We start from the raw sequence: 56,350 nt of genomic DNA, 5'->3' as shown, positions 1-56,350 counted from the left end.
TTCAGTTAAATTCCGTCGTCGACTTTTCCATAGAAGATGGTCCTGTCAGCATCCAGAGAATCGACCAGCAGCATGCCGTTCAATTTACCCTGAAGTATACATCAGGAACCAATCTTGGGAGCATTTCAAAGGCAGTCGATAACAAAATAGAATCCTTGGACCTTCCAGATGAAACACTCGTTTCCTTCAGTGGGGACCGTGAGCTTCTTGAGGATTCGATTGACGACATGGTCCTTGCCCTTGGGTTAGCCATTGTGCTTGTGTATATGGTCATGGCGGCACAATTCGAATCATTTAAATATCCGTTTGTCATTATGTTCACCGTTCCTCTTATGGTCATTGGAGTAGCGATCGCCCTTAGCATTACACAAACTCCTATCAGCATTTCGGCAATCATAGGGGTGATTGTCCTTGCTGGGATTGTTGTCAATAATGCAATCGTCATTGTCGATTACATCAATCAACGGAAAGAAGCCGGTGCCAGTAGCTTTGACAGCATCGTCGAAGCGGTTCAGGACCGGGCAAGACCTATCTTCATGACAGCCTTAACCACGATTCTCGGCTTATTGCCTCTCGCCTTGGGTATAGGGGAAGGTACGGAAATCAATCAACCAATGGGAATCGCGGTCATTGGGGGATTAATCAGCTCAACATTATTAACCATATATGTCATACCGATTGTATACAGCTTCTTTGATAAAGAAACAAGAAGAATGAAGAAGCCATAAGAATAAAAAACACAACGAGAGTTAACCCGAATGCTAAGTATCTTCTCTTTAGATGAGGTGCTTCAGAAGGAGGGTTGACTCTTTTTTTATTGAAGGGAGAGAGTAGAAATGAATAGAGGCGTGTATTTTATCACTGGATTTCCTGGTTTCTTAAGTCTGAATATTGTAGAGGAGTTACTGAGACAGAATAAAGCATCAAAGATATTCTTTCTTCACCTTGGCTCAATGAGAAAACAGGCGGAGGATTCCATTTGGAAACTGGAGTCCTTGTCAGAGGCTGAGTTAATCCTTGTCGAAGGGGATATTACCGCACCGAACCTTGATTTGTCTGTGGAAGACATCCATAAGATCAGAGATGAAGTGGAGTTTGTTTGGCATTTAGCAGCCATATATGATCTAGCCGTCCCTATGGACCTGGCACAGAATGTGAATGTAGAAGGTACACGACATGTGAATGAATTCTGTCAAACCATTAACGGGTTAAAGAGATATGTGTATTTTTCCACCGCTTTTATAGCCGGTTCCCGCAAAGGAGAAGTATTGGAAAGTGAATTGATTCGACCTGACCGCTTTCATAACTTCTACGAAAGAACAAAATTTGAAGCAGAAGTTCTTGTGGACGGTTTAAAGGGAATACTCCCGGTCACCATCATTCGCCCCGGTATTGTAAAAGGACATACAGAGACGGGAGAAACAATAAAATTCGATGGCCCCTACTTTATCATGAACATGTTTAAACAATTATCCTTTCTCCCGTGGATCCCCTATTTGGGTGAAGGATTTTCTTTTATTAATATCGTTCCTGTTGAGTACGTCGTGAGGGCATCCGTTCATCTGGGTCACGAAGAGGTTGGGATTGGAAAGACGTATCATATCACCGATCCTGAGCCTCTGACCGTCAAGGAAGTGTATGAAAAGATATTATGGCACATGCTAAAAAAGAAACCAGTCGGAAAAATCCCTTTATCACTCCCCTATTGGGCACTCCGTTTTCGTTTTATTCGCCGCTATTTGAGAGTTGAACGAGAAGCATTGGATTATTTCACTCTACAGGGAAGATTCAATTGTCAAATGGCACAAGAAGATTTAAAAGGCACATCGATTCACTGTCCGACCCTTTCCAGTCAAATCGAGCACATGGTGGCCTTTTACCTCCAACATTCCTTAGATGAAAAGCTGCATGTGAAGATTGATTAATAGGGACAGATTCTTACAAACGTGCAAACAACGTAATAATTGGGAGAGATATGGTAAAAATAATAGGAGAAGCATCAATAGGAGGAATCTCAAGATGGCCATTTCCCTGAAGCGATACACAGACCGTTACATACACAGCTACCTCATAAAGCGCATGAATAGGGACGTCCGTCACCATTTATTTTCTTGCATGGGGTGCACATGAAGTCATCTATAACGAAATTAGAAGGAATTCTATGGAGTATCGCTCTGCCGGGTTTTCCTCAATTGCTTGTCGGTCTGTGGTTTAAGGGCGCATTATTTGTCATTCTTGAGATCATCATCAATGTCCAAAGCAATTTTAATTTAGGGATTATATACAGCTTTTTAGGGGAGACACATAAGGCTGCAAGTGTCATTGATTATCAATGGCTGATGTTCTACCCTTGTCTATACATGTTTGCTATGTGGGATGCATATAAGCTTGCTGAAGGCTCGAAGTCGAGGTACAGTTTTTTGCCTTTTGTTATGTCAGCCTATATGGTGACTGTGGGTTTGATGTATTCCCCCAAAGTGTACATATTGGGTAAATTTATCGGACCGATCTTTTTACCTATATTGTTTGTCATTCCAGGTATACTGATCGGGCTTTTAATACGGTCCATCCTAATTCGATTTCATTAAATCTTATATCTTTACGAAGTCCCGGTTATGAGGTACAATAAGCGTATATAAATAACGTTTTCTACCTGTCAAAGGGGAGTAGCTATAGGTTCATACCTAAACAAAGTCGTCAATTCATGGTGTATGCCATCGGCTTTGTTGGCATATTTTTATGCTAAGCAAGACCTTTGCCTTATTTAGGCAAGGGTCTTTTTATTTTATAAAATTCCTTGCCTATTGGAAAGCTAACTATGTAATAGGAGGGACTATATGTATGGATGCTTCGATGTTGTTGGAATATGGCTGGGTCCTGCTGATATTGGTAGGTCTGGAAGGGATTTTAGCTGCAGATAACGCGGTTGTAATGGCTGTCATGGTCAAACATTTGCCGGTGGAACAAAGAAAAAAAGCGCTATTCTATGGGCTTTTGGGGGCATTTGTATTCCGGTTCGCTGCACTATTTCTCATTTCATTCTTAGTCAATGTGTGGCAGGTTCAGGCAATTGGGGCTATTTACTTATTTTACGTGGCCATCCATCATTTCATTAAGAAGAGAAAAGACACTGGGGATGTGGAGGCAGAGCCTGCGAAAGGTTCAGGCTTCTGGACTACTGTACTGAAAGTGGAGCTTGCAGATATCGCGTTTGCTGTGGACTCAATGCTAGCTGCCGTAGCTTTAGCCGTAACACTTCAACCAACAGGATGGTTTGATGTGGGTGGGATTGACGGAGGGCAGTTTATTGTCATGTTCCTCGGTGGTATCATCGGATTAGTCATCATGCGTTTTGCTGCGACTTGGTTTGTTAAATTATTGGAGAAATACCCTACTTTAGAATCAGCTGCCTTTCTGATTGTTGGCTGGGTTGGAGTGAAGCTAGCGGTGTTTACACTTGCACATCCTGATGTGGCGATTCTGGATCACCATTTCCCTGAATCCAAAGCGTGGAAGCTTGTATTCTGGAGCGTATTGATCCTGCTTTCTGTCGGAGGCTATTTATTATCCAGGAAAAAAGCAAAACAAACAGAAGCAGGAACTGAAGCAAAAGCGAAAGCTGAATAAATATGTTTAAAGCTAACAGAGAGTTTCTCTGTTAGCTTTTTTTATAAAACCATATTCTTTAAGGCGATACCCCTTTCATCACGGGATTCGATGGCAGATTTATGCATTAAGTAAGTGCTTCATTCAGACCCTTCTTAATTTTTATTTGGATAAAACCCCCTCAAAAAAAAATCTTCATACGTAACTCCTTTAATAAGGCGATCGATCGGCCAAATCAAAAAACAGTCCAGAGGTGTTACATATGAAGAAACAATCAAAAATCATGAAATCATCCTTAGCAGTACTTGTAGCAAGTTCTATCAGCTTTCCAAGTTCATTAGCGTTTGCAAATTCCAATGACGAAAACTTTGATTCCATCAAATTAGAACAAGGTACAACAAATGAAACGGTGGCAGTGAACGACGATGCCATGCTAAATTCGGCCAAAAAGGAAATCGAAAATCTGAAGGAATCTACAGAGACTCCTTCCCTGCTTCCTGGTGACTTTTTCTATTTTGCAAAGGTAGCCATTGAGAAAATTCAGCTTGCTTTTACAATGGATGACGCAAAAGAAGCTAAGTTGTTAGCTGAATATGCATCAGAAAGATTGGCAGAAGTCGAAGCGCTCTTTAAAGATGGCAAACAAGAAGAAGCCATCGATGCCTTAAATAACGCTATCGAAATGATTGAACAATCTGAAGATCAGTGGTCGGATGATGAAAGTGAAGAGGATTCAACAGTAGAAGACAAAGAAGAAGCTGATTCTGATGAAACCGTGGTAGAAGAAGACGACGCTACTGATGAAGATTCTGTAATAGAAGAAGAAAAAGCCGATGATACTGATATAGAAGAAAAAACTGAAGAGAATTCAGATGACATGAGTGAAATGGAAGAAATGATGGCTCAAAACATCCTGTCTCTTAAGGCGAACTTAGAAAAAGTAAAAAACCCTAAAGCAAAAGCGGCTCTTCAGAAAAATATAGAAAAGAGCTATATGAAATTAGCTGAAAAGCTCGCAAAAATTGAAGAAAAAGCAGCTAGAAAAGCTGAGGCAGAAGAAAAAACTGAAGCAGAAGATGAGCTAAATATAGAAGAAACAACAGTGGAAAACAATGAAGCAGTTGAGGCTGATGCAAAAGAGTCAGTTGATGAGACTACTGAGGTAGAAGTAAAAGAAGAAAAGGCTGCACCAGTAACAGTTAATCCACGTGTAGAGAAAAAAGAAGCAAAAAGCGAATGGAAAAATCAACATAAAGAGATAAAGCAAGAAGCAAAAGAAGCACGTAAACAAGAGAAAGAAGAAGCAAAGGAATACAATAAAAAGAAAAATGAAGAAAAGAAACATCATTCAAAATCAGATGAGAACCGCCAGCACGGAGAAAAAGGTAAAGAACACGGTAAGGGTCACCATAAAGAATAATATTCCAGGATCACACGGTAGAGGCTGAACGTTGTCTGAACATCAGTCAGAAAAGGGTTGTCATACAACCCTTTTCTCCCTATTCTCCTTTTACATTCAATATCTTATGAGTATAATAGTGTGCAGGATGGGGTGAGGCTGATGTTAAATGTATTACTATTTCTACTCGCTAAACAAAAGAAAAAGCAATCGCTTGAAGAAATGGCGGTTAGAATACAAAATGGTGATGAACAATTATTAAATGCAATTCTTGAAGACTATAAGCCCTTTATTAAAAAAACGGTTTCTTCCGTCTGTAAAAGGTACATTTACGAAAGTGATGATGAATTCAGTATCGGTCTGATTGCCTTTCATGACGCTATCTTGAAGTATAATCATGAGCGAGGATCCTCTCTCATCAGTTTTTCTGAAGTCATCGTCAAACGAAAAGTAATTGATTATATCAGAAAAAATGGGAAGTTTCAGGATATAAGCATTGATATGAGTCTGGTTGATGACGGTGATGAAGTTGCCAATTTGACTATCGATCAAATTGTTTCTGTAGATGAATTTACAAAACAGGAGGAAGCAAACAAGAGACGTGAAGAAATTTTGTCATTCCAGGAACAACTGTCTCACTACAAGTTGTCCTTTCACGAGCTTGTCGAGCATTCCCCAAAACATGAAGACGCGAGACTGAATGCCATTAAAATTGCCAATACGGTAGTGAGTTCACAAGAAATAGTGGATTATCTTATAGAAAAAAAACGGTTACCAATAAAAAAATTAGAGAAGCAGGTAAACGTAAGCAGAAAGACCATTGAGAGAAACAGGAAATATATTATAGCCATTTCTCTTATCCTTATGGGGGATTATGTATATTTACGGGATTATTTAAAAGGGCGGTTAGAGATATGAAAAAAGGGATCATTATGGAAATCAAACAGGATATCCTGGTTATGATGACACCAGAAGGGGAATTTTTGAATGGAAGAAAGCATCCCGACCAACAGTACTCAATAGGGGAAGAAATCCCATTCTTTCCGGTACATAAAGAATCGACAAACACCAAGCCATTTCTTAAATGGAATTGGAGAATTTCGACTTCATTGATTACGGCCCTGGTCTTCATCATTGCCCTGTTTTCAAGTGCTGTGTTACAGGACGATCGGGCTTACGCCTATGTTTCTGTCGATATCAATCCCAGTATGGAATTAACATTGAATAAAGAACAAAAGGTCATAGAAATCAAGCCATTCAATGATGATGCGAAAATTCTACTAAAGAAGATGAGTAAATGGGAAGATAAAGATGTTGGTAAAGTGACTAAAATGATCTTTCAGTTAAGTGAAAGATTAGGGTATTTAAAGGAAAATCAAAATGTCATCATCACTTCTTCCTTCATTGATGATACCGATCACAAAAAGGAAAATGAATTACTCGATGAACTTAATGAGTTTGTTCAGGATTACAGTTCGGATCATCGCTCTAACATCATCGTGAAAGAAACGTCTCAACAATTTAGGGAAGAAGCATCGGAAAAAGGAATGACTGCTGGTTCCCTCATTCGTGAAAAGGAACAAAAAAATAACGATTATGGGATCGAACCGGAAAAAGAGAAAGCCGTGATCAAGGAAGAAAATAAGAAGCCAGACACGGTTCATGAAGAAGAGAAGCCCAAAGAGAAGAACAAAAAGGCGAATCCTTCTATAAAAGAAGAGAAATATAACAACAATAAGGCCGATGGTAGACCTGATGATCAGTACAAACGTGAAAATCCTCGCCTGGAAAAGAATGAGGAGAAAGAAAAACCGGATCATCCAGAACATAGTAATTCTTCTCATAGTGACAAATGGTACAGAGGAAATGGCCAATCAGGCAATGACCATAGAGATGTTAGAAACAGAAATCAGGATTACGATAAGAATGATGGCCATCATAACAGCAAAGAAGAAAAGAAAGATGACCATTGGGATCGAAAAGAAGACAAAAAAGATTAATGGAAGAGACTCATTCATGGAATGGGTCTTTATTTTTGACGAATTAAAGGGTAGCCGGTAAACACCAGCTACCCATATGCCATATTATTTAGTTTGTTGTCCAGTCAGTTGAGACTGAGCTTGCTTTACAAGACGCTTAGTGATTTCTCCCCCGACGGATCCATTAGATCGTGCAACAGTATCTGATCCTAGAGTCACACCAAACTCCTGAGCGATTTCATATTTCACTTGATCAAGGTATTGTTCAACACCAGGAACGAGTAATTTATTTGAACTTCTAGCCATGGTCGTTTTCCTCCTTACTGATAAATTTGAAACAATGAATGTTTCAGTAGTACTATTATTGGTATTAACCAAGTCGAACATGAATGGTAATATTTCGCCGAAATTGCATTGTTTGTATTAAAATAAAGGATTATGATTCTAATTTGTTTAAGAGGTTTTTATTAAAGGAAGAATAAACATAAAAGAAATTATCCATTTTTCCTTTCAATCTTCTGCTATATTCTTTAAGATAGAAAAGGAAATAAAGTTGAAAGGGAAATACATATATGTGGTATAAGCTTAGATATAATTTAAATAAATTAACTCCTGCACAAGTCATCGTTACTTATTATTTTCTTGCCGTGACGATTGCCACGATCCTGCTCAGCCTTCCCATAGCACATAAATCCGGGGCTGAGTGGAGTTTTTTAGATGCAATTTTCACAGCTGTCAGTGCTGTGAGTGTGACGGGATTAACCGTTGTGAGTACCGTTGATACATTTAATACGACAGGTATCTTCATTCTAATGTTTGTTCTTCAATTTGGTGGAATAGGCATCATGACTCTCGGAACGTTCTTCTGGTTGATTGTCGGGAAGAAGATAGGCTTGAAAGAACGCCGTTTGATCATGACCGACCAGAACCAGACGAGCCTGGCAGGTCTAGTTAGTCTGTTAAAGCAAATATTACTTTTGATCATCTTTATTGAAATCGTAGGGGCATTTATTTTAGGCGTCTATTTCTTTGGCTACTACCCGACGTGGCAGGAAGCCTTTCTTCAGGGACTATTTGCATCCGTGAGCGCAACGACAAATGCTGGATTTGATATTACAGGTCAGTCACTCATTCCTTATGCCAATGACTATTTTGTTCAGTTCATTAACATCATATTACTAACGCTTGGTGCTATTGGATTTCCCGTTCTGATTGAGACGAAGGATTATCTTATGAGCAAAAAGCGAAACAGACATCACTTTTCATTATATTCAAAGATCACTACCGTTACTTTTTTTGGATTGATGGTATTTGGAACATTAGTCATATTCATCTTTGAATATAATCGCTTTTTTAATGGCATGGAGTGGCATGAGTCCTTCTTTTATGCCTTCTTCCAATCAGCCACAACGAGGAATGGGGGACTCGCTACGATGAACGTCGCCGAGTTTTCATCTCCTACCTTGTTGGTCATGAGCGCACTTATGTTTATAGGGGCTTCACCCAGCTCCGTCGGTGGTGGAATCAGAACGACGACTTTTGCACTGAATATTTTATTTTTATTCCATTTTGCCAAAGGGAATCAAACAATCAAAATATTCAAGAGGGAAATTCACCAGCAGGATGTCATTAAATCCCTTGTAGTGACGATGATGGCCATTTTCATCTGCTTTCTATCTGTCATCATCCTCACCTTCACAGAGGATCATTCTATTATGGAAATTGTCTTTGAGGTTGCCTCTGCGTTTGGAACGACGGGACTTTCCATGGGCATTACTTCAGAACTATCGTCTGTTGGAAAATGTGTCATTATCGCATTAATGTTTATCGGTCGAGTGGGAATCCTTTCATTCCTCTTTATGATAGGAGGAAAAGAAAAGACAGCAAAATATCATTATCCAAAAGAACGGGTCATTATTGGATAACCTTTTGAAAACGATGCTCATTGGAGCATCGTTTTTTTTACTGCAAATGAATAGTACATAGTGTGAGACGAGAGGATGCTGTTTATTTCAATGCAGAATAAGGTACGTCGAAGTAGAGGAGGAGGAATATGATGATGGGAAAAGAAATGACCCAACCTAAGATTGGATTTTTATGATGGACGATCAGTACTGTGAACATCATAAGATTAAAGAGGATATCCCAACTCAAACCCCATCCGTGATGATACGTCATCATTCCAAAAAAGTAGGAAATACCTTCAGTAAGCCCATAGATACTCGTCCATAAAAATATCCACCCAATCTTCCCAGGAAAGCTGGAGGGGAGTCTTCCGATAAAGATGGAGATAGTCACTGTATATTGAATCATCATTTTACTCAATGAAACCAGTGTATGATTTAGATGAAGGAAGTTACCGAAAGGAGTAACCGGACGGAATTCCCACATCGAATAGTCATATAAAAGAAATTGTGAAAGTAAGTCCCCGATAATGAAAAACAATAACGTGGGGTAATAATGATAGAAATCCTTCCAATTGCCAAATTTCCAACCAATCAAAGCGTATGCCAATAAGAAAAGTAATATCATGTCAGATCCTCATTCTGCCTTTTTGCTTAGTTTTCGGTTAAACATTTGTTTTATTCAAGATTTTCTATAAGCCTCTAAGATCATTGCTTAGCCTGAAATGCCTATTATTAGAAGAATGGAAAAGGAGCCGAAGGGAAAAATAAGGTCAGCAAAGGAGATGAGTCATTATGAAGAGAAAAGCACAATACAATGCAGCAGAAAAAAACAATCAAACCCCGCTTAAAAATAAGCAAGAAACTGAATTTTCGGCTGAATTCACCCAGGGAGAAGACCCGGCAAAAGGAAAAAATAGAAATTCATCAAAAGGTAAAAAGGGAAGAGGCTGATGAAAGAAAAAAAACAGTCCTTTCGTGAAGAATTTGGCCAGGAATTTGGAGATGTCAATGCAGCCAAGATTTTTGAAGTGACACAAAAACAAACAAAAACACAAGAAAAAAAGAAAAAATGTTAAGCAATTGCTTAACATTTTTTTCTATATCATTGAACAAGTGCACGGTCAAATTCAAACACTGTCGATTGACCGGAAGAAGGTTCGAAGTAGGCAAGTACATATTGCTCCTGACCACTTTTGGATTGAATTGTTTCGAGCAAAGTATGTTTATACAGCTCTTTTTCATTCAGGTTCAAGCTCTCGAATCCTTCACCGGCAATGACAGGAGAAGCTAACAGGCTTTGGTAAATGGTTGATCGTTCGTCCTTTGTCAGCTCATGTGTCCACCATGGTTTTCTAGGCTTATATTTCTGATTCTCCAGATAGTCCAGTTTCATCAGACTCTCAATGACTGGAATATGAAAGCTCGTTTCAGTGGATATAAATTCATGCAATCGTCTGAATAAATCCTCTAATTGATGACCGATTCGTGACCACCCTTTGTTTTCCCAGAATGATCCGAATTGCTGGAAGAAATCAAATGGTGTTTCAAAACATTCCGTAACCAAATACTCAATGGTGCGATCCATCCGATGATCGTTCCAATATTTTTCCAATACATCTTCCACTTGCTTGATCCGTACGATATCGTCGAAAGACAATACGTTATTCCCAAGGATCTCATAGGGAGAATGATCCATATACGTATATTGATGATCATTGGCCCGAATTCTTAATCCAGTCCCACGTAACATCTTCAAGAACCCTAATTGTAGCTCTTCAGGTCTCAATTCAAATACATCATTGAAGGTTTTCCTGAAAGAATGATAATCCTCTTCGGGCAGACCTGCGATCAAATCGAGGTGCTGATCAATTTTTCCTCCATCCTTCACCATGGTGACGGTTCTCGTCAGTTTTTTATAATTTTGTTTCCGCATGACAAGGTCATTTGTTTCATCATTTGTAGATTGAATGCCAATTTCAAAACGGAACAGTCCTTGTGGTGCATGTTCGTTCAGGAATTCAATTACTTCCGGCCGCATAATATCTGCCGTGATTTCAAATTGAAAGACAGTACCCGGCAAGTGCTCATCAATGAGAAATTGAAACATCTCCATTGCGTAGCTTCGGCTAATATTAAAGGTACGATCCACAAACTTGATGGTTTTTGCACCATGCTTCATCAAATAGCGGATATCTTCTTTTACCTTCTCACGATCAAAGTAGCGTACGCCCACTTCAATAGATGATAGGCAGAACTGACATCGGAAAGGGCATCCTCTGCTTGTCTCGATATAGGTCACGCGTTTGCCAAGCTGAGGCAAATCTTCCTGAAAACGAAAAGGAGAAGGGACGTCCCGTAAATCGATTTTATTTTGTTGGGGCTTGATGACTGGTTTTCCTTCAGATAAATATGCCACTCCATGTACTTTGGACCAATCCCGGTCACCATTAAGCTGATCCAATAATTGTTTAAAGGATTCTTCCCCTTCACCTATGACGATAAAGTCAACGTCTACGAGGCGCTCAAGCCAATATGGAACATCATATGTCACCTCTGGACCTCCGAGGATGATCGTAACCTCAGGCATGATTTTCCGGAGAATCTTAATAACCCTAATGGTTTCTTCTATATTCCAAATGTAGCAGCTGAAACCTATGATGTCAGGCTTTTTTGAAAATAAGTCGGTAGCAATATTTAGAGTTGGATCTTTGATGGTGTATTCAGAGAGCTCTATTTCATGTTCGGGCTCTGCGTAAGCCTTTAAACAGCGAATGGCTAAATTTGTGTGAATATATTTTGCATTTAACGTACTTAAGACGACTTTCTTCATTAATAATCTCCTCTATTCTAAATCAATCCGGCGCTCAGCCATATGAATTTCTTTTACTATATGGTAGATGACCAAAGATGTTCGTACATCATACTGATTATCATTTTATCGAAGCTTGCGAAAAAGCTCAATGTTTGTCTAAAATGAATTTAAATTTCTTGTAACTATTAGAAGGAATTTTAGGAAATTGTGCGAATAATATTAAGTAAATAATAGTTTTTTGAAAATTGTGTTAGATGGAAGCTAGTCTGCCTGATTTAAGAGAATAGTTTAACAAGAAAAGGGACTGACCCGTGCATACAATTGGGTCAGCCCTTTCTACTGAAGTTTATCTTGTTTTTATTTCCCTTTTGGAAAGCAGTTTCTGCAATTTTGTTGATTTAAACTCTATGATAGGCTGAGTGATGCTGGTAAAGAATTTCGTTGAAAAGAGCATCGTTAGCACGAAAGATACCCCGAGTAACAAAAGCAAGCTTGTAGTAGGGTCAATCGTGTCCTTAAGTTGGCTTTCACGGAATAAACGTATGAGAAAACCATGGAGCAAGTAAACATAGAGAGTATTTTTCCCCCATTTAGTGAAAAATTGTCTCTTTGTAGGCACGAATGTAAAAAAGCTGAAAATCATCACGATGTTTAGTAAGTAAACAGCTGCCCTGACTGCCATACTGAAAGTGTTATTCCATGCGAAGTCCCCATAAGGTTTGGAACCGAGCAACCACTTATCTGAGAATTCAGGGACAAAATACATTCCCAAAAATACAAGTACAAATAATGAACCTGCCACTAAACGGGCTTTATTCGTTTTAAAATATTCGAAGTGCTCCTTTTCCATATAATATCCCATAAGGAAAAGCGGGAAGAAGACAAATGTTCTGGAAAGGCTCAAATAATTTGAAATGACATCTGCAAATCCCACGATTAGTCCAAGGGAGAAAGCCACTGTCAGGCCGATTCCCGGCTTAAACTTAAACCACTTGATGAAAGCATAAAGCAAAGCGTTCCAACAGAATAGACTTATAAGGAACCATAATGACCAGTGTGGATTGAGCGGATCAACCTCGAATGTTGATTCCTTATAAAGAAAGTGATAATACACTGTGTAGATTAATTGAAACACAATGTAAGGGAGTATCAGCTTTTTTGCAAGTTTTTGGATATACCCCTTTTTATAGAACCCTTTTGCGAAAAATCCTGCCACAAGAATGAAAGCCGGCATATGAAAGGTGTATATTGTTTTATACAAAGAAAGGATAAATGGGTCACTTTCAATATAGGACCGGATAATATGTCCAAATACCACTAAAAAGATCAAAATGAATTTGGCATTGTCGAAGTAATAGTCGCGCTGTTTCATATCTTCACCATCTTTTAGAATAGTTTAATCCTCATTCATTCTTACCCTAGGATACAATGAGCAAAACATGAATTTCATTGTTAATTATCACCAAAAGTATGGGAAGCTATGCGAATTCTATAAAGAGTTAAGCCAATGGTCGTCTTTTAAAATAGTAGGGGGATGAAGAAATGACTAATAGCAGTAAATTAAAGAAAGAGCAAAACGAGGAACAATGTCATCCCATCGATAGGGAAATTTGCCTAGCTTCACCCATGCCGATGCTTGTCATCAATCATGAGTTGAAAATCGTTTATGCCAACCCCGAGGCATGTGACACCCTGCAAATAAGTGATGAAAATGCAGTCGGAAAGCTGTTCAGCATATTTTTCTCCTCTGTACCAGCTCCTATCGTGACCCATTATAAAGAAGTGATGGAAACAGGGAAAACATTAGAGGATGAAACTCTGATGAACGTCAATGACAATAAAATTATTCATGTTGAGTTATTGCTTAAAAAATCGACCATTTCTCCCAATGCATATTTATACTTCAAGGATGTAACGGAACTGAAGGAGAAGGAGCGCAAAGATCATTTGAACGTGCATTTATTATCTAACATTTTTCAAAATGCATCAGAAGGGATCGTCTTATTCGATATTGATGGTAATATCAATGATGTAAACCATGCCTTTAGTTTACAAGTAGGACTCGATAAGGAAGAGATCACCTCCAGGAATATCAGCTCTTTCATTCCGGAGAATGCTCACTATAAGATCGATAAGATTAAAGAATTGATATCTCAGAACAAAAAAGCCCGCGGTGAAATTCCGATCAAGAAATCTCAAAGCATTTCAATCGTGGAATTCACGACAAGTCCATATGTTCATCACAAACTTCACATGGCCATTCTTAGAGATGTCACGGAGAAAAGGCAGATGGAAATTCAACTCAAGCGAAATGAAGAGTTGTTCAAGGGGCTGTTTGAGGAAGCAATTGATGCCATTGTATTATGGGATCAAGACGGCAGGGTTCTTAAAGCGAACTCATCTGCCCTGAAGATATTCGAGTGTACCCTATCCGAACTCCTTTCAAAAAAAATCAGGGACTTCGTGTATCCTCTAGAAAGCCAAAAATTCGATTTGGTCATGGAACAATTGAACAGAAGCGGAGCAGTGCGGGATGAGGTATTGTTCCTCATGCCAAACAACCAGCTGAAGCATCTGGAATTCACATCCAAACTTCACTCCGTTGATGGATATAATATGACGATATTTCGTAATGTCAGTGAACGGTATCAAATGGAGAAGGAATTACGAGAAAGCGAAGAACGGTTCCGGAAGATTTTCGAAGGGTCTTTGGACGGATTGCTGCTGACGAATCATAATTATGTTGTTGTAGATGCAAATCCTGAAGTGAGTAAAATCATCAACATGGAAAAAGATCAGCTCATCGGTAAGGATGTTCGGGAAATATTGAATATAGAGCCTGGTGAAGAATCGTATGATGAATATTTGCAGCAGTTGAAAGAGGACGGTCAAGCGACGTTTTTAAAGACGTTAACTTCATATAGGGAAAGAGTTCAATATGTAGAGCTATCATCTAAATATAATTTACTTTCCAACTTGAATTTAACTATCATCCGTGACATTACAGATCAGATTGAAATGCAGGAACAATTAAGAAAATCAGATACATTAAGTGTTGTGGGGGAACTTGCTGCAGGGATCGCCCACGAGATCAGGAACCCGATGACCGCACTTAAAGGGTTCATTCAACTGCTGGAAAACAGCGTGGGCAAAGATCATGAAATGTACTTTAATGTTATCACTTCTGAATTTCAGCGAATTGAGTCGATCATTACGGAATTTCTGGTACTGGCAAAGCCTCAGGCAATCCAATTCCAGGAAACGGATTTAATCAAAATCATGAAGGATACGGTTGAATTATTAAGTGCCCAGGCAGTCATGCATAATGTTCAGTATGAGGAAAATTATCAGGTGAACCTGCCGTCTATCGTAGCTGAACCCAATCAGTTAAAGCAGGTATTCATCAATGTGATTAAGAATGCCATTGAAGTAATGTCAGGTGGCGGGGTCATTTCAATCAGCATCAAGGAAACAGCAGAAGAAATGATTCATATCGAAATCAAGGACCAGGGAGGCGGGATCTCAAAAGATAAAATAAAAAAGCTTGGTGAACCCTTTTATACAACAAAGGAACGAGGGACTGGACTTGGCCTGATGGTAAGCTTTAAAATTATTAAAGAGCATAAAGGAAGCGTCCAGGTTGAGAGCATTGTTGGAGAAGGGACCATCTTCCATATTTATTTGCCAAAATCATAAAGGAGTCCTTTAAAATGTCGTTTCATTCAATCACTATTGCTAGTCCCATCGGGAACCTTAAGCTTTCTGCAGATCAAAATCAATTGCTTTCTGTGCAGTTCGTTGAAGAAGAAGTATCCAATGAAGCGGATCATCCCATTCTTCTAAAGGCGAAGGAACAGCTGCATGAATTTTTTAATGGGGAAAGGAGAGTATTTGATCTTCCTCTGAAAATAGAAGGAACAGACTTTCAATTGGAAGTATGGAATGCCCTTCAAGACATCCCATATGGTGAAACCTGTTCGTATCAAGATTTAGCAGAAACCGTTCGTAGACCTAAAGCCGTGCGGGCAGTTGGACAGGCGAATAAAGCAAACCGGTTCCCCATCATCATCCCCTGTCACCGAGTCATCGGGAAGAATAAGAAACTCACAGGCTATGCAGGTACGCAAATCGATAAAAAAGAAATCTTATTGTCACTGGAAAGTTAAGGAAAACAGATATAATCCCCTGGGATTATATCTGTTTTTTTTTATGCATCTTGCACCAGTTACCACAGACTTGATGAATCTTTCTGAAAAAACAGATTGATTCTTTCACCTGTTTAGATTATCATCTAATTAGATGATAATCTAATTATAAAAAGGGGTGGCAACTTTTGCAGCTTAGTAAACAGGTGGCTTTTCATAAAACAATGGGGGATCCGACCCGTATTAAGATTGTCTACTTACTGGCAGAAGAAAACCTGCACGTAGGGGCCATTGCGGGGAAACTTGGGCTTACGGCACCCACAATCTCCCATCATTTGACGAAGCTTAAAGAATGCAATCTTGTCTATTCAAGACGGGAGAAAAACACGATTTACTATTTTCTGAATAAAAAAGTACTAAATCATCACGGGGATGTTCTTCACAGATTTGCTCATGAAGAGAAAGGGGAAAGAACGTTGACAGAACAACTAATGAAAGAGAAACAGAAAGTGAAAAATAATTTCCTGGAGAAAAATGGACGGATCAAGACCATTCCTTCACAACAAAAGAAAAAACTATTCATACTCGAACATATGGTGGAGGGACTCAAAGTGGGTGAAAAGTATGAGGAAAAAGAATTGAATGAATATATTCAACAATTCCATGAAGACTTTGCCACATTAAGGAGAGAATTCATCATCCATCAGTTCATGTACCGTGAAAATGGCATATACGAGGTGAATCCGAGGGAAATGTGGGCTTCTACCAAGCTGATATAACCGGATAGATAGGGGAAAAGAGAAGGTGAAGTCCCTTCTCTTCTTTAAATTACTCCAATGGCACGTCCTATGCTTTCTTCAAAGTCAGGATACAACACTCCTTTTTCTGTGATGATACCAGCAATCAACTCATTCGAGGTCACGTCAAAGGCGGGATTATAAACTGGGACATTTTCTGGGGCGATGATGGAGCCTGCCATCGTCGTGATTTCTTCACGTGCTCTTTCTTCTATGGGGATATCCTCACCTGTCTTAGAGTCCAGATCAAACGTGGAGGAGGGGGCAGCCACATAAAAAGGAATACTGTAATGGCTACATAGAATGGCAAGCATCGATGTTCCGATTTTATTTGCAGTATCCCCATTTGCAGCTATACGGTCAGCGCCGACTATCACCGCTTCCACTCCTTTCTCCTTGATAGTATGAGCGGCCATGCTGTCGGTAATAAGGGTCACGTCAACACCTGACTGCTGAAGTTCCCAAGCAGTCAGACGAGCACCCTGAAGCACTGGCCGAGTTTCACAGGCGAACACTTGAAACCCGATCCCTTTCTCCCTTCCTAAGTGAAAAGGGGAGAGTGCAGTTCCATATTTACTTGTGGCAATGCTTCCGGCATTGCAAATGGTCATAACCTTACGCTTATCATCCAATACTGTCAGGGCAAACTCCCCGATCATCCTGCATACCTCCTCATCCTCTGTATGAATCTGGATAGCTGTATGAATCAAATCGGTCTTTGCTTCATTTACGGTTTGTACATGTTCCAGTACTTTATCCAGGCGGTTCAATGCCCAGAATAAATTGACAGCAGTCGGCCTTGAATCTGCAAGGTATTTTTTATCACGTGTGAAAAGGCTCATGAACTCTTTCAGATTTTCTGTGTCATATTGACTTGCGGCTAGAGCGAGCCCGTATGCCGCAGTGATCCCGATTGCCGGTGCCCCCCTTACTTTGAGTGAGACAATCGCTTCATAATATTCATGCAGATTTCTAAGTTTAAGATATTCAACTACATTTGGCAGCTTTTGTTGATTAAGGATCAGTAAATGATCTTCATGCCACTCGAGTGAGGTTGGTATGGTAAGTGTTTGTGTCATGAGTATCTCCTTTTCATTCAGAATGTGACCGTACAATCGTCAGAAGTTCCTCGATCGATTGAATATCCGTACGGTTTATAATGAGTCTTTTTCCAATGTTCAAACAGGCCCGTTTTGCTTTTAGCCTACGTTCCTTACAACTGATGCTCTCCAGGTCATCCACATGTGCAAGACCGATCGTCCTTCTGATACATTCACATCCTGCAAAGCCGATGCTGTCCCGGAAACTTTTCTCCAATACATATTCAAGATACCCATCGACTTTCGTATAGGCATCTCCGCTCTCTTTCCAATGTCCCGCGAACGTTGAAGAGAAAACGTGCCAAGTATTTTTGATAGTATCAAGAATGGTTTCTTTTTCTTCAGGATTTGAGACTACTTGGAAAATGAGGTTGGCAATAAACTGACCTATATCGAAACCAATTGGTCCATAAAATGCAAATTCCGGGTCGATCACTTTCGTTTGGCAGGTATCGACAAATATACTGCCCGTATGAAGATCCCCGTGCAGCAGTGCTTCGCCTTCAGTCAAGAAGCTCTTCTTTAATTTTGCCACCTCGAGTTTCACCTTGAAATCATCCCATAATTGTTGAACATCCTCGGTTAGTTCTTCCTCATAGTCATTAGTTTCGCTATTAAAGAAAGGATCCGTGAAAACAAGGTCTTCGGTAATTTTACATAGTTCAGGATTTGAAAATTCCTTCACATATTCCTTTTTCTTAAAGGGATGTAAGGCATAATCCGATGTGAAATACAATGTATTCCCGAGAAATGTCCCTATATCCTCTGATAGCTTAGGATATTTGCTTCCTTGGATTAGGCCTGTGCGAGCAATTGTGAGTTTGCTTAGATCCTCCATCACGGTAATGGCTAGTGCTGGATCAGAATAATATACTTCCGGTACGAGGTCTCCAACAAATGACCTCTGAAGATTTAGGGCACTCGCTTCAATCCTTGCCCTCTCGATAGTCAGGGGCCAGCTTTCACCAACAACTTTTGCATAAGGAAGAGCTTGTTTGATGATGATCCCTTTATCTGTACTCCGTTCAACTACATGAAAGACCAGATTCAGGTTTCCATCTCCGATTTCTTCACAAGTTAATTGAGAAGCATCATCAAAAATTTTTAGACGTTTGGCCAACGCTATGGCAGAAAGTTCAGTAAGTGGTTGATACGTATTGAGTTTGGTGAGTGCCATTGTATTTCCTCCTATTGATGCACCTTTTGGGGTGTGATGGAGGCTTTTCCGGGGCAATAGAAAAGCCTCTTCCATGTTTGAAAGAGGCTTGAAGATTCATCTTCGTCGCCTCTTATCTCTCAGAAAGACTATCTTTCTGTTGGAATTAGCACCGTGCCTTACTGGATTGATCAATCCGGCGCATAGAGCGCCCCGTTTTTCAACGGTATGATGGTCGGTTGCTGGGCTTCATAGGGCCAAATCCCTCAGCCAGCTCTTGATAAGAGTTGCGTACACTATTTAATTAATTTTCAGAATGTTTCATTTGAATTGAATAGTACCATTGAAGTATTTTCCATGTCAATGATTTTTTGAAATTAATAGAAATCCGGTCTCCGATCCTGGAAGATGGGAATTTTCCTACGGACTTCTTCTACCTCTTGCAGATCGATTGCGGCTGAAACCAGTTGTTCTGTGTGAGTACCTTGAGCAAGGATTTTGCCCCAAGGGTCAATGATGAGGGAGCACCCTCCAAACTCATTGTCAGGATCATTGCCAACACGGTTGCAGGCGATAACAAAGCATTGATTTTCGATCGCACGTGCCCTTAAGAGTGTTTGCCAGTGATCGATTCTTGCTCGCGGCCACTCAGCAACCACATAAACAACCTTGGCTCCCAATAGTACATGCTTTCTGAACCATTCTGGAAAACGGATGTCGTAACAAATGAGTCCAGCCATTTTTGTATCATCAAGAGTAAACATTCCGTCCTCATGTCCTGGAAGTAAATAAAGATGTTCATCCATCAGTTTAAACAGGTGAAGTTTTGAATACTGTTTGACCAACTGTCCGTTAGAATCAACGGCTAAAAGTGTATTTTTTACCCCTTCTTTCGTTTTGTTCGCAACAGATCCACCTATGATATGTATGGAATATTTTTTTGAAAGGGAAGTAAGGTAGGAAGAGGAATCCTTTGCTTCTTCATCTGCAATTTCATCCATCCTTGTAAGGTCATAGCCTGTTGTCCACAGCTCGGGAAGAACGACTGTATGACAGCCATCATCTTTTGCTTTTTTGACCCAATGTTCTACTTTTCCTTTGTTTTCTTCTGGACGCCCATATGCGATGTCCATTTGGGCGAGTCCGATCTTTTGAATCATTATCTTCACCTCATGTACTTTTTTGAATATATTCCTTTACATTCTTTATTCTTCGTTATATCATTTGTGACTAGAATTTGAAAGTAATTAATTTTCAAAAAATAAGTAGGTGAGTGTATGAAAAACTTTAAAAAGGCAGCACGTTTGGAGTTACTGCCTCAACAATTTTTCGCATCGCTGGCAGGAACAGTGAATGCTGCGATGAAAGAGGGGCATGACGTCATTAACTTAGGCCAGGGAAACCCGGATCAGCCGACGCCTCGGCATATCGTGGAAAAATTGACAGAAGCTGCAGCTTCTCCGATCAACCATAAATATCCTCCATTTCGAGGGTTAACGTCCTTTAAAGAGGCTATTTCTTCATTCTACTTCCGTGAATACGGGGTTAAGGTCGATCCGGAAACAGAAGTAGCCGTCCTGTTTGGGGGAAAAGCAGGGCTAGTTGAAATCCCCCAATGCTTATTGAATCCAGGTGACGGGGTATTAGTACCCGATCCAGGTTATCCGGATTATGTATCAGGTGTGGCTTTGGCGGAAGCTGAGATGATCAAGATGCCCCTGAAGGAAGAACATGGATTTCTACCTGATTATCGCATTCATTCCAGCGAGGAATTAGAAAAGACCAAATTGATGTTCCTCAACTATCCCAATAATCCTACTGGAGCAACCGCAACTGCATCATTTTTCGAAGGGACAGTGGAATTTGCGGCACAGCATGATATTTGTGTGATCCACGACTTTGCCTATGGCGCGATTGGATTCGATGGCAAAAAGCCCATAAGTTTTCTGCAAACAGAAGGTGCCAAGGACGTAGGGATAGAGATTTATACGTTATCCAAAACGTATAATATGGCCGGTTGGAGAGTCGGTTTTGCCGTTGGGAATAAGAGTGTCATTGAAGCGATCAATCTCCTGCAGGATCATTTATACGTCAGTCTGTTCGGGGCGATTCAAGAAGCAGCCACAACGGCTTTATTAAGTTCACAGAATTGCGTGGCCGAACTGGTTGCAACATACGAAGATAGAAGGAATCTATTAATCTCCGGACTTCAGGAAATAGGCTGGGAAGTAAAAGCACCACAAGGTTCCTTCTTTGCATGGCTGAAGGTGCCTGAAGGATTCACATCCGTGGAGTTTTCCACCTATTTACTTGAAACTATACACGTTGCTGTGGCACCGGGTGTAGGATTTGGAGAATTCGGGGAAGGGTACGTCCGAGTTGGACTATTAACCTCACACGATCGTATTAAAGAAGCGATTTCCCGTATAGAAAATTTAGAATTATTTCACAAAGGGGATTGACAGCAACCGGAAATGGTGCAATAATCCAACTGAATTATTTAATAATGAAATTCTTATCAAGAGCAGGCGGAGGGACCAGCCCTATGAAGCCCGGCAACCGACTTTTTTAAGCACGGTGCTAATTCTTGCAGCCAATGAGCTGACAGATAAGAAAGAGTGATGATTGAAAACCTCTTCTTATCGGGAAGGGGTTTTTTTGTTGTAAGGGAGATTAAGGGCAAGCGTGGAGAATGTCTGTAAGGAGGAAGAAATACATTGAGTGAAGTGATTGCAACATATGAAATAAAAGGGAAATCAGGTTCGTTTGAAAAAAAAGCTGAAGGAATCGCTCTTGGATTAACAGTCGGTTCATGGACGGACTTACCACTTCTGGAACAAGAACAATTACGCAAGTACAAGGGGAGGGTAGTTTCCGTCAGTGAGTCCGAAAGGGAAGATGGTACAAGTGGTTTGGTGCAGATTGGTTATCCGGGTCATAATTTTTCAAATGATCTACCGGCTGTCCTAACTACCGTTTTCGGGAAGCTGTCTCTGGATGGTGAAGTGAAATTAGTAGATTTAGAGTTTTCCGATGATCTTAAAAAGACTTACCCTGGACCGCGGTTTGGTATTGATGGCATCAGGGAGTTAACGGGTGTAAAGGAAAGGCCATTACTGATGAGCATTTTTAAAGGCGTCATCGGCAGGGATCTCTCATACTTGGAAAACCAACTAAAAGCACAGGCATTGGGTGGCGTCGACGTTGTAAAAGATGATGAAATTCTCTTTGACAATCCTCTCACACCATTTACTGAAAGAATAAAGACTGGGAAAAGAGTGTTACAGGAAGTGTTTGAGGAATTTGGTAAGAGAACACTATATGCCGTGAATCTTACAGGGCGAACTTCTGAATTAAGGGGAAAAGCTAAAAAGGCGCGAGAACTTGGGGCGGATGCCCTTCTATTCAATGTCTATTCCTACGGCCTTGATGTTCTCCAGGAATTGAGGGAGGATCCGGACATCTCCCTGCCGATCATGGCTCACCCTGCATTTGCCGGAGCAGTGGCTGCCTCGCCATCGTATGGTGTCAGTTATTCCTTATGGCTGGGCAAATTTCTTCGAATGACCGGTGCTGATTTTTCACTGTTTCCTTCTCCTTATGGGAGTGTCGCATTGAAGAAGGACCTGGTTCTATCCATTAGCGAAGAATTGACCAGGGAAGATCCTTTCTTCAAGAGAGTATTGCCTGTCCCTTCTGCCGGAATTCATCCGGCCCTTGTGCCGCTCTTGGTGAAAGATTTTGGTCTTGACTGTGTCATTAATGCAGGAGGCGGAATACATGGGCATCCGGATGGGGCAATCGGTGGCGGACAGGCATTCCTGCAAGCGATGGATGCCGTAATGGGAGGTGTGACTCTGCGGGAGGCTGCGGAAACTCATAGTGAGCTTCATAAAGCGCTATCCCTGTGGGGAGAAGAGGTGAAAGTATAATGACGCGTCCGATCATCTTTTGTGATTTTGATGGAACGATCACAGAAACCGATAATATCATCTCGTTAATGAAAACCTTTGCCCCACCGGAATGGGAGGCGATTAAAGATGACATCTTAGATCAGACCCTATCCATAAAAGAAGGAGTGAGCAGGTTATTCTCACTCATACCTTCATCAAAGAAAGAGGATATGGTTCAGTACTTAAGAGATTCAGCTGTCATACGTGAAGGTTTTGAGGAATTTGTGGATTATACGGCAAAGCACGGAATTCCTTTGTACATCGTAAGCGGAGGCCTCGATTTCTTTGTTCATCCCTTGCTGGAAGCATACGGTCCTTTTCATGGAGTCTATTGTAATGAAGCGAGCTTCAATGATTCAACCATTTCCATCCTTTGGCCCCATCCCTGTGATGAACAATGTGGAAGTGGGGGATGCGGTTGTTGTAAACCATCGATTCTTAGAACTTTGTCTTTATCCGAAGGTTCGAAGGTCTTCGTCATCGGGGATTCAGTCACAGATCTTGAGATGGCAAAACTGGGAGACACAGTGATGGCAAGGGACTTTCTTGCAGAAAAATGCATGGAAAATGGAATTCCCTTCATACCCTTCGAAACCTTTCATGACTGTAAGGAAGCCCTTGAGAAAGAAGGAGTGGTAAGATGAAACATTATCAGGAACAATGGGAAGAACTTGCTGAAATAAAAAGAGAATTAGCAGACAGGGACTGGTTTATGGGGACAAGCGGGAACCTTGCCATGCGAGTCGGTTCTGCTCCTGCCACTTTCCTCGTGACGGCAAGCGGTAAGGATAAAAGGAAGCATACAAAAGAAGACTTTCTCCTTGTAAATGCACGCGGTGAGGCGATGGAAGATACTCAATTGCGACCTTCAGCCGAAACGCTTCTGCACAGTCATGTCTTCACAGGAAGCTCAGCAGGCTGCAGCCTGCATGTACATACAGTCGCGAATAACGTGATCAGTGAATTGTATGGGGAGGCTGGTGTGATCACCATTAGAAACCAGGAACTGATTAAGGCGTGGGATAAATGGGGGGAACATGATTCCCTGGAGATACCAATCATTCAAAATCATGCACATATTCCAACTCTGGGAGATGAATTTCAACCTCATGTTAAAGAAGATAAAGGGGCAGTGCTCATTCGAAACCACGGCATTACGGTATGGGGACGAACCGGTTTTGAAGCTAAAAAACTATTAGAAGCTTGTGAGTTTTTGTTTCAATATAAACTCACTCTTTTATCTTTCGGCAGCAATCAATCCATTATTAAAGGAGGAGTCACATCATGACGACAATTAAAATCCAGGGAGAAAACCAAGTCATTGAAAATCAAGAAGAGGTAGTAAAGTATTTAAGTGAACAGGGAGTCATTTATGAACATTGGAACATCGGTAAACTGGATGAAAGCCTCCATGACAAATATGTATTGACGGAAAGTGATAAAGAACAAATATTGTCTGCATTTAAAGATGAAATAGAAGACATTTCAGGAAGAAGGGGATATCAGGCATGGGATATCATCTCCCTGTCGGAAGAGACACCCAATCTTGAAGAACTATTAAAGAATTTCCAACAGGAACATCATCATACAGATGATGAAGTTCGCTTCATCGTTAATGGGCATGGAGTATTTGTCATTCAAGGAAGTGACGGGGGGTTCTTTGAAGTACATCTGAATCCGGGTGATTTGATTTCCGTTCCTGAAAATATCCGCCACTACTTCACCTTAAACGATGATAAGAAAGTAGTCGCAGTCCGGATTTTCGTAACCAGTGAAGGATGGGTGCCAATCTATTAATCAACTATCATGATGATGCTTGGACAAAAAGGATTTTGGACAAAGTTATTGAGACTGGGACAAAAGGGTTTTAGATAAAGAAAAATCCATGTATTTAGCAGGTTCTAGCTGTTGATTGGAGTGCAAGACGAAGACTCCTGCGGGAAAAGTGGAATAGGTGAGACCCCGCAGGAGCGCAAGCTGTGAGGAGGCTCGCCTTCCGCCCGAGGAAAGCGAAGTCTTGCACGGAATCGGGCAGCGGTGTAACACGTAATCTCATTGTTCGTCTTTAGAGTGTATAGATTTTGTTATGTCCCAGCCTCTTTTTTTCTTTAGTTATTAAGTTGTTTTCCTAAAGATTTTTAGATTTGGACAGACGTAACTTTTGGCGAATAATGTCAAATAAAGAAACATTACTAGTTATTTTGTCTTGTTTTGCGAATCTATTTACTTTTCTGATAATACTTGCGATAATTCTCAAGTAACGATTTTACTTTATAAAGACTAGGAGATAAAAAGGAGTTTAGTAGAAAATGGGTCGCCTATTAAAACAAAAATGGTTATTAATGAGAATCAGTCAAAAACGCTCAGAAATGATTACCCTTGGAGGTAGCCTCGGACTTTGTGCGGAGGAGACAATCAAATGCAGCCAGCAATTGGACCAGCTTTTAAACGATTATGAAAAGTGCAAACATAATGTTGTGCCATTCACATCTCAGGAATCATCAAGTGAATTCGGTCAGTACATTAAAAGTTTATTAAAACGCACTGCATCGTGACCACTCATCAAGATCTCCCCATCATTCAAGGTTTACAAGAGAGAGAACCTTCGAACATTCCCACTTTCACATCTGGACAAACATTCTAATTTGTCGTAATTTCAAAAACAGAAGGGACGGTGCGCACGCACCGTCCCTTCTGTTTTATCCATGTTCGGATTCTGGAATTTGACAAAGAAAGCATTTATTTGTATAATATTTTGAAACTGAGATATTTATTTTTAAAGGAATGAATGCCATGAACCAAACTCAGGATTCAAAACAATCATTGAAGCTTTTCATAGTCCTGTCAAGAGCTTTTAAAGCCTTGAATGAAGAGATAAATAAGAATATTCAAGAGAATGGATTAAATCCCACTGAATTTGCCGTCCTGGAGCTCCTCTATCATAAGGGAGATCAGCCCTTGCAGCAAATAGGCGGAAAGATCCTGTTAGCATCCGGCAGTATTACCTATGTAGTCGATAAGCTGGAACAAAAAGGCTACCTTAAGCGTGTCGCGTGTCCTAAGGATCGTCGTGTGACCTATGCTCAGATCACTGAAAAGGGCAGAGAGTTAATCGATGATATATTCCCTAATCATGAAGAGCGGATTCACGAATTGATGTCTGCTTTATCTCCTGATGAAAAAGAAGAAACAATACAAATGCTCAAAAAGTTGGGACTATCCATTAAAGATCTGTCCTATTAAGCTCCATTAACCAACCTGCCCTGTCTATTCTAGATGGGGCTTTTTTTTTTGCAATAACAAATGATCAATTCTGTCCATTAACAGGAGAATCGGAATGTGAAGTCGAATAACTATATTCGGGATAAATTTAAGAGGAGGCACAATTTATGAAGTTTGAAGATTTTACATATGAAAGACCAAACCTGGAAGAGATTAAACCGATTTTCGAGGAGGTTCTCCAGAAATTCAAAGCTGCTTCGGATGTCTCTGGACAAGTGGAAGCCATTAAGGAAATCAATGAAATCCGGCATAACATCGATACGATGCAGAACATTTGCTACATCAGACATTCCATTGATACAAATGATGCCTTTTACAAAGAGGAGCAGGAGTACATCGATGATATGATGCCTGAAGTTTCAGGTATGGTGACGGAATATTACCGGGAGCTCGTGAATTCTCCATTTCGTCAAGAATTGGAAGATAAGTGGGGAAAGCAGTTGTTTTCTCTTGCAGAAAGTGAAATCAAGACGTTTTCCCCTGAAATCATCACATTGCTTCAAAAGGAAAATAAGCTGTCTTCCCAATATACAAAATTAATGGCGTCTGCGAAGATTCCATTTGAAGGAGAAGAGCGCACATTGGCTCAGATGGGACCCTTCACACAATCGGTGAACAGGGGTACAAGGAAAGATGCGGCCATGGCCACCATCTCTTTCTTCGAAGAAAACCAGGAAGAGTTAGATCGTATATTCGATGAATTGGTCAAACTCCGTCATAAGATAGCGACTACATTAGGATACAAAAACTTTGTGGAACTGGGTTACTATCGTATGACGAGAACGGATTATACACCTGATATGGTGAAGGTGTTCCGTGATCAGGTGAAGGAGCACATCGTTCCTCTTTCTACAGAGCTGAAAGAAAGACAAGGAAAGCGGATCGGTATCGACTCCATGAAATTTTATGATGAAGGATTTAAATTCACATCGGGAAATGCAGCTCCTAAAGGCGACCCTCAGTGGATAATTGAAAACGGTAAGAAAATGTACGAAGAGTTATCACCTGAGACAAAGGAATTCTTTGATTTCATGATTGAGGCGAACCTTATGGATCTGGAAGCGAAGAAAGGGAAAGCGGGAGGAGGATATTGCACGTATATCGCCAATTATGAATCACCATACATCTTCTCGAACTTTAATGGGACGTCCGGGGATATCGATGTGTTGACCCATGAAGCCGGTCATGCCTTCCAAGTGTACTCAAGCCGAGGATTTGATATACCGGAATACATCTGGCCAACGTATGAGGCTTGTGAGATACATTCCATGAGTATGGAGTTCTTCACTTGGCCGTGGATGAAATATTTCTTTAAAGAGGATACGGATAAGTATCAATTTTCTCATCTGAGTGAAGCACTGCAATTTCTTCCATACGGTGTTGCTGTCGATGAATTCCAACATTTTGTGTATGAAAATCCAGAGGCCACTCCTGCTGAACGCAATGCAGCATGGAGGAGGATCGAGAAAGAGTATTTGCCCCATAAGGACTATGACCATGTTTCATATTTGGAAAGTGGAGGGTTCTGGCAGCGTCAATCCCATATATACAATTCACCTTTCTACTATATTGACTATACATTGGCTCAAATTTGTGCTTTTCAGTTCTGGAAGAAAATGAATCTTGATCGAGAAGGAGCATGGGATGATTATGTCGCCTTATGTAAGCTGGGTGGCAGCCGTTCTTTCACGGAATTAGTGGAAGCAGCTGATTTAGACTCCCCATTCCGGGAGGGAACAGTCCAAAAAGTGATTGAACCGATCAGGCAATGGTTAAATGGGATAGATGATACATCCCTGTAAATGATATTTGGCAGCCGTACTTGTTGCGGCTGCTTTTCTTATGTCCTCACATTCTATACCGGCTGATTTCTAAGAGAATTATCTACTTTTGCTTCTGTTTTTCCCTGCTTGTACATAAGGTGAAGTAGAAGGTGTCAGAGGTGATGGGATGAAAAAAATTGCTGGATCGTTTCAGATAGCAGCGGTATATGTAGGAACAGTCATAGGAGCAGGATTTGCCACGGGAAGGGAAATTGTCGAGTTTTTTACCCGATTTGGATTTGTCGGGTTTATTGCCATTTTACTGAGCGGGTACTTATTCATTACGATGGGAACCAAGATCATGCTTAAATCCCATGATATTAAAGCGAAGTCTTTCGAAGAATTTAACGAATACTTATTTGGAAAATGGTTTGCGAGAATCATGAATATCGTAATGATGATCATGCTGATCGGCGTTTCAGCCGTCATGCTTTCAGGGGCAGGAGCCGTTTTCCAGGAGCAGCTCCAATTATCGAAGCAATTGGGCATTCTGTTGACCATCGCTTTGGGTTTTTTCACGATGATGGTGGGCATTAAAGGATTATTTGCTGTAAATACGTTTGTCGTTCCCCTTATGATTGTCTTTAATCTGTTTCTGATGGTGTATTCGGTTCGCCATGCAGCATTTTTAGACGCATTTCTGATGATTCCTCATGCTGAAGATGGCTGGAAATCGGTCGTGGCCCCTTTTTCTTATGTAGCCTTCAATCTCGCCATGGCACAGGCTGTTCTCGTTCCTGTTGCCGGAGAAGTGAAGGATCGGGAAATCATTAAATATGGGGGATATCTTGGCGGATTTTTTCTGACGCTTATTTTAATATCCAGTCATATCACTCTTGTCTTGATTCCGAACGTAACCGATTACCAGATTCCAATGGCGGTCGTGATGAAATCATTTGTATCCGGCTTTTACTTTGTTTATATCCTCATTATTTATGGTGAGATTTTCACATCCGTCATTGGAGGCGTATTTGGTCTTGAGAAGCAATTGAGTAATTATTGGAAGGGCCCTTCATTGTTGACTTTCACAGGTATTTTCTTGATGATTTATTCATTGAGCTTTTTCGAATACAGTGAACTTTTATCCTATCTGTATCCTCTGTTTGGGTACATGAGTTTGTTATTTATCATTCTTCTATGGATGAAACCGAATAAATAATCATTAAAAAGAGTAAAAAATGTGCCCGCTGCCCATGTTAATAGAGAATAAATATTGAAAAGGGGTGGCAATCATGACACAGTCCAAGCATGAAAAAGAAAGACAGTGGAATGTAAGGAAAGAAGAGCAGCATCCGCACGGAAAAGTTTCTTCGTTCAAGGAACTTTCAGAAGGAAAAAAAGAAAAACAATAATATAAAAACGGATGCTTGACGGCATCCGTTTTTTATTGGCTTAGATCTATGAACCATGATCATGATGATATGCGTCCTCCGTCTTGTACTTCTCGGGAAAATATTTATTTCGGACTTCGTCTTTATCCCAATCACCTTGCCCGCATCCCTTGGCCAGTTCGTCAAGGTGTCTCATGATGTACTGAATATCAAGGTTCTGGAGGCTGTCATAATCGATCCCTTCCAAAATATAATTCTTAAAGGTCCATACCATTTTCTGCGTTTCTTCGCTATTATTTTCACCGATCATTCTCAAGGAGCGGAGGATTTCTGCAATGATGGAAACATCCTGTTTCCCATAATGCCTCAATTGATAAAAGCTTTTGTATAGATGATCGACAAAGGTGGGTTGTTCTAATATGATTCGTACCTGATTTTCATCATCTGTCAAGTAAGAGCTGGGAAGTTTGTGTTTAGCGAGCTTCGATAGAATGATTCCGATCTCTTCGATACAGTTTTTCGCTGTATTGGGATCATTGATGGCGGGGGAAATGGCTCTTAAGGCTATTTCCACAAGCTTCCGGATTCCGAGCTCAATATCTTCCATAGGTTCTTTATCAGGGCCAAGTACAAGGTAGCTAAGATAATCTTCCCCATCTATATCATCTGTCATAGTCCAGATGGTCATAACGGGGGTTCCTTCAAGTAAGTATTCCCCAGGTGTTTTCACCATACGGACGATACTCTTGTCCTTTCCCGCTTTCTTGATCATTCCTTCTATATCGATTTGTTGTAGATATCCAGATGCTTCACTGTACATCGTAAAGGGCTCGGTTTCACTAAAGAAAGATTCATTGAAAGTCGATGGCTCATCTTGGATGGCATTTCTTCTGTATAAGTAACTATTATCAATTTTATTATTTGTCTTGATGGTAATGTTATGGATCAAATTACTAACCTTCACCCAATTAGATACATGATGGACGAAATAAACAAAGACAAATAGACAAATAACCGCAACGATTCCGGCAAATGCAGATGAAATGTATAATTCTTGACCTGATTCATCTTTAAGAAGAACCAGCAGAGTGATGCAGTACACCACACCCGAAACAAAAATGGCAAGCACACGTTGAGTAGGTCGGTCGTTGATGAAATTCTGTAAAGTCCTTGGTGAATACTGGGAAAGAAACGTTGTAAGGACAACCATGATGGTTGAAAAGGTAATGGTCGTCATGGTCATGATGGATGAAGCAATAGTGCTGATGATCGTCATCGATAGGTTGAAATTTGAGAACAACACCTTAGGGAATATCGGGTAGTCATGCTGACTCAACCACCAATCAAAATAAAAGGTGAGGAGAGAAAGCAATAAAGATATCATGGAGAATAAGAATGGGACAAACCAGAAACTTTTTTGGGCTTTATTAAAAATATGTATATTTATATTCATCTCGAGGGATCCACCTTATGAACAGTATGCTATAAGAATATCCTCAAAGCCGATGCATTAAACCTTTTCGCTTCAGTACTCAAATAATAATAGTGGAGGAAAGTCCTCCACCGAACATAAGCAGAGCTTATTTTCTATCAGGCCTTTACAATTTTATAGTTCTTGTGGTTCACTACGGTCTTTTCCTCCAACTCGAGCTCCCGATAATTTTTCATATAAGTTAAATCGACAATTACTGAATTTTCATTCACTTTTTCAACGATTCCTTTTAATCCTTCTTTAAATTCAATCACATTCCCTATTTCTGCTTTTTTCATCAAATGTCGCTCCTTTTTGCCAAAATTCTACAAACAATTACTAATATTTTGACGGAAAGTTTTGGAAAGGTAAAGAGTTTTCTAACAATTTCATTTAAAAATTATGGCTTGTGATGATCTACCTTTTGAAATTACAATAGTCATAGTAAGGATGGAGGTTTGTGTATGAGTGAAAAGGACATTCTTGAGCAACTGCAATTATTGCGTACAAGAGAAATTGATGAAATAAAGGTGTTGAAAGAAGATTTCCTCGCCTTTCGAGCAATACTTGTGAAACAGGAGGATTTTAAACATTTTCGGGGAATAGCCCAGCAAGGTGGAAATATCCTCTTTCATTATTTAGATACACAGAGAAGTTAAAAGAGTGGGGAACCCCCACTTTTTCTGTTTCGAAAGTGCTCTGTTCTTTCCTGGATTACGACCAGTATATGAGGCAACTCCTGTATTTAGTATTGAAGCTTGAACGATCAGTGGTAACCTTTACCTGCTGAAATTCTCCTTATACATTGTTATCTTATTGGTGAGCGCTTATTAGGAGGTAGAAGTATGATTAAGAAAAGCTTTATAATAGGAATTGCTGCACTTTCTTTCGTGACATTCTCTTCTCAAACATTTGCTGCAGGGGAAGTGCACACGGTAGAAAAGGGTGAATCCCTCTGGGAAATTGGTAAGGAGAAATCCGTATCCGTCATTCAACTAAAGAAAGAAAATGATCTTAAATCAAATGAAATATATCAGGGTCAATCAATCGTTATTCCTGACAGTGATGTAACCGCAGAAGATCGGGAGTTACTTGCGAAACTTGTTCATGCAGAAGCAAAAGGTGAACCTTATGCAGGTAAGGTAGCAGTCGCAACGGTTGTATTAAACAGGGTGGATTCTTCAGAATTCCCTGACTCTATTAAAAACGTCATCTATCAGGTTTCTAATGGACATTATGCATTTTCACCAGTACAAAACGGACAAATAAACCAGGCACCTTCACAAGAATCCAGAGATGCAGTTGATGAAGCCCTGGCTTTCAGAGGGCAGGGGAAAGGCTCTTTATTCTTCTATAATCCTGTAACATCTACAAGTGACTGGATTACAAGCAGGGAAACATTGTTGACGATAGGGAAGCATCGATTCGCTAAATAATGTATAGATATAATTGATATGAAAAACGTAAGTACTTTTCCTTTTCTCTAAGTAGAATTAATAGTAAAATAGAGAAAAGAAGCAGAGGTGATGTTGATGAACGGTACAATAGCCACACGAATTGAGGTCGTACGCTCGAAGATGATTCAGTCCGGGATTCGTTTTGGGTTGAAAAGCCCCACAACCATTCAACTGAGTGAAGAGCTGGATGCCTTGATCAATATTCATCAACGCAATGATACTAAAAAGACAAGTCAAAGAAAGATCATTCAATAAATAGAAGGTTAACCTATGAAATCGCCCTATCCTACTTCAAGGGGGGATTTCAGCAGGTTAACCTTTTTCAATTTTATTCATGAGGATTGGTGAGCTTTTGGGTAGGGTATCCTTCTTATATAGGAAATGAAAATCAAGGGAGAGATGAAATTGAAAGGAAATATTGTGTGCATAACAGGTGGAGCCAACGGGATAGGGAGAACCCTCGTTGAAGAATTTTCAAAGCAAGGTGCCATTGTAGAATTCATGGATATGGATGATGCGAAGGGGAAGGAACTTTCCAGAACGCTCAATGCAGAAGGATATAGCACGCGCTTTCATGAAGTGAATGTAGGAGTACCCCAACAAGTGAAAGAAGCCTTCACGATCATTAAGAAAGAACACGGTGTGGTCGATGTTTTGATTAATAATGCAGGTGTTTCAAGATTCATGCCATTTTGGGAGATGGAACCTGAAGATTGGAACGAGATTTTAGCAGCTAATTTAAGCAGCGTATATTATTGCAGCCGTGAAGCAGCCGAGTTAATGAAGGGGCGTGGAGGCTCTATCATTAATATGGCTTCCACAAGAGCTTCAATGTCTGAACCGGATACAGAGGCGTACTCAGCGACGAAAGGCGGGATTATCAGTCTTACTCATTCACTTGCCATCACCCTCGGCGAGGTGGGGATTCGGGTCAATTCCATTAGTCCTGGTTGGATTCAAACAGAAGATTATACTTCCTTGAGGGACATAGATCATGAACAGCATCCGTCAGGAAGGGTAGGTAAGCCCGAAGACATAGCGAGGGCATGCTTATTCCTTGCGAACACTGATAATGATTTCATTACAGGAGAGAATCTCGTTGTGGATGGTGGAATGACACGAAAGATGATTTATAAGCATTGAATGCATGAAGGAAGCAGGGCAATGGAAACTACCCCCTTCTTAACACGACAATATTGATAAGTCCGATGCACAGTACAAATATTAAGCTGATAACCATTTATTTTTTACACTCCCATCTTTTTTTCTAGAATATGGGAAGGATGTATGGTCTGTTCAAGGAATAGAATAAAGATTTGTAAAGATTGATATTATGGAGAAAAGACCCGATCACGCACTGAGTCAACCCTTCGGTAGTAGCATCATGATTTGTATATATAAAAGTAAAACTCGCCGTAGTTATTTTGGCGAGTTTCTTTATTAGCGATTAAATACTTGTGATACGTTTCAACTTCGTCTATTAAATAAGATGTCTTGCCCTATATAGAAGAGCCAGCAAAAGTAAAATAAGCGGAGTTTTTCCGTTTATGCACAGAAAAATCAGCAAGTATTGAATTTTTTGAGTGGTTAGGCGGAATCTCTCCTTTTATTTCGCTCATCTCTCCTTTTAATGAAGAAATTAGCGGAATCTTTCCGTCTATTTTATCAGCTCTTGGGATTGACTTGATTTTCCATCCTATAAATGCCCAGATGCAGTAATCAGCAGACTAATCAATAAAATAGGTAATTAAAACGGCATTTCATATGATAAAAGTTTAGCCCCCCTCTTTTTAGAGTAGTCGGTTTTATAAAAGAAAAGGGATAATTTAACAAAGAGTTATGGTAAAATAAGAAAATGATATTGTTAGAAAATTAAATTAAATCTTCGTATGAAAACTAGGGGGAAAAAGAATGAGTAGCTTGGCCTTAATTAAGAAAGAAATGAATAAAGTATTAGTGGGTAAAGACAAAGAGATAGACCTTTTGATGATTGCATTACTTCAAGAAGGACATGTTCTGTTGGAAAGTGTGCCGGGTACTGGTAAAACATTACTGGCCAAGACATTCAGTCACTGCATTGATGGAGCTTTCAAAAGGATTCAATTCACACCTGACGTGTTACCAAGTGATGTAACGGGTATACAGTTTTTTAATCCGAAAACCCAGGAATTTGAGTTAAGGACGGGACCCGTCGTCACAAACGTCTTATTGGCGGATGAAATCAACAGGGCCACTCCGAGAACCCAGGCAAGTCTACTGGAGGTAATGGAAGAAAAGCAGATTACGATAGATGGGGAGACCGTTCCATTATCTCCTCCCTTCATCGTGGTTGCCACGCAGAATCCCATTGAATCCCAGCAAGGGACATTCCCGCTGCCTGCAGCACAGTTGGACAGGTTTTTATTGAAGATACCATTTACTTATCCTGACTTTGAAGAGGAAAGAGGGATTTTGAACCGATTTAAATCATCGGAACCTTTGAGTACAGTAAATAAAGTAATGGGTCTTGAAGAACTTCAATCGTTGTCACGCCGTGTCAAAGAAGTCCACGTATCTGAGGATATCGAAACGTATATACTTCAAATTACGAGGGGGACAAGGGAGCACGAATGGGTGGAGGTAGGTGCAAGTCCGCGAGCCAGCCTGGCACTTCTAAAGGCTTCCCAGGCTAAAGCCTTTCTTGATGGCAGGGATTTTGTGAAGCCTCAGGATATTGTAGCGGTTGCTCCATATGTTCTTCAGCATCGTATTCAATTAACAATAGAGTCATCCCTGACCAGGACGCCAGAGGAAGTCATCGAGCAGATCGTAGAGATGGCCATTACCCCTGTTGAAGCGGGGCAGGCTCGGTGAAGTGGAAACGGGAGATAGTTGAAGATCCTTACATATCCATGACGCTAGTATTACTCGTCATTGTCGGTGCAGTAAGTTTTTATGTTCAATCTTATGTTGGGTTAGGTATTTTTCTATTGATGATTCTCTATTTCAGGGTTCATCAATGGTATATGGTGAAAGTCGGGGAAGGTATCAGTATTGGAAGAACCATAAAGAGATTGAGGCTCCACGCTGATGAGGAGCAGAAGTGGGAATTTCAGATCCAGAACAGAGGAATATCCATTTGGGGGGCGACTTTAAAGGTCACGTTTAAAGATATCGTCATTCCTAAGGGATACCCGTACACGACCGGAGTTGGGGACAATATAGAAGTGTCCATTCCCTTTTCCATCCGCAAAAATGATGAAGGAATCATCTCCATACCGATTATTGGAAAGAGGAGAGGATTATGCAGAATCACCAAGATGCAGTTGGAAATCCCTCATTTATTCGGAAGTGGAAAAGTCCTATTGGATTTACTTGATAATGTTCCATCCACCATTATCGTATTTCCTGTAAATTCACCTGTTAAAATGGCAGAACAAAAGCTTACCTGGAAGCAGGGAGACGTCCCAATTCAACATTCATTATTTTATGATGTCTTTCACCAAATCGGAACGAGGGACTACGTTCAGGGAGACCGGTTCCAAGACGTTCACTGGAAGGCAACGGCCAGGACCGGAAGCCTTCAAACAAAGATCTACGCGCCAGCAACCCAAAAAGAGTGGATGATCGCCATCAATATTTCCGATCGTTATGCAATTACCAATCAGTTGGAAGAAATAATAGAGTATACGTCTTATATGATGCAGCTTGCAGTAGAACAAAACATCACGTTCTCACTTGTACTAAATGTAAGGTCGCAGGGTCTGACCCCTTATTATTACCTCCCGCCGGGAATAGGAAGGGTTCACAGGCAAAGAGGCATGGAGCTCCTATCTACTCTTTCAACAGATGAGTTTACCGTTCCATTCCATATAGTTCTTAAATCTCTTTACCTGCGTCAATTAGTGCCTTCCATCTTCATCGTAGCGGGTGTCATGGAGAAACGGGAAGAATCTCTATTAACAAATATAGAGAAACAAAATATACAAGTTTTCAAGTTAAAAGTAGAACAAAAACAAGGAGTCGTCACTTTATGGAATCGTTCGCTGAAAGTACCTTCCTGACCAAATCAAAACAGATGGTTTTGATTAAATTGGGACTGTTAGTGGGGATAGATGTATTATTTACCCTATTGTTCATTACGTTCCTCTTTCCGAAAGAAGTAATTATTAACGGCTACGTCCCGGCTCTGTTTACTGTATTTATTTCCATCATGATAACAGTCGCTTTGAGTAAGCTGAATCAACCGATGACTAAACAATTGATTGCGGCCCTATTCATCTCTCTGTGTACTGGTATTTACTTCTTCTCTGCTTCATGGTTGATCATGTTGTGTGCCCTGTTATTTCTCCATTGGAGAATCTCAACTTATATCAACAATCATGATCACGCCATTGAAGTGAGCAGCGGTTCAATCCTTATCTTTTTAAGCGTGGCAGCGTTTTCCCTGTTGACGGGTTCAATGAGAGATCTGGAAAATACGTATATCGTATACTCCTTACTCTTAATTCTATTTTCAATCATTATCACGTTCACCCCGATCCAAAGGATGCTCAGTGGTATGAAACACGGTCAAGGAAAAATGCTCTTCAAACCAGTTGTTTTCTGGTTCTTAGTGCTAGTGGCAGGTGCTGTACTGGCAATGTTCAGCTCGTTGGTAAGTAAGGGGATCTATTGGGGAGCCGAAAAAGTATTTTGGGTAATCTCTTTCCTGGTGAATCCGATTTATGATCAACTATTAAAATTAAGAGACTTAATCATGAACATGTTTTCAAGCGATGCTGAAAAGGGTACAGGGAATGAACTCGAAAAACAGAATATTGATGAGACTCAAACTTACGAACTCAGCCAGGGATTATCATTTTCCTGGGTGGACGAGGCTCTGCTGATTCTATTAGTCATATTTGTCATCATTTATCTGATCAAGAAACGAAAGGAGTCTCTTCACGTTTCAGAAAGTGAAAGGGATTCTTACAGCATGACGACTCAACACATCATCACTCCTTTTGAAGAAAGCAGTAAAGAACCAATTTATTATTCAAAAGCAAGGGATTCTATCCGGCTATCGATGGAGAAGCTTGAAGAGGAAGCTTTAAGGAGCGGGGCAGGAAGATACCCGAATGAGAATGTTCAATTATGGTTCGACAGAATCGGACTTAGTGGAACGGATCGCTTTTTCACTGTGTACGAACAAGTAAGGTACGGACAATTCGTGCCTGGTCAGGATGAAATCGATTTCTTCACCAGTCAAATAGATGGACATATTGCACATTTGAACGATAAGAATGATCAATAGCAGAAGAAGCTAGTGCAGAGAAGGCGATTCTCCCTGCATTAGCTTTTTTTAATTATTTTTACATGGGGTATGATAAATATGAGGAGGGCTGCCCATGTTATTTGAATTAATAAATGTGCACTTTAAAGATATTTTACATATTAGGGAGATGGACATATCTGAGGGCAAGACTACTTGTCTGGTAGGGGAAAGTGGTGCAGGAAAATCGACTCTTTTGAAATTATTAAATAAAATGAATATACCAGACAGGGGACAGGTCCTTTATAAGGGAGATCCCTTAAAGAGTTTGGACGCTGTGAAGCATAGGAGAGAAGCTGTTATGATTTCTCAAACACCTCTCCTATTTGGAGAAACAGTAGAAGAGAATCTGCAGAGTGGCCTTATTTTTTCAGAAAAACCTCCGGCAGGTCGGGAGGAGCTCCTGAAGATACTCAACATTGTCAAATTGGATATGCCTTTAGACGCTCATGCAGCGCAGCTGTCAGGTGGAGAGAGACAGCGATTGTCACTCGGGAGGGTGTTATTAATGAAACCTGTCGTCTATTTATTGGATGAACCCACTTCTGCTCTTGACGAAGAAACCGAAATCCAAGTGATGAAAAGCTTTATTGAATGTGCAAATGGGCATGGGGGAACCGTTATTATGGTTACCCACTCTACCAATGTGGCTGAAGAATATGGCGAAGAAATCATTACGATTGAGAAATAGACGAAGGAGAGAATGACAGTGGAAAAAGGAATCATTGACATAGAATTATGGAGATTCATCGCAGCTTATGTGTTTGTGCTTCTATTATTATTCATCGTAAAGTGGAGGGGGGTTTCGAGGGAAAAGCAAATCTTACTCGCTTCTTTCAGGATGACGATTCAACTCATTATTGCTGGATACATACTTACTTATATTTTTGATCATCCAAGCCCCCTGCTTACATTGAGTATCATATTGATTATGGAGGCATTTGCCATCAGGAATATTTTTAAGCAGGTTAAATATGAGATGCATTTCAAACTGAAAGGGATGGCTGCCTTCTCATTATTCATTGGGACTCTTGTTTGCCTATTCTACTTCAATATGGTCGTCATCCACTTTTCACCATGGTATGAACCAAGATACTTTATTCCAATCGCCGGAATGATTGTGGGGAATTCGATGACGGGTATTACGCTTGGAATCAATACGCTACTCGGGGGATTGAAAGATCAGAGGGAGAAAGTAGAGGGGGCGTTGATGCTTGGGGCAACACCGAAAGCTGCCTCCAAGATCTATGTGGATAATGCGTTTGACTCCGCCATCCTTCCCACTCTTAATAATATGATTGGAATGGGAATCATTTTTTTGCCTGGAATGATGACAGGTCAGATTCTCTCTGGGATAAGTCCCCTGGTTGCCATCGAATATCAAATAGCCATTCTATTAGGCATTATTGGAAGTGTAGCACTCACCGTGATCCTTTTTATCATATTGGGGTATAAGCAATTATTTACAAAGGACGCCCAATTGAATATATAAGCTCTGTAGGGTGGAGTTTTTCCGTTCTAATCTAGTTTCCACGGCATATGCTAGAGAAAGAATGATAGGAAGGGGAAGATCCCATATGAAATATGAAATAGAACAGGCACTAAGGGTCAAAAGTCTTGCCATTGATGTAATGGAAGAATTGATGAAAAATGAAAGTAAGCATAGTATCCAAGAATTAAAACAGTTGTCAGAATTATTCTCTCGCTGCATTTGTGATTTGGTGAATGTGTATACAAACACATCTGAAGATCACGAAATGACACTGAAGGGAACCATAATCAAGGCAAAAATCGGTTATAATCTCATGAAGGCCAAGCCAAAAACCCATGTGGTAGAAAAAGAATAGTATGTCAATGAAAAAACTGACTCATACTAAAGACTCCACCACTTAATTAAAATGGTGGTTTCTAAAAGGGTTGGTTTTTTTTCGATTACAGAAATACATCAATTTTTACATAAATAGGTTCATAACAGTGGCAAATTTATGAAATACTAAAAAAATCAAGCTTTACAATTGTGTATCTCTTCATTGCATGCTATTCTTTTTTATTGAACAGCTTTATAGGAATAATGGATTAATCGCTAGAAATAGTTGACGTTTTCTTCATAATCCATTACTTTTATGAAGCAACCAAAAACAAGATATATGAAGGAGTCGATTTACATGGCACAAAAAACATTTACAGTTACAGCTGAAACAGGAATTCATGCTCGTCCGGCAACTCTACTAGTTCAAACGGCAAGCAAATTCGACAGCGATGTACATCTAGAATACAAAGAAAAGAAAGTAAACTTAAAATCAATCATGGGTGTTATGTCTTTAGGTGTTGGTAAAGGTGCAGAAATCACAATCATTACTGAAGGTAGTGACGAAGAAGAGGCGTTAAACAGCCTTCAAGAAACATTGAACAAAGAAGGTTTAGCTGAGTAATGTCAAGTCTTTTAAAAGGAATTGCGGCTTCGAATGGCATTGCCATAGCGAAAGCGTACCGTTTAGTTGAACCTGACTTAAGCTTTGAAAAGAAAAGCGTAGACAATGCTGAAGAAGAAGTAACACGCTTCGGGGAAGCCATTGCCACGTCAAAATCAGAGCTTGAAGCGATCCGTGATAAAGCAAGAGTTGATCTAGGTGAAGATAAAGCCCAAATCTTTGAAGCACACCTTCTTGTCTTAAGCGATCCAGAATTATTGACACCCATTGAAGACAAAATCAAATCAGAAAATGTAAACGCTGAATTCGCACTTAAAGAAACAGCGGATATGTTCGTTTCCATGTTTGAATCCATGGACAATGAATACATGAAAGAACGTGCGGCTGATATTCGTGACGTGACAAAACGTGTTCTTTCACACTTGCTGGGTGTGCAAATTGCGAACCCAAGCATGGTGACAGAAGAGGTTATTGTGATTGCAGAGGATTTGACTCCTTCTGACACGGCGCAACTGAACCGTGAATTTGTAAAAGGATTCACAACTGATATCGGTGGAAGAACATCCCACTCCGCAATTATGGCCCGTTCAATGGAGATTCCAGCTGTAGTGGGGACAAAATCCATTACTTCCTCTGTTGAAAATGGTGACATGATCATCGTAGACGGATTAAATGGAGAAGTACATATTAATCCGACTCCTGAAGTCATCGAAGAGTATAAGAAAGAGCATGCCCGTTATGAAGAACAAAAGGCTGAATGGGCTAAGCTTGTAAACGAGCCAACGGTTTCCAAGGATGGAGAGCATGTTGAACTTGCTGCAAACATCGGGACACCTAAGGATCTTGAAGGGGTTAAAAATCACGGCGGAGAAGGTGTAGGTCTGTACCGTACAGAATTCCTATACATGGGTCGTGACGAATTACCTTCTGAAGACGAACAATTTGAGGCATATAAGGCCGTATTAGAAGGGATGGAAGGGAAACCTGTAGTGGTTCGTACTCTTGACATCGGTGGAGATAAGGAACTTCCTTATTTGAACCTACCTAAAGAAATGAACCCGTTCCTAGGGTATCGTGCAATCCGTCTTTGTTTAGATGAGCAGGATATTTTCCGTACTCAGCTTAGAGCGCTATTAAAGGCAAGTACGTATGGAAACCTGAAAATCATGTTCCCGATGATTTCAAACCTTCAAGAGTTTAGAGAAGCGAAAGCCGTACTTGAAGAAGAGAAAAAAGCTCTTCTTGAAAACGGGACGAACGTAGCTGATCATATTGAAGTGGGGATCATGGTAGAAATCCCATCAACTGCTGTCATGGCAGATGTCTTTGCCAAAGAAGTCGATTTTTTCTCGATTGGCACAAATGATCTGATTCAGTACACTATGGCTGCAGACCGCATGAACGAGCGCGTTTCATACTTATATCAACCGTACAACCCTGCCATTTTACGCCTTGTGAAAATGGTGATTGACGCGGCTCATAAAGAAGGAAAATGGGCTGGTATGTGCGGGGAAATGGCTGGAGATGAGATTGCTGTACCGATCCTTCTGGGATTAGGATTGGATGAGTTCTCAATGAGTGCCACTTCCATTTTGCGTGCCCGTTCTCAAATCAAACAGCTAAACACTGCTGATATGAAAGAACTCGCAGAACAAGCACTGCAATTAGACACCAATGATGCGGTAATTTCTTTAGTGAAAAAAGCGACATCAATAGAGTAAATAAAGGTTTAAATGGTTGAAATGAGGGTACTGTATTTTTGAAGAATAAGGATAAGGCACACCCTTTGGGCCTTTTATTCTCATTTCCCCCTTTCTTGTGGATTGAAGGAACATAATGTTCTTTCAATCCCTTTTTTATTTTAGGGGATATAATTCTTTTTAAAAGGGTTTCTCCATTCCATCAACACACCGTAATGGCAGGATTCCTCATCTTCAATATAATCTTTGATCGCCTTTAGTGGGGTACGGCCAGCCTGTAATAAAAAGGTTATCACCGGATCTTTATATTCACCGCGCGTCAACATCTTCATATACTCTTCAATCCGGAGTGTGTCGGCCACTTTATGATAAGTGGGAATGCGGGCTCCGCCAAGTAAGCGTTCCAAATGTAAATGCACCACAATTTCATACATGGCCTCCATCATTACTTTCCCCAGCTTAAATCCCCTGTAGTCCGGTGCGATACAAAGATCCACTACGTACAATGTGTTTCCATTGGGTTTATGGTTTCTGATATATCCATTATCCGTTATTTCCTCCCACGTGTGTGGGGGATCCGAAGGAGTGAAATCTACAATCAGACTTGTCATGCTGCCAACTACTTTCCCGTCTATTTCCACACATATGGCACCTAAGGGGAAATGGGATAAATGCTGTGTAAGCTGATCTTTATTCCAGCAAAGATCTGATGGGAAAGGAGGTGGGAAAGCTTTTTGTTGGATCAAGATCAATGCATCGAAATCATTTTCCCTATAATTCCTGATAACGGCTTTATGTATATGATTATCCTTGAAGACATACTGTTCCTTACTATACATGACAGCACCTCATTTCTCGGAATTCCCTTGTTTATTATACTTTATGAAAGCGCTTTTTTAAAGTGTTTTACTAAAATAACTTTTCTGCCTTCAAGGCATAAAAAAATCTCTGTAATTTTCTTAAAAAAAGTTTTAAAGGAAGGTTTACCATATTTAAAAGCGGGTATTCTATAACTAAGCATGAAATTGGAGATTAATTTCTCACTAACACCCCCTTTTCCTTTTTTTTGAACCAGCTCTTTTATAGAGGCTGGTTCTTTTTTTCTTTCATAATTGTCAATTGTATAGTACAAATGCCTGAGATGAATAATAAGCATATGCTGACCCTTAAGGGAATCAGCACTACAATAGAAGGGGTGGATGAACGATGGCAAAGAGAACAAAAAAGAATGATCCACAACAAAAAAATAAAAAAGGCTTCGACTCTTCAAAAATCAATTCAGAATTTGCACATGAAATAGGCAGTGCGGCAACAAATAAAATCCACAATGACAAAGCCAAAAAAGAAAAAGCATCCAAAAATAATGGTGAATATAAAGGGTAATACAAAGAAAGGGGCGGACCTTGAAAAGGTCCGTCCCTCTTATCTTTGGATAAAGGCCTGAAGCCGGTTGAGTCCTTCTGTCAGTTGTTCCATGGAACACGCGTAAGAAAGTCGGAAATATCCTTCACCGAGCTTTGAAAAGGCATCTCCGGGTACGACGGCGACTTTTTTCTCCTTTGCGAGGGCCAGGGAGAAATCCAAGGAACTTAAACGTAATTCATCGGGGATCTTCACGAAAAAGTAAAAGGCTCCTTGTGGTTGAACTACACCTTCAAACCCCATCTGGACTAACCGCTCATATACGTAATCCCTTCGCTTCCTATATTCATCCTTCATCTCCATCGCATCGTTCTTCCCTTTGGTCAAAGCCTCATATGCTGCCTTTTGCGATATGGAAGAAGCACAGGACACATTGTATTGGTGAACCTTCAGAAGATGGCTGGAAATGGTTTCTGGAGCAAAGACAAGACCGATACGCCACCCGGTCATACTATGTGACTTTGATAAACCGTTGATAACGATTGTTTGCTCTCTTAAATATTCTGCAATGGAATGATGAGCACCGTCATAGGTAAGTTCACTGTAGATTTCATCAGCCAACACAAAGATTTCCCGGTTTCTAAGTAAATCGGCGATCTCTTTCAATTCTTCCTTTGATAAGCTCACCCCCGTTGGATTGGAAGGGTAAGGAATGATGATGCATTTGGTTGATGGGGTCAAGCTCTTTTCAATAAGAGCAGCATCTAATTTAAATTCATTTTGAGTAATATCAACATGGACCGGATTTGCCCCGCAAAGTTTAATGATGGGTTCATATCCTGGATAAACAGGTCCAGGGATAAGACAGTCATCTCCTTCGCAAAGAATCGTACGAAGAATCACATCGATTCCCTGGGAGGCACCATTTGTGACTATGACTTCGGCTCTCGGGTCATAATGTATATTGTATTTTTCTTTGACGAATGAAGCAGCAGCTTCACGCAATTCAAGGAATCCTGCATTATGGGTGTACGAAGTAAAATTATCATCTATGGCTTTTTTTCCGGCATCTTTAATATGCTGGGGGGTGGGGAAATCAGGTTGACCGATGGTAAGGGAAATCATGTCGTCGATCCCCTCAACCATGTTGAAAAATCTTCGTATCCCTGAAATTTGAATGTCCCTGACCAAGGGATTAATATGCTGTTCCAATATGTACACCTACTTTAATAATTTGATTCATATTCTACCATTAATTTGAGTTTTTACGTAGTGCTTTTGTTTGAATGGAGGAGAAAAAGGGAAAGGATAAAATGAAAAAAAGTCAGTTAGGGAGAGCCATATGATTCGAACGAATATAATCAAGGAGAATGGGGACATTCAGTGTGATGTACCTTTATCCAGAATAAAAGAAAAAGATGTAAAATGGTACTGGGTGGACTTTTCAGAGCCTACCAGCAAAGATATCAGGTTGCTTAAATTATATTTCAGGTTTCACCCCCTTGCGATCGAGGATTGTTTGGATGACTTCAGTCAGCGCCCAAAGCTCGATTTTTATGAACAGTATATATTTGTCCTTATGCACGGAATCAATCCTAAAACCCATGATTCCCATGAGGTGAATATGTTTGTGAATTCAAGCTTCATTGTGACCTTCCATAAACAGCGAGTCGACGAATTAAATCATTTATGGGAAAGAGTGAAGGAGGAAGGGGAACAGCTTAGTCCGTTTAAGATCATGCATGGAATCGTTGACCGATTGGTGGACGAATATTTCCCGCTTATCTATAAGATTGAAGATCGCCTCAATACCATTGAGGACAACACGAACGAAGAAGCGGATAGTGATTTGATGGATGAATTATTTGATATTCGCCATGATATGTCCAAGCTAAGACGAACTCTTGTGCCAATGAGGGATCTATTGTATCGAATCAGCAACTCAGGAAGATTAAACTCGTTGAAAGAAGAGCAGCTATACTTCAATGACGTGTATGACCATTTAATAAAGCTCGTGGAAATGCTTGAATCCTATCGTGAATTTTCATCGGATATTCGTGATAATTATCTTTCAATCAATTCGGATAAAATGAACAATATCATGATGACCTTGACTGTCATAACGACGATTTTCATGCCTCTTACATTTATAGCCGGTTTATATGGAATGAATTTTGTCTATATGCCTGAACTGAATGAGCGAAGTGGATACTTCATCGTTCTTGGGGTCATGGGACTTATCGCTCTGATCATGTTCGGTTTCTTTATGAAAATAGGGTGGCTCAAGTTCAGCACGAAAAAGCGAAGAAAGCGGAGAAGACTTCTTCGATTAAAATAATCAGTTCATACAAGGGGGGTTCCAGAAGGAATTCCCCTTGTTCATGCTTTTAGTCCTCAATAAGCCATCCTTTTTCAATGCCGATGTCGACCCATTCACATATCTGGGAATAAATTCGAGGGGAAATGTCTTTGATCCATTGATTTCGGTTTAACACTTGATGAGCATAAATTTTATGTTCCAACCATGATTTTCCTTCTGTCGAGACGTTCAGGAGAAGAGGCTGAATGTGGTCAATGATTGATGCATATAGGGCTTCATTTGTCTTTCCTTCCTCAAATTCCTCCCAAAGAGACTTATATTTGTTTCTTGTCCCTTCAGGCAGGAGCCCAAAGATTCTCTCGGCAGCCCGTACTTCTCTTTCACGCTTATCCTCATAGCCGCTGACATCAAAGGCATAAGTATCGCCTGCATCAATTTCCACGATATCATGTAGAAGGAGCATCTGAATGGAAGTGAAAAGGTCTGTTTTCTCCCTTTTTTCATACACTTCAAATAAGGTCATAGCCATCACACATACATGCCAGGAATGCTCACCACTATTTTCTCTTCTACTCCCATCGCTTACGTATGTTCGACGCTCGATTATTTTTAATTTGTCCACTTCTTTAATGAAATTCAACATGTCAGTAAACATGGCATACCCTCCAAAAAATTGTATTCCTTTTTCATTATGAGGAGGGATAAGGGATACTGCAACTGATCTCTGAATGAGTTAAGATAATTTGGTTTAAAAATGTAGATTTTTTTGTGGAAAAACGTTATATTAGTTGAGGACAATAGAAGAAGAATTGGGAAACTGATGATTCCCGAGAGGTTCTAGCACAACCCTCTATAAAAAACTAAGGAAAACGACATCCTTAGGTGTCGTTATTTTTTTGTTAGTGGCAATTTTTTGCCGATATTATAGAGTTTTACAGAATCTCTTTCTTCTTTTCATGGCAAAAGAGCCTGTAGAAGAGAAAGGAGAACCATATATGAACACAGAGAAAGCGTTAGTGGTATTCAGCGGAGGTCAAGATAGTACAACGTGTTTATTTTGGGCAAAGAAAGCATTTAAAGAAGTAGAAGCAGTGACATTTAACTATGGTCAGAGACATGTTGCGGAACTGGACTGTGCACGCGAGATTGCAGAGGACCTGAATGTGCCTCATCATGTATTGGATATGAGTTTATTGAACCAACTTGCACCAAGTGCATTGACAAGGGCAGATGAAGAAATCACACAGGCAGAAGGGGAATTGCCTTCTACCTTTGTGCCGGGAAGAAACCTAATATTCTTGTCATTTGCAGGGATTCTGGCAAAGCAGATTGGTGCGAAACATATCGTGACAGGTGTTTGCGAAACCGATTTTAGCGGCTATCCGGACTGCAGGGACATGTTTGTTAAATCGTTGAATGTATCTCTCAATCTGTCCATGGATGATCAATTTGTCATTCATACACCCCTTATGTGGATCAATAAAGCAGAAACGTGGGAAATGGCAGATGATCTAGGGGCTTTTAAATATATCCAGGAAAATACCCTTACGTGTTACAACGGGTTGAAGGGCAGCGGTTGTGGCGAATGTCCAGCATGTGAACTTAGACAAAAGGGATTAGAAGAGTATGTAAACGATAAAAAAGGGGGAGAGGGTCTATGATCCAACAGATTTATCCGACTCCCGATCATCCTTATGAATTTGAATTAAATAAAGATATGCATTTTGCAGCAGCGCACTTTATTCCGCATGCTGATGCTGGAAGTTGTCAGGAAGTGCATGGTCATACCTACTTCGCCAATATTACAATTGGAGGGGATCAACTCGATGATTCTGGATTCCTTATTAATTTCCAGCACATCAAAAAACTGATCCATAAACGATTTGATCATACCATCATCAATCAGGATGAAAGATTTTCTCCCGAGAGAGGTACTGAATTTCCTACAACTGAAGTAGTGGCAAAGGTTATGTGGGAAATCATCCAGGATCATTTGGACACACTTCCTCACCGTCCCCGATGTGTTCAGGTGTTTTTAAGAGAGACTCCTACCAGCTATGTCATTTACAGACCAAAGGGGAGACAGGAATGAAGAAGATACCGGTTCTAGAAGTGTTCGGTCCTACCATTCAAGGTGAAGGGATGGTCATCGGGCAAAAAACAATGTTCGTCCGGACTGCCGGCTGTGATTATAGCTGTGCCTGGTGTGATTCAGCCTTTACATGGGATGGATCTGCGAAAGAAGACATAGAGCTAATGACAGCTGAAGATGTGTGGGATAGACTGAGAGTTATTGGAGAAAATCGATTTTCTCATGTAACGATCTCAGGAGGGAATCCAGCTCTGTTGGCTAATCTTAAAGCGCTGATCGACATATTGAAGAAAAATGGAATTGAAACAGCTCTTGAAACCCAAGGGAGCCGCTGGCAGGATTGGTTTTATGATATTAGCGATCTTACCCTTTCCCCAAAGCCGCCAAGCTCCGGCATGAATACCGACTACGAAAAGCTTGACCTAATCATTCATCGGTTACAAGATCATGGTTCGCAATTCAGCTTGAAAGTGGTTGTCTTCGATGAAAAGGATTTGGAATATGCAACAGGTATACACCATCGCTATCCTTCCGTCCCATTTTATATTCAAACAGGAAACCCTTCGGTAACGGAAGGAGACACAGATAAACTGGTGTCCGAACTGCTCATGGATTATGAAACACTCATAGAAAAAGTATGTAGTAGAGAAGAATTAAATAATGTACGGGTACTTCCGCAACTTCATACTCTAATATGGGGAAATAAGCGCGGAGTATAGGGGAAAAAGCGATTGATAGTATTGAAATCAATCGCTTTTTTTTGTGGACATGCTAGGAACTTCTCCCATCTTTTCCCTGATTCCTGCTCATTTGCCCTTCAATATAAGAAAGTTCATCCTGTTCATCCTTGCCTTCTTCGTTCTTTCCAAGAGCGATAAGGGGAAGAGTGTTCTGAGCAGGCATTATGTGGTCGCTTATATCATCGAAATCAGGGTGACTTTTGCTATTGATATCCCTTCGGTCAGTCATATCAGCACCTCCTTTTCTTAGTATGTATTGGCCCGTCAATTCTACTCAGATTTTATAATGCGTTGTCCTGTAAGAGGGTGTGGCGACATTTTTTATTAGTGTATGTAAAAAAAGTCGGCTATTGTTCGATATAAGAAGAGAGGGCAATAATTATGGAAGGGCGAAGACAATTGAACCAATCAAACGGAATACTTCTTGAAAGTGGAACGAATGAACTCGAAATTGTTGAATTCGAAGTTCAAAACAATAAATTTGGTATTAATGTGATTAAAGTGAAGGAGATTATACAGCCGACGACGGTCATACCGATTCCCCATTCCCACCCGCACGTCAAGGGACTCGTCCAATTGAGAGGCGAGGTACTGCCGGTTGTTGATATGGCCAGGGTACTCGGTGTTGAAGAAGAGGAAACGGAGAAGTCCAAGTACATTGTTGCTGAGTTCAATCAGCAGAAGGTTATCTTTCATGTACATAATGTCACCCAGATTCATCGTATTTCCTGGAATCAGATTGAAAAACCTTCTGAAATGTATTCAGGGGGGCATTCAGGAATTATTGGTGTAATCAAGCGGAATGACTCGATGATTCTACTATTGGATTTTGAGAGTATTATGCTTGAAATAAATCCTGAGACAGGAATACGGGTTGACCAGGTAAAGAAATTAGGACCGCGGGAGAGAAGAAATAAGAAGATTGTTGCTGCGGAGGACTCACCCTTACTTCGAAAACTTTTGAATGACACATTAATGGAAGCAGGGTATGACGACGTAGAGTTCTTTGAAAATGGGGCGGATGCCTATCAATATCTGGAGTCACTTGGTGAGGAGTCCGTTGACGTCACAGATTCTGTACAACTTGTACTGACTGATATTGAAATGCCGCAGATGGATGGTCATCATTTGACGAAGCGCATCAAAGAGAATCCCAAGCTCCATGCACTCCCTGTCATCATATTCTCATCCCTTATTACAAAGGATTTAAGACATAAAGGAGAAATGGTCGGGGCTGAGGATCAAATCAGCAAACCTGAGATCGCAGAGCTAATTCTAAAGATCGATCATTATATCCTATGATTGTTTAAAACAAAAGAAGGGTTCTGACAATAGTCAAAACCCTTTAGAAGATATATGCGTTACAGTACTAAAATCAATGGGTATTAAAAGAAGCTATCTCCCAATTTTTTAAATACAGGCTTTTGATACTGGTTTTTTCCACTCTTCCGTATCTGATCACTCTGATCGGACATTCCTGTATATTGTTCGAGGATTCTTTTAGCCTGTTGTAAACCCATTTTGCATTTCGGATTTCTCAAGCTTTCATCGAGTGAACCCAGGTGTGGAAGTTCTTTGAAGTCTTCCTTTGTTGGTGGGAGATGAAAGGTGTATTCTCCGCAATCAACTAAGACATCAGATTGTTGCTGACTATTCCTTGGATTTTTAGAGAAGTGAAGCCCAACTTTCTTCGCCTTACCTTCCAGGATCATTTTCATTAAGGCACGTTTTTTTAATGAATATAAGTATTTTGGGTTTCCTGCTGTTTTCGCATGACGGTTGACAGTGAAAATAGCTTGAGAGAGGGTACTGACGGATGTGGAAGAAGGGGTGGGATTACTAGTGTTTCTCAAGATATCTGCTCCTTTCTAATATTCTCATTTCTATTATACCCTCTTTTCCTGGGATTGGAAAGGGGACGGGGTATCATTTTCGGATAATGACATGCATAAATGACTGTATGGGTTTATGTGATAGATGCGGTGGACTTTATAGAGAAGACGTCATTAAGGCTCTACCTAAATAATGTAAAAGTTACATTTTCAGGTGAGCCTTGTTGTTATTTTCCGGGGTATATATTGATATTCTCCGTAAGATTATACGGTGAGGATTGATAATTGTTAACACCATAGGGTTGTGGATATCCTCCAGGATAAGGGTATCCTCCGTATGGCGGATAAGGCGGGTAGCATGCAGGACCGTAGCATGGTCTATTGAACAGTAAAGGGCTTATGGCCAAACCTGCTAATCCACCTGCTAAAAATGGTAATCCAAAGAATGGGAAGAAACGCTGATCTCCTCCTCTATATGGTGGATAGCCTCTATATGGGTAATATGATTGTCGATACATAAATGAAAAAACCTCCTCTCTCTATATTTAGTCTATGGTTCATGTTCAATCTGTGCGCCTGTCTTAAATTTATTGGGCATGAGGAATGGATAGGGTATGCGGCATGTACTAGGAATCAGAAAAAAGCATTTATACACGAATGCAGGAAAATAATGTATGGACCCGTGAGTGGAATCAGTATGCAGGTTGCAGATAAATATATGAGTACAAAAGGATGAAGAATCCATGGAATGGACAGACAGTAACGTCATTATCAGTCAAGGTCATGACAGTGTGTTGATGGAAACTATTTTAGAGCATATACACGATATGATATTTATTATGAAGGTGGAAGAAGGAAAAGAATTCAGATATGTATACGTCAATGAATCAGCAAGGAGGTATACGTCAATCCAGCAGGAAGACATGGGGCTTTTTTTGGAGGAAGTGATAGCTGGAGAATTGGCATTGGAATTAAAGAAGAGATATTTGCAACTGGTCAAAACCGGAGAATGTATAAGCTATCAGGATTCCTTTAATGTGAATGGTGAAAAGGTAGTGAATGAATCCATCCTGACACCAATCATGGATGAAAGAGGGCAAGTGGGTTATGTCGTTGCGATTACAAGAGATATAACCCCTTCAATTGAAGAAAAGATGAAATTAGAGAAAGCGAAGGAGCGATACCAGTCCATCATCGAACATAATCTCGATGCCATCTTTATATTGGACTCGCATGGAATCATTAAGGGTTCAAATGCAGCCTGCTGCTCACTTTCCGGATATTCAAAGGAAAAGTTAATGAACATGAATATCTATGAGTTATTCAGCCCTCAGAATAGTAAAGTCTTGGGGGAATCCCTTTTTCAAGCATTATCTGGGGTTCCGTCTTCTATCGATTATTGTCTTCTGGTGAGTGAAGAGGGAGAAGAAAAGATCACCAGGTTAAAAATGGTCCCTATTGTCATTCAAGAAAAGTGTGACGGATGCTATATCATCGCAAAGGATATGACCACTCATCATGAACAAAGTAAAATCATCCATTATATGGCCCTTCATGATCAGCTAACAGGTATATGGAATAGAAAGGCACTTGATGATCACATCCCCCTCATCATTCACAATATGGAAGAAAGAGGAGTTGAGCTTTCTTTATTATACCTCGATTTAGACCGATTTAAATTTGTGAACGATACGCTGGGGCTGAAGGAGGGAGACAGGTTTCTTAAAAAGATCACCGAGCGTCTCTGCACCTTGACGAATGAAGAGTGCTTGTTGTACAGGCAAGGAGGAGATGAATTTATCTTCCTATTGAAAAATAGTAGTTTTGAAGATACAAAGACAAAGGCAGAAGAGATACTGGCATTGTTCTTCAATCCTTTTACAATAGAGAATCAGGAATTCTATATATCGCCTTCTATCGGAATCAGCCGTTACCCTACTGATGGTTACGACTCCAATTCCCTGATTCAAAAAGCGGCACAGGCTCTATTTGAGGTGAAGGAAAAAGGACGTGCCCACTATCGTTTTTATCAAACCCATATGAAGTCAAGTTTTCCTAATTATATTATTATGGAGTCGCACTTGAGAAAAGCGATAGAGAAAGGTGAGTTATACGTTCATTATCAGCCACAGGTCAATTTATCGACAGGTACCACTGACAGTTTCGAAGCGTTGATTCGGTGGAATAATCGTAAGTTTGGATTCGTGTCACCATCACAGTTTATCCCATTGGCAGAAGAAACGGGTTTGATTCATCAAATAGGCGAATGGGTTTTAGAGCAGGTGTGTATACAATTGTTGAAATGGAGAAACAAGGGGTATAGTTCGGTGAGAGTGGCAATCAACATTTCTCCAAAGCAATTCCTGCAAGAACATTTAGTAGAAACGATTGATTTTTATTTGAAAACGTATACTATACCTGCTTCCTGCATAGAAATTGAAATTACGGAGGGAGCAATGCAAGATACGCAACAAACATTAAAAATGCTGAAGAACCTTAAAGATCTTGGAGTGTTTATTTCAGTGGACGACTTTGGTACGGGTTACTCTTCACTTCACTATTTGAAACGTTTTCCCATTGATATCTTGAAAATCGACCAATCCTTCGTAAAAGAGATCGGGATGAACCAGAAGGATTCTGCCATTACAACGACCATCATACACCTTGCACATAGTCTGGGACTTGAAGTCATTGCCGAGGGAGTCGAGCAGGAGGTTCAGGTCGACTTCTTGAAGGAAGCAAAGTGCCAGAAGGCCCAAGGTTATTTCTTTAGTAAGCCGATAGGCGCAAAGGAAATCGAAGAAAAACAATTTGTCCTTATGTAATGAAACAGAAGCGATTTTCATGAACATTAAACCATATATGAACAACAGAGGTTCTTACTGAATGTTTGACAGAGTAATTCCTATGACTTATTTTAAAAAGAGGAGAGTAAAAGATTCATATAATATCGGAGTATGAGCTCTTTATATGAATCAAGGTTCCGAATGCTCTGCAAAGGAGAGGGATTATGAAAAAGAGAAAACGTATGGAAATCCTCTTTCTCCCTACCGAAAGAGGAACGGTTAAAGTGTATGTATTCGGCTTTAAATCTCCTCGATCTTTAGGTCAGGTAGTTGTTTCATATAATGATGTTTCTGTTGAAGCAAAAGGATATAAAAGAAATAAGACGATCATCAAAGCCTTAGCCCAGCTACATGATCTCATCGTGAATAATCCGGACAGTTAGCTTTTTGGACTGATTTTTAGAAGATGCCATTTTCTTAAAAATCAGTCTTTTTTTATGTAATGATGGTTGTAACACCTTTTTATATGATAATATATGAGTGAGTATTCATTCATTAATAAGGGGGATTACATATGGGAGAAGAGCAAGTAGTCATTGTAACAGGCGGATCAAATGGTATGGGGAAATATATGGCAAAACACTTCGTGGAATCGGGTGCAAGTGTTGTCGTCACAGGGAGGAATGAAGAACGGCTTCAGTCAGTGAAAGAAGAGTTTTCATCTCTTAAAGGAAATATCGAGGTCTTTCAAATGGATGTGAGGGAGCAGGAACATGTGAAGGCCATGGTCGAGTTCACGTCAGAAAAATTCGGTAAAATCGACGTGCTTATTAACAATGCTGCAGGAAACTTTATTTGTCCTGTAGAAAAGCTAACTCCTAATGGATGGAAGTCCGTCATAGACATCGTTCTAAATGGAACTTTCCTATGTTCACATGCCGTCGGTAACTATTGGATCGAAAATGATCAAAAGGGATCGATCATCAACATGGTTGCCACATATGCTTGGAATGCCGGGGCAGGTGTCGCTCATTCGGCAGCTGCCAAAGCAGGTGTTCTATCATTGACGAGGACTCTTGCCGTTGAATGGGGACATAAATACGGTATACGTACAAATGCGATTGCACCGGGACCTATTGAACGAACGGGAGGAGCAGAAAAACTTTGGATTTCAGACGAAGCAGCCAAAAGAACCATCGACAGTGTCCCTTTAAAACGTTTGGGGACACCTGAAGAAATCGCTGGTCTTGCCTTTTTCCTCGCCTCGGAAAAAGCAGCCTATATTAACGGTGAATGCATTACCATGGATGGAGGCCAATGGCTGAACCCCTTTCCCTTTTAATCATCAAATGTAAGAGTATTATGAGTTCAACTTGATAAAGCCTTCCCTTCTCATGTCTAAGCGGCAGAGCAGGGAAGGCTTTTTAAATTTTACAGGTCCCCTTAATAGATGTGTTATAATTATGCAAAAACATGAGTGATGGTGGGGGAGTGCGAATGGATGCATTAGAGATATTAACCAATATAGAAAAAGTGATTCCGTACTTTCAACCGATCTTCAGTGCGGATGAACATAAAATCATCGGATACGAAGTGCTGGGGAGAATGGATACAGGGAATGGTTCCGTTGAAAGTCTCGGCCCATTCTTTGGGGATGAAGAGATACCTGATGAATATAAGATTGAAGTGGATGAGCGTGTCACCCGTATGGCCCTGGAGAAATTTCTGGAAGAGGATCAGGAAGGTTACATATTTCTTAACCGCGATGCAAGATTACTTATGCATGACCACGGTGAGTCCTTCCTTGAGTTGCTCCTCGATTATGAAAAGAAAGGATTGGACTTGAATCGGACTGTCATTGAACTTTCCGAAAAATCCTTTGTAGGAGACTTTGATCAATTGGTTCATCTCCTCCTCTATTACAAAACATATGGAATCAAGATCGCAATCGATAATATAGGAGGTAACAGTGGTCAACTGGATAGGCTCTCCCACTATTCACCGGATATTCTAAAAGTGGATCTGTATCAATTACGCAATGATGCGGGGAACAGAGTGTATAAAGATATTTTATATAGTTTATCCATGCTTGCACGAAAGATTGGTGCATCCCTTTTATTCGAGAACATCGAAATCAACTATCAGCTTCAGTTTGCTTGGCTGAATGGGGGAAGATATTATCAGGGCTTTTATCTAAAGCATCCGTCTGACTCTTTCCTAGAACCGGATCTCTTAAAGGAAAAGCTCAAAGAAAAATGTCAGGACTATATCCGATATGAAAAGAAGCATCTAGAAGCAGGTTATGAATTTGCGGAAGTCCTCCATAAAGAAATCAGTCAAACATTGATGATCTTAAAGAAACAAACTGAAGTGTTCGATGAGCTTTTATTTGATCTGGCCATGCATTTTACTGATAAATGCTTTCGTTTGTATATATGCGATGAAAACGGGTTCCAGGTAACGAGTAATGTGGTGAAGATCGATCAAAAATGGATGGTCGAACCAAGGTACAAAGGCAAGAATTGGAGCTGGCGTCCATACTTTCTGGAAAATATCATTCGAATGAGGATCAATAAAAAAGGATTATTGTCTGATATTTACAGTGACATCGATTCAGGCGAATCGATCCGCACATATTCCTACCCATTTGGAAATGATCATTATCTTTTTATGGATCTCTCATATGACTTTTTATTTGAAGAGGACGGTTTGCTTTTTTAACATGGTTTCCCGGTGACTCATCTTACGCTTGACCTCTGATCAAGCCGCCAGCGCTTTTCGATTGTCCAGCTGCGGCGGCTAGAGGCTCGAGGTCATAAGCTAAATGGACCAAGAAGGCAAAGAACGCCTTCGGGGCCCATTCATCTTTTGATTGTCGCCCCAGTGCAAGCCCCTTCTGCTTTTCTTGTATAGCTCTGACTTGTTAGGACAAATTATCCTTAACTACATTTTGTAAGGAGGGCTATAATGAGTGTATTTATGATTGTGCTTGCCTTGATTGTGTTGGCACTAGCCGGTTATTCTCTTGTATATACCTATAGGTTGGCCGGTCAGGAGAAGAGGTTGAAAGGTGATTTTGACACAGATATTCCCGACGTTGTAAAGGAACACCCGTACATTCGCAATCCGGTGTTTTTGTCTATTCTTATAGGGACCATCCTGATCGCCTTATTCATTATTTATTGGTCTATTCGCTACTTAGCATAATATACCTGGGATGTTGCATGAAATTCATGCAACATTCTTTTTTTGGTTAAATGTTCCACAAAAAGGGTGTTTAACCGTCATGATCAGGGGGAAATTTACAACCAAACCAAAAAATATGTCAGTCATTGTAACAATTTAACGAGTGAATGGTACCCAATCGACATTTTTCCGTTGCTACAATAATTTCATCCAATGATTAAGGGAGGGGAAGCACGTGAAAAAGAAAAAGGTATGGTTATTATTATTAATAGTAGGTCTCATTACAGCGGCTTCTGGACAAGTCAGTCAGACAGAGGCATCAGAGTTCACAAAGAATAATGCAGTGAATCTTGTAAGAGACGCCTTTCATACACAAGTGTCATTAGGTG

Annotated in this window: 63 protein-coding genes and 4 riboswitches (2 of these 67 only partly in view); of the genes, 47 read left to right on the top strand and 16 right to left on the bottom strand. The window is 40.3% G+C overall.

Annotated features, from left to right (window positions below; genetic code table 11):
* From KYJ26_RS19870 to KYJ26_RS19840, 7 genes are all read left to right on the top strand, one after another.
* Positions 1-728, top strand: partial view of an efflux RND transporter permease subunit gene (locus KYJ26_RS19870; protein WP_219169290.1) — the 3' end only. 2,338 nt of this gene lie to the left of the window's left edge; 728 of the gene's 3,066 nt are visible here — the last part of the coding sequence; the start codon falls outside the window, past its left edge; the stop codon is at positions 726-728.
* A 108-nt stretch (positions 729-836) separates the two neighbouring features.
* Entirely contained in the window at positions 837-1,925 is a 1,089-nt protein-coding gene (locus KYJ26_RS19865) for an SDR family oxidoreductase (protein WP_219169288.1), read from the top strand.
* A 201-nt stretch (positions 1,926-2,126) separates the two neighbouring features.
* Complete coding sequence (locus KYJ26_RS19860; RefSeq protein ID WP_219169286.1) at positions 2,127-2,588, top strand: hypothetical protein; 462 nt, start codon at positions 2,127-2,129, stop codon at positions 2,586-2,588.
* Between the two features lie 61 nt (positions 2,589-2,649).
* Positions 2,650-2,744: riboswitch (yybP-ykoY riboswitch) on the top strand.
* A gap of 97 nt (positions 2,745-2,841) precedes the next feature.
* The gene (locus tag KYJ26_RS19855) at positions 2,842-3,627 is read left to right on the top strand and encodes a TerC family protein (protein ID WP_219169284.1); all 786 of its coding nucleotides are present in this window, start codon (positions 2,842-2,844) and stop codon (positions 3,625-3,627) included.
* A gap of 241 nt (positions 3,628-3,868) precedes the next feature.
* Complete coding sequence (locus tag KYJ26_RS19850; RefSeq protein WP_219169282.1) at positions 3,869-5,026, top strand: DUF5667 domain-containing protein; 1,158 nt, start codon at positions 3,869-3,871, stop codon at positions 5,024-5,026.
* A gap of 141 nt (positions 5,027-5,167) precedes the next feature.
* On the top strand, positions 5,168-5,923 hold the full coding sequence (gene sigI, locus KYJ26_RS19845) for an RNA polymerase sigma factor SigI (protein ID WP_219169280.1): 756 nt from the start codon (positions 5,168-5,170) through the stop codon (positions 5,921-5,923).
* Entirely contained in the window at positions 5,920-7,005 is a 1,086-nt protein-coding gene (locus tag KYJ26_RS19840) for an anti-sigma factor domain-containing protein (protein WP_219169278.1), read from the top strand. The genes sigI and KYJ26_RS19840 overlap by 4 nt, the downstream gene beginning before the upstream one ends.
* A gap of 84 nt (positions 7,006-7,089) precedes the next feature.
* Here the strand turns inward: KYJ26_RS19840 and KYJ26_RS19835 are convergent, their stop codons facing one another.
* Positions 7,090-7,290 (bottom strand): alpha/beta-type small acid-soluble spore protein, encoded by a 201-nt coding sequence (locus tag KYJ26_RS19835; RefSeq protein WP_034763616.1) that lies wholly within the window; start codon positions 7,288-7,290, stop codon positions 7,090-7,092.
* Positions 7,291-7,556: 266 nt separating this feature from the next.
* Here KYJ26_RS19835 and KYJ26_RS19830 point away from each other — a divergent pair, with 266 nt between their 5' ends.
* A complete protein-coding gene (locus KYJ26_RS19830; RefSeq protein ID WP_219169276.1) occupies positions 7,557-8,909 on the top strand; it encodes a TrkH family potassium uptake protein in 1,353 nt (450 codons plus the stop codon).
* Positions 8,910-8,991: 82 nt separating this feature from the next.
* Here KYJ26_RS19830 and KYJ26_RS19825 read toward each other — a convergent pair whose 3' ends face one another.
* Positions 8,992-9,516: a hypothetical protein gene (locus KYJ26_RS19825; protein ID WP_219169274.1), complete on the bottom strand. Its 525-nt coding sequence runs from the start codon at positions 9,514-9,516 to the stop codon at positions 8,992-8,994.
* Between the two features lie 167 nt (positions 9,517-9,683).
* Here KYJ26_RS19825 and KYJ26_RS19820 point away from each other — a divergent pair, with 167 nt between their 5' ends.
* Together KYJ26_RS19820 and KYJ26_RS24080 are read left to right on the top strand one after the other, a co-directional pair.
* Positions 9,684-9,842, top strand: a complete 159-nt coding sequence (locus KYJ26_RS19820) for a hypothetical protein (protein ID WP_219169272.1) — start codon at positions 9,684-9,686, stop codon at positions 9,840-9,842.
* On the top strand, positions 9,842-9,967 hold the full coding sequence (locus KYJ26_RS24080) for a hypothetical protein (protein ID WP_257475132.1): 126 nt from the start codon (positions 9,842-9,844) through the stop codon (positions 9,965-9,967). The genes KYJ26_RS19820 and KYJ26_RS24080 overlap by 1 nt, the downstream gene beginning before the upstream one ends.
* A 26-nt stretch (positions 9,968-9,993) precedes the next feature.
* Here KYJ26_RS24080 and KYJ26_RS19815 read toward each other — a convergent pair whose 3' ends face one another.
* Together KYJ26_RS19815 and KYJ26_RS19810 are read right to left on the bottom strand one after the other, a co-directional pair.
* Positions 9,994-11,721: a B12-binding domain-containing radical SAM protein gene (locus tag KYJ26_RS19815; protein ID WP_219169271.1), complete on the bottom strand. Its 1,728-nt coding sequence runs from the start codon at positions 11,719-11,721 to the stop codon at positions 9,994-9,996.
* A 328-nt stretch (positions 11,722-12,049) separates the two neighbouring features.
* A complete protein-coding gene (locus KYJ26_RS19810; RefSeq protein ID WP_219169270.1) occupies positions 12,050-13,075 on the bottom strand; it encodes an acyltransferase family protein in 1,026 nt (341 codons plus the stop codon).
* A gap of 170 nt (positions 13,076-13,245) precedes the next feature.
* On the opposite strand from KYJ26_RS19810, the gene KYJ26_RS19805 reads away from it, so the two are divergent.
* The 3 genes from KYJ26_RS19805 to KYJ26_RS19795 all read left to right on the top strand — a co-directional run bounded on the left by KYJ26_RS19805 (position 13,246) and on the right by KYJ26_RS19795 (position 16,627).
* Entirely contained in the window at positions 13,246-15,399 is a 2,154-nt protein-coding gene (locus KYJ26_RS19805; protein WP_219169269.1) for a PAS domain S-box protein, read from the top strand.
* Between the two features lie 14 nt (positions 15,400-15,413).
* Positions 15,414-15,869 carry a methylated-DNA--[protein]-cysteine S-methyltransferase gene (locus KYJ26_RS19800; RefSeq protein WP_219169268.1) on the top strand — a complete coding sequence of 152 codons (456 nt, stop codon included), beginning with the start codon at positions 15,414-15,416 and terminating at the stop codon, positions 15,867-15,869.
* A gap of 167 nt (positions 15,870-16,036) precedes the next feature.
* Positions 16,037-16,627: a DUF2087 domain-containing protein gene (locus KYJ26_RS19795; RefSeq protein WP_219169267.1), complete on the top strand. Its 591-nt coding sequence runs from the start codon at positions 16,037-16,039 to the stop codon at positions 16,625-16,627.
* A 44-nt stretch (positions 16,628-16,671) separates the two neighbouring features.
* Here the strand turns inward: KYJ26_RS19795 and mtnA are convergent, their stop codons facing one another.
* From mtnA to KYJ26_RS19780, 3 genes are all read right to left on the bottom strand, one after another.
* Positions 16,672-17,724 (bottom strand): S-methyl-5-thioribose-1-phosphate isomerase, encoded by a 1,053-nt coding sequence (mtnA, locus tag KYJ26_RS19790; protein ID WP_219169266.1) that lies wholly within the window; start codon positions 17,722-17,724, stop codon positions 16,672-16,674.
* A 13-nt stretch (positions 17,725-17,737) separates the two neighbouring features.
* Positions 17,738-18,922, bottom strand: coding sequence for an S-methyl-5-thioribose kinase (gene mtnK, locus KYJ26_RS19785; protein ID WP_219169265.1), 1,185 nt, complete (start codon positions 18,920-18,922; stop codon positions 17,738-17,740).
* A 109-nt stretch (positions 18,923-19,031) separates the two neighbouring features.
* Positions 19,032-19,188, bottom strand: a riboswitch (SAM riboswitch).
* 90 nt (positions 19,189-19,278) lie between these two features.
* Positions 19,279-20,061, bottom strand: a complete 783-nt coding sequence (locus tag KYJ26_RS19780) for a carbon-nitrogen family hydrolase (RefSeq protein ID WP_219169264.1) — start codon at positions 20,059-20,061, stop codon at positions 19,279-19,281.
* Between the two features lie 117 nt (positions 20,062-20,178).
* Between KYJ26_RS19780 and KYJ26_RS19775 the strand changes: the two genes are divergently transcribed.
* The 10 genes from KYJ26_RS19775 to KYJ26_RS19730 all read left to right on the top strand — a co-directional run bounded on the left by KYJ26_RS19775 (position 20,179) and on the right by KYJ26_RS19730 (position 29,311).
* Positions 20,179-21,363, top strand: a complete 1,185-nt coding sequence (locus KYJ26_RS19775) for a pyridoxal phosphate-dependent aminotransferase (protein WP_219169263.1) — start codon at positions 20,179-20,181, stop codon at positions 21,361-21,363.
* A gap of 50 nt (positions 21,364-21,413) precedes the next feature.
* A riboswitch (SAM riboswitch) is annotated at positions 21,414-21,516 on the top strand.
* A 102-nt stretch (positions 21,517-21,618) separates the two neighbouring features.
* On the top strand, positions 21,619-22,833 hold the full coding sequence (locus KYJ26_RS19770) for a 2,3-diketo-5-methylthiopentyl-1-phosphate enolase (protein ID WP_219169261.1): 1,215 nt from the start codon (positions 21,619-21,621) through the stop codon (positions 22,831-22,833).
* Entirely contained in the window at positions 22,833-23,498 is a 666-nt protein-coding gene (locus KYJ26_RS19765) for a 2-hydroxy-3-keto-5-methylthiopentenyl-1-phosphate phosphatase (RefSeq protein ID WP_219169259.1), read from the top strand. The genes KYJ26_RS19770 and KYJ26_RS19765 overlap by 1 nt, the downstream gene beginning before the upstream one ends.
* Positions 23,495-24,142 (top strand): methylthioribulose 1-phosphate dehydratase, encoded by a 648-nt coding sequence (locus KYJ26_RS19760; RefSeq protein ID WP_219169258.1) that lies wholly within the window; start codon positions 23,495-23,497, stop codon positions 24,140-24,142. The genes KYJ26_RS19765 and KYJ26_RS19760 overlap by 4 nt, the downstream gene beginning before the upstream one ends.
* Positions 24,139-24,651 (top strand): 1,2-dihydroxy-3-keto-5-methylthiopentene dioxygenase, encoded by a 513-nt coding sequence (locus KYJ26_RS19755; protein ID WP_219169256.1) that lies wholly within the window; start codon positions 24,139-24,141, stop codon positions 24,649-24,651. Before KYJ26_RS19760 ends, KYJ26_RS19755 begins: the two co-directional genes overlap by 4 nt.
* Before the next feature lie 512 nt (positions 24,652-25,163).
* A complete protein-coding gene (locus KYJ26_RS19750) occupies positions 25,164-25,409 on the top strand; it encodes an aspartyl-phosphate phosphatase Spo0E family protein (protein WP_257475131.1) in 246 nt (81 codons plus the stop codon).
* 238 nt (positions 25,410-25,647) lie between these two features.
* A complete protein-coding gene (locus tag KYJ26_RS19745) occupies positions 25,648-26,097 on the top strand; it encodes a MarR family winged helix-turn-helix transcriptional regulator (protein WP_219169254.1) in 450 nt (149 codons plus the stop codon).
* Positions 26,098-26,243: 146 nt separating this feature from the next.
* Positions 26,244-27,938, top strand: coding sequence for a M3 family oligoendopeptidase (locus tag KYJ26_RS19740; protein WP_219169253.1), 1,695 nt, complete (start codon positions 26,244-26,246; stop codon positions 27,936-27,938).
* A 148-nt stretch (positions 27,939-28,086) separates the two neighbouring features.
* Positions 28,087-29,118: a YkvI family membrane protein gene (locus tag KYJ26_RS19735; protein ID WP_219169250.1), complete on the top strand. Its 1,032-nt coding sequence runs from the start codon at positions 28,087-28,089 to the stop codon at positions 29,116-29,118.
* A 73-nt stretch (positions 29,119-29,191) separates the two neighbouring features.
* Entirely contained in the window at positions 29,192-29,311 is a 120-nt protein-coding gene (locus tag KYJ26_RS19730; protein ID WP_219169248.1) for a DUF6254 family protein, read from the top strand.
* A 46-nt stretch (positions 29,312-29,357) separates the two neighbouring features.
* On the opposite strand, the gene KYJ26_RS19725 is transcribed toward KYJ26_RS19730, so the two are convergent.
* Positions 29,358-30,743 (bottom strand): DUF2254 domain-containing protein, encoded by a 1,386-nt coding sequence (locus KYJ26_RS19725; RefSeq protein ID WP_219169246.1) that lies wholly within the window; start codon positions 30,741-30,743, stop codon positions 29,358-29,360.
* Positions 30,744-30,880: 137 nt separating this feature from the next.
* Positions 30,881-31,060 carry a YkvS family protein gene (locus tag KYJ26_RS19720; RefSeq protein ID WP_206851117.1) on the bottom strand — a complete coding sequence of 60 codons (180 nt, stop codon included), beginning with the start codon at positions 31,058-31,060 and terminating at the stop codon, positions 30,881-30,883.
* 165 nt (positions 31,061-31,225) lie between these two features.
* On the opposite strand from KYJ26_RS19720, the gene KYJ26_RS19715 reads away from it, so the two are divergent.
* From KYJ26_RS19715 to ptsP, 12 genes are all read left to right on the top strand, one after another.
* Complete coding sequence (locus tag KYJ26_RS19715; protein ID WP_219169244.1) at positions 31,226-31,420, top strand: hypothetical protein; 195 nt, start codon at positions 31,226-31,228, stop codon at positions 31,418-31,420.
* 186 nt (positions 31,421-31,606) lie between these two features.
* Entirely contained in the window at positions 31,607-32,197 is a 591-nt protein-coding gene (locus KYJ26_RS19710; protein WP_219169242.1) for a cell wall hydrolase, read from the top strand.
* Positions 32,198-32,293: 96 nt separating this feature from the next.
* Positions 32,294-32,473, top strand: coding sequence for an aspartyl-phosphate phosphatase Spo0E family protein (locus KYJ26_RS19705; protein WP_257475130.1), 180 nt, complete (start codon positions 32,294-32,296; stop codon positions 32,471-32,473).
* Between the two features lie 144 nt (positions 32,474-32,617).
* Complete coding sequence (locus KYJ26_RS19700) at positions 32,618-33,361, top strand: SDR family NAD(P)-dependent oxidoreductase (RefSeq protein WP_219169238.1); 744 nt, start codon at positions 32,618-32,620, stop codon at positions 33,359-33,361.
* Positions 33,362-34,129: 768 nt separating this feature from the next.
* Positions 34,130-35,071, top strand: a complete 942-nt coding sequence (locus KYJ26_RS19695; RefSeq protein ID WP_219169236.1) for an AAA family ATPase — start codon at positions 34,130-34,132, stop codon at positions 35,069-35,071.
* Positions 35,068-36,261 carry a DUF58 domain-containing protein gene (locus KYJ26_RS24260; RefSeq protein WP_219169234.1) on the top strand — a complete coding sequence of 398 codons (1,194 nt, stop codon included), beginning with the start codon at positions 35,068-35,070 and terminating at the stop codon, positions 36,259-36,261. Before KYJ26_RS19695 ends, KYJ26_RS24260 begins: the two co-directional genes overlap by 4 nt.
* Entirely contained in the window at positions 36,231-37,493 is a 1,263-nt protein-coding gene (locus KYJ26_RS19685; protein WP_219169232.1) for a hypothetical protein, read from the top strand. The genes KYJ26_RS24260 and KYJ26_RS19685 overlap by 31 nt, the downstream gene beginning before the upstream one ends.
* 94 nt (positions 37,494-37,587) lie before the next feature.
* Complete coding sequence (locus KYJ26_RS19680; RefSeq protein ID WP_219169230.1) at positions 37,588-38,202, top strand: ABC transporter ATP-binding protein; 615 nt, start codon at positions 37,588-37,590, stop codon at positions 38,200-38,202.
* An 18-nt stretch (positions 38,203-38,220) separates the two neighbouring features.
* Positions 38,221-39,003, top strand: coding sequence for an ABC transporter permease (locus tag KYJ26_RS19675; RefSeq protein WP_308807577.1), 783 nt, complete (start codon positions 38,221-38,223; stop codon positions 39,001-39,003).
* A gap of 85 nt (positions 39,004-39,088) precedes the next feature.
* Positions 39,089-39,358 carry a hypothetical protein gene (locus tag KYJ26_RS19670; RefSeq protein WP_219169226.1) on the top strand — a complete coding sequence of 90 codons (270 nt, stop codon included), beginning with the start codon at positions 39,089-39,091 and terminating at the stop codon, positions 39,356-39,358.
* A 318-nt stretch (positions 39,359-39,676) separates the two neighbouring features.
* Positions 39,677-39,943: a phosphocarrier protein HPr gene (locus tag KYJ26_RS19665; RefSeq protein WP_034756145.1), complete on the top strand. Its 267-nt coding sequence runs from the start codon at positions 39,677-39,679 to the stop codon at positions 39,941-39,943.
* A complete protein-coding gene (gene ptsP, locus KYJ26_RS19660; protein ID WP_219169224.1) occupies positions 39,943-41,664 on the top strand; it encodes a phosphoenolpyruvate--protein phosphotransferase in 1,722 nt (573 codons plus the stop codon). Before KYJ26_RS19665 ends, ptsP begins: the two co-directional genes overlap by 1 nt.
* Positions 41,665-41,804: 140 nt before the next feature.
* On the opposite strand, the gene KYJ26_RS19655 is transcribed toward ptsP, so the two are convergent.
* Both KYJ26_RS19655 and KYJ26_RS19650 read right to left on the bottom strand, forming a co-directional pair.
* Positions 41,805-42,482, bottom strand: coding sequence for a GNAT family N-acetyltransferase (locus tag KYJ26_RS19655; protein ID WP_219169222.1), 678 nt, complete (start codon positions 42,480-42,482; stop codon positions 41,805-41,807).
* A 41-nt stretch (positions 42,483-42,523) separates the two neighbouring features.
* A complete protein-coding gene (locus tag KYJ26_RS19650) occupies positions 42,524-42,799 on the bottom strand; it encodes a hypothetical protein (protein WP_219169221.1) in 276 nt (91 codons plus the stop codon).
* Between the two features lie 50 nt (positions 42,800-42,849).
* Between KYJ26_RS19650 and KYJ26_RS19645 the strand changes: the two genes are divergently transcribed.
* Entirely contained in the window at positions 42,850-43,026 is a 177-nt protein-coding gene (locus KYJ26_RS19645) for a hypothetical protein (protein WP_219169219.1), read from the top strand.
* Positions 43,027-43,065: 39 nt separating this feature from the next.
* On the opposite strand, the gene KYJ26_RS19640 is transcribed toward KYJ26_RS19645, so the two are convergent.
* Positions 43,066-44,217 carry an aminotransferase A gene (locus KYJ26_RS19640; RefSeq protein ID WP_219169217.1) on the bottom strand — a complete coding sequence of 384 codons (1,152 nt, stop codon included), beginning with the start codon at positions 44,215-44,217 and terminating at the stop codon, positions 43,066-43,068.
* 130 nt (positions 44,218-44,347) lie between these two features.
* Between KYJ26_RS19640 and corA the strand changes: the two genes are divergently transcribed.
* Entirely contained in the window at positions 44,348-45,343 is a 996-nt protein-coding gene (corA, locus tag KYJ26_RS19635; protein WP_219169215.1) for a magnesium/cobalt transporter CorA, read from the top strand.
* A gap of 49 nt (positions 45,344-45,392) precedes the next feature.
* Here the strand turns inward: corA and KYJ26_RS19630 are convergent, their stop codons facing one another.
* Positions 45,393-45,980 (bottom strand): HD domain-containing protein, encoded by a 588-nt coding sequence (locus KYJ26_RS19630; protein ID WP_257475129.1) that lies wholly within the window; start codon positions 45,978-45,980, stop codon positions 45,393-45,395.
* Between the two features lie 170 nt (positions 45,981-46,150).
* Positions 46,151-46,195, top strand: a riboswitch (PreQ1 riboswitch).
* 125 nt (positions 46,196-46,320) lie between these two features.
* Here KYJ26_RS19630 and queC point away from each other — a divergent pair.
* Genes queC through queE form a run of 3 tightly spaced genes read left to right on the top strand, consistent with a single transcriptional unit; the run spans position 46,321 to position 48,136 of the window.
* Entirely contained in the window at positions 46,321-46,986 is a 666-nt protein-coding gene (gene queC, locus KYJ26_RS19625) for a 7-cyano-7-deazaguanine synthase QueC (RefSeq protein ID WP_219169213.1), read from the top strand.
* The gene (gene queD, locus KYJ26_RS19620) at positions 46,983-47,417 is read left to right on the top strand and encodes a 6-carboxytetrahydropterin synthase QueD (RefSeq protein WP_219169211.1); all 435 of its coding nucleotides are present in this window, start codon (positions 46,983-46,985) and stop codon (positions 47,415-47,417) included. Before queC ends, queD begins: the two co-directional genes overlap by 4 nt.
* Positions 47,414-48,136 carry a 7-carboxy-7-deazaguanine synthase QueE gene (gene queE, locus KYJ26_RS19615; protein ID WP_219169210.1) on the top strand — a complete coding sequence of 241 codons (723 nt, stop codon included), beginning with the start codon at positions 47,414-47,416 and terminating at the stop codon, positions 48,134-48,136. The genes queD and queE overlap by 4 nt, the downstream gene beginning before the upstream one ends.
* A gap of 52 nt (positions 48,137-48,188) precedes the next feature.
* Here the strand turns inward: queE and KYJ26_RS19610 are convergent, their stop codons facing one another.
* On the bottom strand, positions 48,189-48,386 hold the full coding sequence (locus KYJ26_RS19610) for a hypothetical protein (protein ID WP_219169208.1): 198 nt from the start codon (positions 48,384-48,386) through the stop codon (positions 48,189-48,191).
* A gap of 152 nt (positions 48,387-48,538) precedes the next feature.
* Between KYJ26_RS19610 and KYJ26_RS19605 the strand changes: the two genes are divergently transcribed.
* Positions 48,539-49,459, top strand: a complete 921-nt coding sequence (locus KYJ26_RS19605) for a chemotaxis protein (RefSeq protein WP_219169206.1) — start codon at positions 48,539-48,541, stop codon at positions 49,457-49,459.
* Between the two features lie 83 nt (positions 49,460-49,542).
* Here KYJ26_RS19605 and KYJ26_RS19600 read toward each other — a convergent pair whose 3' ends face one another.
* Together KYJ26_RS19600 and KYJ26_RS19595 are read right to left on the bottom strand one after the other, a co-directional pair.
* Positions 49,543-50,010, bottom strand: coding sequence for a YkyB family protein (locus KYJ26_RS19600; RefSeq protein WP_219169204.1), 468 nt, complete (start codon positions 50,008-50,010; stop codon positions 49,543-49,545).
* 206 nt (positions 50,011-50,216) lie between these two features.
* Positions 50,217-50,507 (bottom strand): hypothetical protein, encoded by a 291-nt coding sequence (locus KYJ26_RS19595; protein ID WP_219169202.1) that lies wholly within the window; start codon positions 50,505-50,507, stop codon positions 50,217-50,219.
* Positions 50,508-50,732: 225 nt separating this feature from the next.
* Here KYJ26_RS19595 and KYJ26_RS19590 point away from each other — a divergent pair, with 225 nt between their 5' ends.
* From KYJ26_RS19590 to KYJ26_RS19565, 6 genes are all read left to right on the top strand, one after another.
* Positions 50,733-52,814, top strand: a complete 2,082-nt coding sequence (locus KYJ26_RS19590) for a sensor domain-containing protein (protein WP_219169199.1) — start codon at positions 50,733-50,735, stop codon at positions 52,812-52,814.
* A gap of 185 nt (positions 52,815-52,999) precedes the next feature.
* Complete coding sequence (locus KYJ26_RS19585; RefSeq protein ID WP_219169196.1) at positions 53,000-53,218, top strand: hypothetical protein; 219 nt, start codon at positions 53,000-53,002, stop codon at positions 53,216-53,218.
* Positions 53,219-53,349: 131 nt separating this feature from the next.
* On the top strand, positions 53,350-54,117 hold the full coding sequence (fadH, locus tag KYJ26_RS19580; RefSeq protein ID WP_219169194.1) for a 2,4-dienoyl-CoA reductase: 768 nt from the start codon (positions 53,350-53,352) through the stop codon (positions 54,115-54,117).
* A gap of 155 nt (positions 54,118-54,272) precedes the next feature.
* Positions 54,273-55,496, top strand: a complete 1,224-nt coding sequence (locus KYJ26_RS19575) for an EAL domain-containing protein (protein WP_219169192.1) — start codon at positions 54,273-54,275, stop codon at positions 55,494-55,496.
* A 246-nt stretch (positions 55,497-55,742) separates the two neighbouring features.
* Positions 55,743-55,982: a hypothetical protein gene (locus KYJ26_RS19570; RefSeq protein WP_257475128.1), complete on the top strand. Its 240-nt coding sequence runs from the start codon at positions 55,743-55,745 to the stop codon at positions 55,980-55,982.
* 214 nt (positions 55,983-56,196) lie between these two features.
* Positions 56,197-56,350: the start of a DUF3993 domain-containing protein gene (locus KYJ26_RS19565; RefSeq protein WP_219169190.1), read on the top strand. Its footprint extends 347 nt past the window's final position; only the first 154 of its 501 coding nucleotides appear in the window; it begins with the start codon at positions 56,197-56,199; its stop codon lies beyond the right edge, outside the window.

Source organism: Rossellomorea orangium, from assembly GCF_019334305.1.
Taxonomy (GTDB): domain Bacteria; phylum Bacillota; class Bacilli; order Bacillales; family Bacillaceae_B; genus Rossellomorea.
The sequence above is the reverse complement of the archived record's forward strand: the minus strand, read 5'-3'. Positions and strand labels throughout refer to the sequence as shown.

What these genes read in the sequence shown, in the direction of transcription:
- KYJ26_RS19850 (WP_219169282.1), top strand. Translation starts at nt 3,869, where the DNA reads ATGAAGAAACAATCAAAAATCATGAAATCATCCTTAGCAGTACTTGTA.
- KYJ26_RS19710 (WP_219169242.1), top strand. Translation starts at nt 31,607, where the DNA reads ATGATTAAGAAAAGCTTTATAATAGGAATTGCTGCACTTTCTTTCGTG.
- KYJ26_RS19800 (WP_219169268.1), top strand. Translation starts at nt 15,414, where the DNA reads ATGTCGTTTCATTCAATCACTATTGCTAGTCCCATCGGGAACCTTAAG.
- KYJ26_RS19575 (WP_219169192.1), top strand. Translation starts at nt 54,273, where the DNA reads ATGGATGCATTAGAGATATTAACCAATATAGAAAAAGTGATTCCGTAC.
- mtnK (WP_219169265.1), bottom strand. Translation starts at nt 18,922, where the DNA reads ATGGCACTCACCAAACTCAATACGTATCAACCACTTACTGAACTTTCT.
- KYJ26_RS19765 (WP_219169259.1), top strand. Translation starts at nt 22,833, where the DNA reads ATGACGCGTCCGATCATCTTTTGTGATTTTGATGGAACGATCACAGAA.
- KYJ26_RS19715 (WP_219169244.1), top strand. Translation starts at nt 31,226, where the DNA reads ATGAGTGAAAAGGACATTCTTGAGCAACTGCAATTATTGCGTACAAGA.
- KYJ26_RS19630 (WP_257475129.1), bottom strand. Translation starts at nt 45,980, where the DNA reads ATGTTTACTGACATGTTGAATTTCATTAAAGAAGTGGACAAATTAAAA.
- KYJ26_RS19725 (WP_219169246.1), bottom strand. Translation starts at nt 30,743, where the DNA reads ATGAATATAAATATACATATTTTTAATAAAGCCCAAAAAAGTTTCTGG.
- KYJ26_RS19695 (WP_219169236.1), top strand. Translation starts at nt 34,130, where the DNA reads ATGAGTAGCTTGGCCTTAATTAAGAAAGAAATGAATAAAGTATTAGTG.
- KYJ26_RS19705 (WP_257475130.1), top strand. Translation starts at nt 32,294, where the DNA reads ATGAACGGTACAATAGCCACACGAATTGAGGTCGTACGCTCGAAGATG.
- KYJ26_RS19835 (WP_034763616.1), bottom strand. Translation starts at nt 7,290, where the DNA reads ATGGCTAGAAGTTCAAATAAATTACTCGTTCCTGGTGTTGAACAATAC.
- KYJ26_RS19665 (WP_034756145.1), top strand. Translation starts at nt 39,677, where the DNA reads ATGGCACAAAAAACATTTACAGTTACAGCTGAAACAGGAATTCATGCT.
- KYJ26_RS19680 (WP_219169230.1), top strand. Translation starts at nt 37,588, where the DNA reads ATGTTATTTGAATTAATAAATGTGCACTTTAAAGATATTTTACATATT.
- KYJ26_RS19720 (WP_206851117.1), bottom strand. Translation starts at nt 31,060, where the DNA reads ATGAAAAAAGCAGAAATAGGGAATGTGATTGAATTTAAAGAAGGATTA.
- KYJ26_RS19605 (WP_219169206.1), top strand. Translation starts at nt 48,539, where the DNA reads ATGGAAGGGCGAAGACAATTGAACCAATCAAACGGAATACTTCTTGAA.
- KYJ26_RS19855 (WP_219169284.1), top strand. Translation starts at nt 2,842, where the DNA reads ATGGATGCTTCGATGTTGTTGGAATATGGCTGGGTCCTGCTGATATTG.
- KYJ26_RS19860 (WP_219169286.1), top strand. Translation starts at nt 2,127, where the DNA reads ATGAAGTCATCTATAACGAAATTAGAAGGAATTCTATGGAGTATCGCT.
- ptsP (WP_219169224.1), top strand. Translation starts at nt 39,943, where the DNA reads ATGTCAAGTCTTTTAAAAGGAATTGCGGCTTCGAATGGCATTGCCATA.
- KYJ26_RS19685 (WP_219169232.1), top strand. Translation starts at nt 36,231, where the DNA reads ATGGAATCGTTCGCTGAAAGTACCTTCCTGACCAAATCAAAACAGATG.
- KYJ26_RS19760 (WP_219169258.1), top strand. Translation starts at nt 23,495, where the DNA reads ATGAAACATTATCAGGAACAATGGGAAGAACTTGCTGAAATAAAAAGA.
- KYJ26_RS19865 (WP_219169288.1), top strand. Translation starts at nt 837, where the DNA reads ATGAATAGAGGCGTGTATTTTATCACTGGATTTCCTGGTTTCTTAAGT.
- KYJ26_RS19670 (WP_219169226.1), top strand. Translation starts at nt 39,089, where the DNA reads ATGAAATATGAAATAGAACAGGCACTAAGGGTCAAAAGTCTTGCCATT.
- queE (WP_219169210.1), top strand. Translation starts at nt 47,414, where the DNA reads ATGAAGAAGATACCGGTTCTAGAAGTGTTCGGTCCTACCATTCAAGGT.
- fadH (WP_219169194.1), top strand. Translation starts at nt 53,350, where the DNA reads ATGGGAGAAGAGCAAGTAGTCATTGTAACAGGCGGATCAAATGGTATG.
- KYJ26_RS19740 (WP_219169253.1), top strand. Translation starts at nt 26,244, where the DNA reads ATGAAGTTTGAAGATTTTACATATGAAAGACCAAACCTGGAAGAGATT.
- KYJ26_RS19735 (WP_219169250.1), top strand. Translation starts at nt 28,087, where the DNA reads ATGAAAAAAATTGCTGGATCGTTTCAGATAGCAGCGGTATATGTAGGA.
- corA (WP_219169215.1), top strand. Translation starts at nt 44,348, where the DNA reads ATGATTCGAACGAATATAATCAAGGAGAATGGGGACATTCAGTGTGAT.
- KYJ26_RS19655 (WP_219169222.1), bottom strand. Translation starts at nt 42,482, where the DNA reads ATGTATAGTAAGGAACAGTATGTCTTCAAGGATAATCATATACATAAA.
- KYJ26_RS19805 (WP_219169269.1), top strand. Translation starts at nt 13,246, where the DNA reads ATGACTAATAGCAGTAAATTAAAGAAAGAGCAAAACGAGGAACAATGT.
- KYJ26_RS19775 (WP_219169263.1), top strand. Translation starts at nt 20,179, where the DNA reads ATGAAAAACTTTAAAAAGGCAGCACGTTTGGAGTTACTGCCTCAACAA.
- KYJ26_RS19825 (WP_219169274.1), bottom strand. Translation starts at nt 9,516, where the DNA reads ATGATATTACTTTTCTTATTGGCATACGCTTTGATTGGTTGGAAATTT.
- KYJ26_RS19585 (WP_219169196.1), top strand. Translation starts at nt 53,000, where the DNA reads ATGAAAAAGAGAAAACGTATGGAAATCCTCTTTCTCCCTACCGAAAGA.
- KYJ26_RS19750 (WP_257475131.1), top strand. Translation starts at nt 25,164, where the DNA reads ATGGGTCGCCTATTAAAACAAAAATGGTTATTAATGAGAATCAGTCAA.
- KYJ26_RS19840 (WP_219169278.1), top strand. Translation starts at nt 5,920, where the DNA reads ATGAAAAAAGGGATCATTATGGAAATCAAACAGGATATCCTGGTTATG.
- KYJ26_RS19595 (WP_219169202.1), bottom strand. Translation starts at nt 50,507, where the DNA reads ATGTATCGACAATCATATTACCCATATAGAGGCTATCCACCATATAGA.
- KYJ26_RS19700 (WP_219169238.1), top strand. Translation starts at nt 32,618, where the DNA reads ATGAAATTGAAAGGAAATATTGTGTGCATAACAGGTGGAGCCAACGGG.
- sigI (WP_219169280.1), top strand. Translation starts at nt 5,168, where the DNA reads ATGTTAAATGTATTACTATTTCTACTCGCTAAACAAAAGAAAAAGCAA.
- queD (WP_219169211.1), top strand. Translation starts at nt 46,983, where the DNA reads ATGATCCAACAGATTTATCCGACTCCCGATCATCCTTATGAATTTGAA.
- mtnA (WP_219169266.1), bottom strand. Translation starts at nt 17,724, where the DNA reads ATGACACAAACACTTACCATACCAACCTCACTCGAGTGGCATGAAGAT.
- KYJ26_RS19815 (WP_219169271.1), bottom strand. Translation starts at nt 11,721, where the DNA reads ATGAAGAAAGTCGTCTTAAGTACGTTAAATGCAAAATATATTCACACA.
- queC (WP_219169213.1), top strand. Translation starts at nt 46,321, where the DNA reads ATGAACACAGAGAAAGCGTTAGTGGTATTCAGCGGAGGTCAAGATAGT.
- KYJ26_RS19820 (WP_219169272.1), top strand. Translation starts at nt 9,684, where the DNA reads ATGAAGAGAAAAGCACAATACAATGCAGCAGAAAAAAACAATCAAACC.
- KYJ26_RS19650 (WP_219169221.1), bottom strand. Translation starts at nt 42,799, where the DNA reads ATGCTTATTATTCATCTCAGGCATTTGTACTATACAATTGACAATTAT.
- KYJ26_RS19755 (WP_219169256.1), top strand. Translation starts at nt 24,139, where the DNA reads ATGACGACAATTAAAATCCAGGGAGAAAACCAAGTCATTGAAAATCAA.
- KYJ26_RS24080 (WP_257475132.1), top strand. Translation starts at nt 9,842, where the DNA reads ATGAAAGAAAAAAAACAGTCCTTTCGTGAAGAATTTGGCCAGGAATTT.
- KYJ26_RS19590 (WP_219169199.1), top strand. Translation starts at nt 50,733, where the DNA reads ATGGAATGGACAGACAGTAACGTCATTATCAGTCAAGGTCATGACAGT.
- KYJ26_RS19745 (WP_219169254.1), top strand. Translation starts at nt 25,648, where the DNA reads ATGAACCAAACTCAGGATTCAAAACAATCATTGAAGCTTTTCATAGTC.
- KYJ26_RS19730 (WP_219169248.1), top strand. Translation starts at nt 29,192, where the DNA reads ATGACACAGTCCAAGCATGAAAAAGAAAGACAGTGGAATGTAAGGAAA.
- KYJ26_RS19610 (WP_219169208.1), bottom strand. Translation starts at nt 48,386, where the DNA reads ATGACTGACCGAAGGGATATCAATAGCAAAAGTCACCCTGATTTCGAT.
- KYJ26_RS19780 (WP_219169264.1), bottom strand. Translation starts at nt 20,061, where the DNA reads ATGATTCAAAAGATCGGACTCGCCCAAATGGACATCGCATATGGGCGT.
- KYJ26_RS19810 (WP_219169270.1), bottom strand. Translation starts at nt 13,075, where the DNA reads ATGAAACAGCGCGACTATTACTTCGACAATGCCAAATTCATTTTGATC.
- KYJ26_RS19645 (WP_219169219.1), top strand. Translation starts at nt 42,850, where the DNA reads ATGGCAAAGAGAACAAAAAAGAATGATCCACAACAAAAAAATAAAAAA.
- KYJ26_RS19570 (WP_257475128.1), top strand. Translation starts at nt 55,743, where the DNA reads ATGAGTGTATTTATGATTGTGCTTGCCTTGATTGTGTTGGCACTAGCC.
- KYJ26_RS19830 (WP_219169276.1), top strand. Translation starts at nt 7,557, where the DNA reads ATGTGGTATAAGCTTAGATATAATTTAAATAAATTAACTCCTGCACAA.